The organism is Streptomyces sp. NPDC088706, assembly GCF_044752765.1.
In the GTDB taxonomy this organism is placed as follows: domain Bacteria; phylum Actinomycetota; class Actinomycetes; order Streptomycetales; family Streptomycetaceae; genus Streptomyces.
Genome location: NZ_JBIVLW010000001.1, coordinates 570432 through 626511, shown reverse-complemented (window position 1 = coordinate 626511; position 56080 = coordinate 570432). Strand labels below are relative to the sequence as shown.

At 70.1% G+C, this 56080-nt stretch carries 55 protein-coding genes, 1 tRNA gene and 3 pseudogenes (2 of these 59 only partly in view); 33 read left to right on the top strand and 26 right to left on the bottom strand.

The annotated features are described in order from the left end of the window. The 3 genes from ACIQAK_RS02925 to ACIQAK_RS02915 form a co-directional block, all read right to left on the bottom strand. Positions 1-924, bottom strand: the 5' portion of a protein-coding gene (locus ACIQAK_RS02925; protein WP_366388079.1) for a rod shape-determining protein. The gene continues 114 nt to the left of window position 1, outside the view; the window shows 924 of its 1038 coding nt (coding positions 1-924); it begins with the start codon at positions 922-924; the stop codon falls past the left edge of the window. A 168-nt stretch (positions 925-1092) separates the two neighbouring features. Next, on the bottom strand, positions 1093-1659 hold the full coding sequence (locus ACIQAK_RS02920; protein WP_366388080.1) for a hypothetical protein: 567 nt from the start codon (positions 1657-1659) through the stop codon (positions 1093-1095). A 160-nt stretch (positions 1660-1819) separates the two neighbouring features. Next, the gene (locus ACIQAK_RS02915) at positions 1820-2245 is read right to left on the bottom strand and encodes a MarR family transcriptional regulator (protein WP_366388081.1); all 426 of its coding nucleotides are present in this window, start codon (positions 2243-2245) and stop codon (positions 1820-1822) included. A 142-nt stretch (positions 2246-2387) separates the two neighbouring features. On the opposite strand from ACIQAK_RS02915, the gene ACIQAK_RS02910 reads away from it, so the two are divergent. The 4 genes from ACIQAK_RS02910 (at position 2388) to ACIQAK_RS02895 (ending at position 5522) form a co-directional block, all read left to right on the top strand. After that, positions 2388-3404, top strand: coding sequence for an NADP-dependent oxidoreductase (locus ACIQAK_RS02910; RefSeq protein ID WP_366388082.1), 1017 nt, complete (start codon positions 2388-2390; stop codon positions 3402-3404). Between the two features lie 160 nt (positions 3405-3564). Then, on the top strand, positions 3565-3993 hold the full coding sequence (locus ACIQAK_RS02905; protein ID WP_366388083.1) for an organic hydroperoxide resistance protein: 429 nt from the start codon (positions 3565-3567) through the stop codon (positions 3991-3993). Positions 3994-4128: 135 nt separating this feature from the next. Further along, positions 4129-4917: an EI24 domain-containing protein gene (locus ACIQAK_RS02900; RefSeq protein WP_366388084.1), complete on the top strand. Its 789-nt coding sequence runs from the start codon at positions 4129-4131 to the stop codon at positions 4915-4917. After that, complete coding sequence (locus ACIQAK_RS02895) at positions 4914-5522, top strand: LysE family transporter (RefSeq protein WP_366388085.1); 609 nt, start codon at positions 4914-4916, stop codon at positions 5520-5522. Before ACIQAK_RS02900 ends, ACIQAK_RS02895 begins: the two co-directional genes overlap by 4 nt. A 37-nt stretch (positions 5523-5559) precedes the next feature. Here the strand turns inward: ACIQAK_RS02895 and ACIQAK_RS02890 are convergent, their stop codons facing one another. Then, complete coding sequence (locus ACIQAK_RS02890; RefSeq protein ID WP_366388086.1) at positions 5560-6693, bottom strand: amidinotransferase; 1134 nt, start codon at positions 6691-6693, stop codon at positions 5560-5562. 146 nt (positions 6694-6839) lie between these two features. After that, on the bottom strand, positions 6840-7754 hold the full coding sequence (locus ACIQAK_RS02885; RefSeq protein ID WP_366388087.1) for an SGNH/GDSL hydrolase family protein: 915 nt from the start codon (positions 7752-7754) through the stop codon (positions 6840-6842). A 398-nt stretch (positions 7755-8152) separates the two neighbouring features. On the opposite strand from ACIQAK_RS02885, the gene ACIQAK_RS02880 reads away from it, so the two are divergent. Beyond that, on the top strand, positions 8153-8647 hold the full coding sequence (locus ACIQAK_RS02880) for a DUF3145 domain-containing protein (protein ID WP_053561392.1): 495 nt from the start codon (positions 8153-8155) through the stop codon (positions 8645-8647). A gap of 109 nt (positions 8648-8756) precedes the next feature. On the opposite strand, the gene fabF is transcribed toward ACIQAK_RS02880, so the two are convergent. The 5 genes from fabF to ACIQAK_RS02855 form a co-directional block, all read right to left on the bottom strand. Then, complete coding sequence (gene fabF, locus ACIQAK_RS02875; RefSeq protein WP_366388088.1) at positions 8757-10019, bottom strand: beta-ketoacyl-ACP synthase II; 1263 nt, start codon at positions 10017-10019, stop codon at positions 8757-8759. Between the two features lie 76 nt (positions 10020-10095). Continuing rightward, complete coding sequence (locus ACIQAK_RS02870; protein ID WP_014045780.1) at positions 10096-10344, bottom strand: acyl carrier protein; 249 nt, start codon at positions 10342-10344, stop codon at positions 10096-10098. Positions 10345-10407: 63 nt separating this feature from the next. After that, positions 10408-11439 carry a ketoacyl-ACP synthase III gene (locus ACIQAK_RS02865; protein ID WP_366388089.1) on the bottom strand — a complete coding sequence of 344 codons (1032 nt, stop codon included), beginning with the start codon at positions 11437-11439 and terminating at the stop codon, positions 10408-10410. Positions 11440-11452: 13 nt separating this feature from the next. Next, on the bottom strand, positions 11453-12367 hold the full coding sequence (locus ACIQAK_RS02860) for an ACP S-malonyltransferase (RefSeq protein ID WP_366388090.1): 915 nt from the start codon (positions 12365-12367) through the stop codon (positions 11453-11455). 89 nt (positions 12368-12456) lie between these two features. Further along, positions 12457-13656: a helix-turn-helix domain-containing protein gene (locus ACIQAK_RS02855; RefSeq protein WP_366388091.1), complete on the bottom strand. Its 1200-nt coding sequence runs from the start codon at positions 13654-13656 to the stop codon at positions 12457-12459. Positions 13657-13836: 180 nt separating this feature from the next. Here ACIQAK_RS02855 and ACIQAK_RS02850 point away from each other — a divergent pair, with 180 nt between their 5' ends. From ACIQAK_RS02850 to ACIQAK_RS02825, 6 genes are all read left to right on the top strand, one after another. Then, positions 13837-14493: a pirin family protein gene (locus ACIQAK_RS02850; protein ID WP_366388092.1), complete on the top strand. Its 657-nt coding sequence runs from the start codon at positions 13837-13839 to the stop codon at positions 14491-14493. A 72-nt stretch (positions 14494-14565) separates the two neighbouring features. Continuing rightward, on the top strand, positions 14566-17067 hold the full coding sequence (gene hsdR / locus ACIQAK_RS02845; RefSeq protein WP_366388093.1) for an EcoAI/FtnUII family type I restriction enzme subunit R: 2502 nt from the start codon (positions 14566-14568) through the stop codon (positions 17065-17067). An 85-nt stretch (positions 17068-17152) separates the two neighbouring features. Next, a complete protein-coding gene (locus tag ACIQAK_RS02840) occupies positions 17153-17752 on the top strand; it encodes a hypothetical protein (protein WP_366388094.1) in 600 nt (199 codons plus the stop codon). Further along, entirely contained in the window at positions 17749-18666 is a 918-nt protein-coding gene (locus tag ACIQAK_RS02835; RefSeq protein ID WP_366388095.1) for a nucleotidyl transferase AbiEii/AbiGii toxin family protein, read from the top strand. The genes ACIQAK_RS02840 and ACIQAK_RS02835 overlap by 4 nt, the downstream gene beginning before the upstream one ends. A gap of 1 nt (position 18667) precedes the next feature. Continuing rightward, positions 18668-20185 carry an N-6 DNA methylase gene (locus ACIQAK_RS02830; protein WP_366388096.1) on the top strand — a complete coding sequence of 506 codons (1518 nt, stop codon included), beginning with the start codon at positions 18668-18670 and terminating at the stop codon, positions 20183-20185. 16 nt (positions 20186-20201) lie between these two features. After that, the gene (locus tag ACIQAK_RS02825) at positions 20202-21317 is read left to right on the top strand and encodes a restriction endonuclease subunit S (RefSeq protein WP_366388097.1); all 1116 of its coding nucleotides are present in this window, start codon (positions 20202-20204) and stop codon (positions 21315-21317) included. A 6-nt stretch (positions 21318-21323) separates the two neighbouring features. Here ACIQAK_RS02825 and ACIQAK_RS02820 read toward each other — a convergent pair whose 3' ends face one another. After that, the gene (locus tag ACIQAK_RS02820; protein ID WP_366388098.1) at positions 21324-21986 is read right to left on the bottom strand and encodes a DNA repair protein RadC; all 663 of its coding nucleotides are present in this window, start codon (positions 21984-21986) and stop codon (positions 21324-21326) included. A gap of 20 nt (positions 21987-22006) precedes the next feature. Next, entirely contained in the window at positions 22007-23704 is a 1698-nt protein-coding gene (locus tag ACIQAK_RS02815) for a DUF262 domain-containing protein (protein ID WP_366388099.1), read from the bottom strand. A 187-nt stretch (positions 23705-23891) separates the two neighbouring features. On the opposite strand from ACIQAK_RS02815, the gene ACIQAK_RS02810 reads away from it, so the two are divergent. Then, complete coding sequence (locus tag ACIQAK_RS02810) at positions 23892-24227, top strand: hypothetical protein (protein ID WP_366388100.1); 336 nt, start codon at positions 23892-23894, stop codon at positions 24225-24227. Positions 24228-24455: 228 nt separating this feature from the next. Next, entirely contained in the window at positions 24456-24656 is a 201-nt protein-coding gene (locus ACIQAK_RS02805) for a hypothetical protein (RefSeq protein WP_366388101.1), read from the top strand. Between the two features lie 65 nt (positions 24657-24721). Here ACIQAK_RS02805 and ACIQAK_RS02800 read toward each other — a convergent pair whose 3' ends face one another. Both ACIQAK_RS02800 and ACIQAK_RS02795 read right to left on the bottom strand, forming a co-directional pair. Then, complete coding sequence (locus tag ACIQAK_RS02800; RefSeq protein WP_366388102.1) at positions 24722-24988, bottom strand: DUF397 domain-containing protein; 267 nt, start codon at positions 24986-24988, stop codon at positions 24722-24724. Next, a complete protein-coding gene (locus tag ACIQAK_RS02795) occupies positions 24972-25796 on the bottom strand; it encodes a helix-turn-helix transcriptional regulator (protein WP_366388103.1) in 825 nt (274 codons plus the stop codon). Before ACIQAK_RS02795 ends, ACIQAK_RS02800 begins: the two co-directional genes overlap by 17 nt. Before the next feature lie 275 nt (positions 25797-26071). Here ACIQAK_RS02795 and ACIQAK_RS02790 point away from each other — a divergent pair, with 275 nt between their 5' ends. Next, entirely contained in the window at positions 26072-26362 is a 291-nt protein-coding gene (locus ACIQAK_RS02790; protein WP_401847755.1) for an ATP-binding protein, read from the top strand. Here ACIQAK_RS02790 and ACIQAK_RS02785 read toward each other — a convergent pair. After that, the gene (locus ACIQAK_RS02785) at positions 26328-27143 is read right to left on the bottom strand and encodes a serine hydrolase domain-containing protein (RefSeq protein ID WP_366388104.1); all 816 of its coding nucleotides are present in this window, start codon (positions 27141-27143) and stop codon (positions 26328-26330) included. The genes ACIQAK_RS02790 and ACIQAK_RS02785 overlap by 35 nt on opposite strands. Positions 27144-27289: 146 nt before the next feature. Here ACIQAK_RS02785 and ACIQAK_RS02780 point away from each other — a divergent pair, with 146 nt between their 5' ends. From ACIQAK_RS02780 to ACIQAK_RS02770, 3 genes are read left to right on the top strand one after another with little or no spacing between them, the layout of a single operon-like run. Continuing rightward, positions 27290-27829, top strand: a complete 540-nt coding sequence (locus tag ACIQAK_RS02780) for a hypothetical protein (protein ID WP_366388602.1) — start codon at positions 27290-27292, stop codon at positions 27827-27829. Positions 27830-27881: 52 nt separating this feature from the next. Further along, positions 27882-28382, top strand: a complete 501-nt coding sequence (locus ACIQAK_RS02775; protein ID WP_366388105.1) for a MerR family transcriptional regulator — start codon at positions 27882-27884, stop codon at positions 28380-28382. Continuing rightward, positions 28382-29404 (top strand): aldo/keto reductase, encoded by a 1023-nt coding sequence (locus ACIQAK_RS02770; RefSeq protein ID WP_366388106.1) that lies wholly within the window; start codon positions 28382-28384, stop codon positions 29402-29404. Before ACIQAK_RS02775 ends, ACIQAK_RS02770 begins: the two co-directional genes overlap by 1 nt. Before the next feature lie 63 nt (positions 29405-29467). Here ACIQAK_RS02770 and ACIQAK_RS02765 read toward each other — a convergent pair whose 3' ends face one another. The 6 genes and pseudogenes from ACIQAK_RS02765 to ACIQAK_RS02740 all read right to left on the bottom strand — a co-directional run. Beyond that, positions 29468-31312 carry a DUF4157 domain-containing protein gene (locus ACIQAK_RS02765; protein ID WP_366388107.1) on the bottom strand — a complete coding sequence of 615 codons (1845 nt, stop codon included), beginning with the start codon at positions 31310-31312 and terminating at the stop codon, positions 29468-29470. Between the two features lie 231 nt (positions 31313-31543). Further along, complete coding sequence (locus ACIQAK_RS02760) at positions 31544-32233, bottom strand: response regulator transcription factor (RefSeq protein ID WP_366388108.1); 690 nt, start codon at positions 32231-32233, stop codon at positions 31544-31546. Then, on the bottom strand, positions 32230-33615 hold the full coding sequence (locus ACIQAK_RS02755) for a histidine kinase (RefSeq protein ID WP_366388109.1): 1386 nt from the start codon (positions 33613-33615) through the stop codon (positions 32230-32232). The genes ACIQAK_RS02760 and ACIQAK_RS02755 overlap by 4 nt, the downstream gene beginning before the upstream one ends. Before the next feature lie 260 nt (positions 33616-33875). Then, on the bottom strand, positions 33876-34739 hold the full coding sequence (locus ACIQAK_RS02750) for a DUF4429 domain-containing protein (protein ID WP_366388110.1): 864 nt from the start codon (positions 34737-34739) through the stop codon (positions 33876-33878). A 77-nt stretch (positions 34740-34816) separates the two neighbouring features. After that, a complete protein-coding gene (locus tag ACIQAK_RS02745; RefSeq protein ID WP_366388111.1) occupies positions 34817-36034 on the bottom strand; it encodes an alpha/beta hydrolase in 1218 nt (405 codons plus the stop codon). 42 nt (positions 36035-36076) lie between these two features. Further along, a pseudogene (locus ACIQAK_RS02740) lies at positions 36077-36447 on the bottom strand (TetR family transcriptional regulator); the annotation flags it as partial. Here ACIQAK_RS02740 and ACIQAK_RS02735 point away from each other — a divergent pair. Continuing rightward, positions 36382-36666: pseudogene (locus tag ACIQAK_RS02735) on the top strand (MFS transporter); the annotation flags it as partial. The pseudogenes ACIQAK_RS02740 and ACIQAK_RS02735 overlap by 66 nt on opposite strands. Before the next feature lie 202 nt (positions 36667-36868). Then, positions 36869-37300, top strand: coding sequence for a peptidase inhibitor family I36 protein (locus ACIQAK_RS02730; RefSeq protein ID WP_366388112.1), 432 nt, complete (start codon positions 36869-36871; stop codon positions 37298-37300). 76 nt (positions 37301-37376) lie between these two features. Here ACIQAK_RS02730 and aceE read toward each other — a convergent pair whose 3' ends face one another. Next, on the bottom strand, positions 37377-40109 hold the full coding sequence (gene aceE, locus ACIQAK_RS02725; protein WP_366388113.1) for a pyruvate dehydrogenase (acetyl-transferring), homodimeric type: 2733 nt from the start codon (positions 40107-40109) through the stop codon (positions 37377-37379). Between the two features lie 507 nt (positions 40110-40616). Between aceE and ACIQAK_RS02720 the strand changes: the two genes are divergently transcribed. The 6 genes from ACIQAK_RS02720 (at position 40617) to ACIQAK_RS02695 (ending at position 45308) form a co-directional block, all read left to right on the top strand. After that, on the top strand, positions 40617-41054 hold the full coding sequence (locus ACIQAK_RS02720) for a DUF3052 domain-containing protein (RefSeq protein ID WP_018486931.1): 438 nt from the start codon (positions 40617-40619) through the stop codon (positions 41052-41054). 172 nt (positions 41055-41226) lie between these two features. Next, on the top strand, positions 41227-41685 hold the full coding sequence (locus ACIQAK_RS02715) for a peroxiredoxin (protein WP_366388114.1): 459 nt from the start codon (positions 41227-41229) through the stop codon (positions 41683-41685). 138 nt (positions 41686-41823) lie between these two features. After that, on the top strand, positions 41824-42399 hold the full coding sequence (locus tag ACIQAK_RS02710; protein ID WP_018511706.1) for a TerD family protein: 576 nt from the start codon (positions 41824-41826) through the stop codon (positions 42397-42399). Positions 42400-42604: 205 nt separating this feature from the next. Further along, on the top strand, positions 42605-43180 hold the full coding sequence (locus tag ACIQAK_RS02705) for a TerD family protein (protein WP_015608280.1): 576 nt from the start codon (positions 42605-42607) through the stop codon (positions 43178-43180). Between the two features lie 70 nt (positions 43181-43250). Next, positions 43251-44408 carry a DUF475 domain-containing protein gene (locus ACIQAK_RS02700; protein ID WP_366388115.1) on the top strand — a complete coding sequence of 386 codons (1158 nt, stop codon included), beginning with the start codon at positions 43251-43253 and terminating at the stop codon, positions 44406-44408. Positions 44409-44573: 165 nt separating this feature from the next. Then, positions 44574-45308, top strand: a complete 735-nt coding sequence (locus ACIQAK_RS02695) for a Tellurium resistance (RefSeq protein ID WP_366388116.1) — start codon at positions 44574-44576, stop codon at positions 45306-45308. 92 nt (positions 45309-45400) lie between these two features. On the opposite strand, the gene ACIQAK_RS02690 is transcribed toward ACIQAK_RS02695, so the two are convergent. Beyond that, entirely contained in the window at positions 45401-46342 is a 942-nt protein-coding gene (locus ACIQAK_RS02690) for a TerD family protein (RefSeq protein ID WP_366388117.1), read from the bottom strand. Between the two features lie 235 nt (positions 46343-46577). Here ACIQAK_RS02690 and ACIQAK_RS02685 point away from each other — a divergent pair, with 235 nt between their 5' ends. From ACIQAK_RS02685 to ACIQAK_RS02670, 4 genes are read left to right on the top strand one after another with little or no spacing between them, the layout of a single operon-like run. Further along, positions 46578-47750 carry an HpcH/HpaI aldolase/citrate lyase family protein gene (locus tag ACIQAK_RS02685; protein ID WP_366388118.1) on the top strand — a complete coding sequence of 391 codons (1173 nt, stop codon included), beginning with the start codon at positions 46578-46580 and terminating at the stop codon, positions 47748-47750. 26 nt (positions 47751-47776) lie between these two features. Beyond that, on the top strand, positions 47777-50389 hold the full coding sequence (locus ACIQAK_RS02680) for a phosphoribosyltransferase (protein ID WP_366388119.1): 2613 nt from the start codon (positions 47777-47779) through the stop codon (positions 50387-50389). Next, positions 50386-51219, top strand: coding sequence for an HAD family hydrolase (locus ACIQAK_RS02675; RefSeq protein WP_366388120.1), 834 nt, complete (start codon positions 50386-50388; stop codon positions 51217-51219). Before ACIQAK_RS02680 ends, ACIQAK_RS02675 begins: the two co-directional genes overlap by 4 nt. Before the next feature lie 27 nt (positions 51220-51246). After that, positions 51247-51906, top strand: a complete 660-nt coding sequence (locus ACIQAK_RS02670; protein ID WP_366388121.1) for a class I SAM-dependent methyltransferase — start codon at positions 51247-51249, stop codon at positions 51904-51906. A gap of 347 nt (positions 51907-52253) precedes the next feature. Here ACIQAK_RS02670 and ACIQAK_RS02665 read toward each other — a convergent pair whose 3' ends face one another. From ACIQAK_RS02665 to ACIQAK_RS02655, 3 genes are all read right to left on the bottom strand, one after another. Then, positions 52254-52478, bottom strand: coding sequence for a zinc ribbon domain-containing protein (locus tag ACIQAK_RS02665; protein WP_366388122.1), 225 nt, complete (start codon positions 52476-52478; stop codon positions 52254-52256). A 58-nt stretch (positions 52479-52536) separates the two neighbouring features. Next, positions 52537-53982 carry a hypothetical protein gene (locus tag ACIQAK_RS02660; RefSeq protein WP_401362464.1) on the bottom strand — a complete coding sequence of 482 codons (1446 nt, stop codon included), beginning with the start codon at positions 53980-53982 and terminating at the stop codon, positions 52537-52539. A 72-nt stretch (positions 53983-54054) separates the two neighbouring features. Beyond that, positions 54055-54855 (bottom strand): hypothetical protein, encoded by an 801-nt coding sequence (locus tag ACIQAK_RS02655; protein WP_366388124.1) that lies wholly within the window; start codon positions 54853-54855, stop codon positions 54055-54057. A gap of 230 nt (positions 54856-55085) precedes the next feature. Between ACIQAK_RS02655 and ACIQAK_RS02650 the strand changes: the two genes are divergently transcribed. The 4 genes and pseudogenes from ACIQAK_RS02650 to ACIQAK_RS02635 all read left to right on the top strand — a co-directional run. After that, positions 55086-55160 (top strand) — tRNA-Val (locus ACIQAK_RS02650). Positions 55161-55302: 142 nt separating this feature from the next. Beyond that, positions 55303-55548: a hypothetical protein gene (locus ACIQAK_RS02645; protein ID WP_366388125.1), complete on the top strand. Its 246-nt coding sequence runs from the start codon at positions 55303-55305 to the stop codon at positions 55546-55548. Positions 55549-55608: 60 nt separating this feature from the next. Beyond that, positions 55609-56007 (top strand): TraR/DksA family transcriptional regulator, encoded by a 399-nt coding sequence (locus ACIQAK_RS02640; protein WP_401362458.1) that lies wholly within the window; start codon positions 55609-55611, stop codon positions 56005-56007. A gap of 45 nt (positions 56008-56052) precedes the next feature. Beyond that, a pseudogene (locus tag ACIQAK_RS02635) lies at positions 56053-56080 on the top strand (GNAT family N-acetyltransferase); its annotated part runs 122 nt beyond the window's last position; the annotation flags it as partial.

Here is a 56080-nt window from a genome sequence, read left to right as displayed (position 1 = left end):
CGCGTCCCGCAGCATCTGGTCGAGCCCCGGCAGCAGCGCGCTGCCGCCCACCATCATGATCCCGCGGTCCGCGAGGTCGGCCACCAGGTCGGGCGGGCACTCGCGGAGCACCTTGCCCACCCCGTCCAGGACGGCGGTGAGCGGGGCGTGGATGGCCTTCCGTACGGCGGCGGTGTCGACCTGCACCGAGCGGGCCAGACCGGTCGCCACGTCCCGGCCGTGGATCTCGGTCAGGGCGGGACCGGTGAGCTGGAGGCCGTTGCCGTGCAGCGCCAGTTGCAGCGGACGCACGGACTGGCTGGGGAGCAGCAGTGCGTGGTGCTGGCGCAGGTACTGGATCACCGCCTCGTCGATGGCGTTGCCGCCGACCGGGAGCCGGACGGCCGTCACGATCGAGCCGAGCGAGAGGACGGCGATCTGGGTGGTGGCCGCACCGCACGCCATGATCATGGTGGCGGTCGGCTGCTCCACCGGGAGCCCACAGCCCGCGGCCGCCGCGATCAGGGTGTCCACCAGCTCGACGCGCCGGGCACCGAGTCCGACGAGGGTCTCCACCGTGGCGCGCTGGGCCAGCGGATCGGCCTCGTGCGGGATGCAGGCTGCGGCACGCAGCCGGGGCTTGCGGCGCAGCTGGCGGCGGAGCTTGTCGCCGAGCAGGTGGCGCAGCATCCGCTGGGCCATCTCGATGTCGACGACGGAGCCGCCGGAGACCGGGCGGACGACGCGGATGTATTCGGGGGTGCGGCCGGTCATCTGCTCGGCGAGCACGCCGACCGCGATGAGCGATCCGGTACGGGTGTTGACGGCGGCGACGCTCGGTTCGTCGACGACGAGCCCGAGCCCCTTCACGTACACACGGGTCCTCGCGGCCCCGAGATCGACGGCGACGTGGCAACGCTGCAACTGCTCAAGGCTGACGGTCACGGCAGGTTCTCCCGAGAGCGCGGATGGGGGTACCGGCGGCAGCCGGCCTCTCATCGCATCGTCGCGTTCCGGGCCGGGGCGCGCGCGCTGGGTTGCGCCGTACGAGGGTCGCCGGCTGACGGCCCGCCAGGTGGTACGTCCGGCCTGCCCCCCGCTCGACCCGGGGGCTCAGCCGGGCAGGAGCCGCTGGAACAGCCCCCAGGTGAACTCGGCGACGTACGCCCGTCCGCCGCCCGGGTCGGTGACGGCCAGCGCCCACCGGGTCGGCGCGCTGCCCTCCATCGGCCGCGCCGGGGGAAACGCCCGGGCCACCTCGTCCACGGTGCACGACCAGGGGCGCAGAGAGGGTACGGAGGTGAGCTCGGGGCCCGCCGCCCCCGGGGCCCGGACGAGCCACTCGTTCCACACGGCCCCGCCCGGTGCGGCCATCACCTCGAACCGGAGGTCCGGCCAGAGCGGCACCGGCCAGAGCAGCGCCTGGCACTCCAGGTCGCCCACCCGCCGCTTCAGCGTCAGCTCCGGCTCGCCCAGCACCGAGCGGTAGCGCCGCAGCGATCCCCGCCCCCGGGGCGCGCGGACCATGGCCTGCCAGCGGCGGTTGGCCTCCCGCATGTCGGCGAGCGAGGCGCTCAGCTCCTGCCGCGCCTCCTCGACCAGACCGGACTGGTGGTCGGCCATGCGGCGGAGCAGGACGAGCTGGAACTCACGGGGGCCGAAGGGGGTGGGAGCGGTCATGCCACCCATCTTCCCGCAGGTCAGGCGTATCGGACCGGCTGTCCTCGGAATCCGAGGTTCCACACAGGATTCCTCACCTGGCCAGCTTCCTCCGTCGATCCGCGCCGACACCGTCGCCGACCTGCACCCGCTTCCTGTGGTGGTGCACACAGGCCCTGGGTCAGCCCTCGCCCAGCATCCGCCGCAGCAGATCCCGCAGCACGGTCCGCTCGGCCTCCGACAGCCCGGCCAGCGGCTCCCGGGCGAAGTTGAGCGAGTCCCGCAGCTCCCGGGCCGTCCGCACGCCCGCCTCCGTCGCGGCGGCCAGCTTCACGCGGCGGTCCACCGGGTCCGGGCGGCGTTCGACCAGGCCCCGGGTCTCCAGGCGGTCGACGATGCCGGTCACGTTCGACGGTTCGCACTTCAGCTTGACGGCGATCTTCCGCATCGGCGTCGGCTCCACCGCGAGCAGCCCGAGGACCCGCGCCTGTGCCCCGGTGAGGGAGTGCTCGGCGGCGGCGCGGTCGTACTCCTCGTGATAGCGCGCCACGACGGTGCCGATGAGCTCGACGACCTCGAGGGTCAGGGGGTCTGTGCGGGTGGCCATGGAGGCCAGCGTACCGATTTACTTGACAACATGAAATATTCAGGAGCACAGTTGTTTCACGTAATGAAGCTTTATTGCAGGGCTTCCCCGCAGGAAACCTTGCACGGCTTCCCCCGTAGGACATTGAGGAGACCCCGAGCCCATGTCTGCACTTCCCGCGTCCAGCCGCGAATGGCACCTCGTCGCCCGCCCCCACGGCTGGCCCAAGGCCGAGGACTTCGCACTGCGTGAGGCCGCGGTGGCCGCTCCGGCCGACGGCCGCATCCTCGTCCGCAACCAGTACTTCTCCGTCGACCCGTACATGCGCGGCCGGATGAACGACGTCAAGTCGTACACCCCGCCCTTCAAGCTCGACCACCCCATGGACGGCGGCGCGGTCGGCGAGGTCATCGCCTCGAACGCCGAGGGCTTCGCCGTCGGCGACCACGTCCTGCACGGCCTCGGCTGGCGCGAGATCGCCGACGTGCCCGCGAAGCACGCGGTGAAGGTCGACGCCGACCTCGCCCCGCTCTCCGCCTACCTCGGCGTGCTCGGCATGACCGGACTCACCGCGTACGCGGGCCTGTTCGACGTCGCCTCCTTCAAGGAGGGCGACGCGGTCTTCGTCTCCGGCGCCGCCGGTGCCGTGGGCAGCCAGGTCGGCCAGCTGGCCAAGCTCAAGGGCGCCTCCCGGGTCATCGGCTCCGCGGGCTCCGACGAGAAGGTCAAGCTCCTCACCGAGGAGTACGGCTTCGACGCCGCGTTCAACTACAAGAACGGGCCGGTCCGCGACCAGCTCAAGGAAGCCGCCCCCGACGGCATCGACGTCTACTTCGACAACGTCGGCGGCGACCACCTCGAAGCCGCGATCGGCGCGCTCAACGTGCACGGCCGCGCCACCATCTGCGGCATGATCGCCCAGTACAACGCCACCGAGGCGGCCCCCGGCCCGCGCAACATGGCGCTGATCATCGGCAAGCGGCTGCGCCTGCAGGGCATGCTCGTCGGCGACCACGCCGACCTCCAGCAGAAGTTCGTCGAAGAGGTCTCCGGCTGGCTGGCCTCCGGTGAGCTGAAGTACCGCGAGACGAAGGTCGAAGGCATCGAACACGGCTACGACGCGTTTGTCGGGCTCCTGCGCGGTGAGAACACAGGCAAGATGATCGTTTCGCTCGTCTGAGCCACGCCTGACCACGCCTGACCGAGCCCGGCCACGCCGACCCGTGCCGACCACGCATGACCCACGCCCGGCCGGGGAGGGGCACCCGATAGGCTCATCCCCAGGCCGCCGCGATCGTGGGCGCGAGTCGCGGCGCACCAACAGGAGGAATCCTCACATCATGACCATCCAGAAGATCGACGTCGCCTACACCGCTGTCGCCACCGCCGAGAACGGCCGTGACGGCCGCGTCTCCTCGGACGACGGCCAGCTCGACGTCGTCGTCAACCCGCCGAAGGCCATGGGCGGCAGCGGCGCCGGCACCAACCCGGAGCAGCTGTTCGCCGCGGGCTACAGCGCCTGCTTCCAGGGTGCGCTGGGCGTCGTCGCCCGCCAGGAGAAGGCCGACATCTCCGGTTCCACGGTCACCGCCTCGGTCTCCATCGGCAAGACCGAGGCCGGCGGCTTCGGCCTGGAGGTCGCCATCAGCGCGACCATCCCCAACGTCGACACCGCCACCGCCCAGTCGCTCATCGAGAAGGCCCACCAGGTCTGCCCGTACTCGAACGCGACCCGCGGCAACATCAAGGTCGAGCTCTCCGTCGCCTGACCCCGGCGTCCGCGCGGACCCCAGCGTCCGCGTCGGCCCGGCGTCCGCGCGGACCGCAGCTCCTGCGCGCGAGGACCGCATCCCCCACCGGGGTGCGGTCCTCGCCGCTTTCCGCACGCCAGTACGCTGACGCCCATGAACGATCTCGGGGCAGGATTCGGCTACTTGATGAAGGGCCAGCGCTGGGTCGCCCGGCACGGCCGATGGTTCGGATTCGGGCTGCTGCCCGGACTCATCACCCTCGTCGTGTACGCCGGCGCCCTCGTCGGACTCGGTTACGGCGCCGACGACTTCGTCGCCTGGGCGACCCCGTTCGCCGACGACTGGTCCTCGGGCTGGCAGGGCCTGCTGCGCACCACCCTGACCGCGCTCGTCTTCGTCTTCGGCCTCTTCCTCGCGGTCATCACGTTCACCGCCGTCACCCTCCTGGTCGGCCAGCCGTTCTACGAGTCGCTCTCCGAGGAGGTCGAGCGCGGCGAAGGCGGCGAGGTCCACGAGTCCGGGCTGCCGCTCTGGCGCGAACTGTGGATCTCCGCCCGCGACTCCGTCCGCATCCTGCTGCGCGTCGCCCTCTACGGGATCATCCTCTTCGCCTGCGGCTTCATCCCGGTCGTCGGCCAGACCGTGGTCCCCGCGATCGGCTTCTGCGTCTCCGGCTACTTCCTGGCCGAGGAGCTGACGGGCGTGGCCCTCCAGCGCCGGGGCATGGTCCTCAGGGACCGGCTGGCCGCGCTGCGAAGCCGCCGGCTGCTGGTGCTCGGCTTCGGCGTTCCGCTGACCCTGGCGTTCCTGGTCCCGTTCGTCGCGGTGTTCCTGATGCCGGGGGCGGTCGCCGGGGCCACCCTCCTCGCCCGCGACCTGGTCGACACCGACCCCGCTCCCGCCGCCGCGGACGTCACCACCACGAAGGAGGGGACCACATGACCGAGCTCCTGGCCGTCGCCGCCATCACCGTCCTCGCCGTCATCAGCCCGGGCGCCGACTTCGCCATGGTCGTCCGCAACAGCTATCTGTACGGGCGTACCACCGGCGTCCTCGCGGCGGCCGGGGTCGCGGCGGGCGTCCTGGTCCACGTCACGTACACGATGCTCGGCGTCGGGCTGCTCATCGCCTCCTCCACCGCCCTGTTCACCGCGGTGAAGCTCGCCGGTGCGGCCTACCTGATCTACATCGGCGTACGCACCTTCCTGGCCCGCGCCGACCTCGACGTCGACCTGACGGACCGGCCGGGGCTCACCCGCTTCGGCGCGCTGCGCAGCGGCTTCCTGACCAACGCGCTCAACCCGAAGACGACCCTGTTCGTCGTGGCGACCTTCACCCAGGTCGTCGGCCCCGGCACCGCCCTCTGGCAGCAGGCGGGTTACGGGCTCCTGATGTCCGTGGCGCACCTGGGCTGGTTCGCGCTGGTCGCGCTCTACTTCTCGCACTCCCGGCTGCGCGGGGCGATGCTGCGCCGCCAGAAGGCGCTGAACCGGTCCATCGGCTCGGTCCTGGTGGGCCTCGGCGTCACCCTGGGCGTCGCCCGTTGACACCCCGACACCCGGGGCTCGGCAGGGGCGGACCGGTTCAGTCGAAGTACGACTCCAGCGTCCCGCGCCGCCGCACGTCGAGCGTCGCGCAGTGGAAGGAACCGCCGAACGGCGCGTAGTGCATCAGGTCGCACGGGATCGGCTCGAAGCCCCACTGTTCGAGCGCGCGCAGCATCCCGGTGTGGTGCCGCTCCGCGATGACCCGCTTCCCGTCCACCATCAGGATGTTCATGCTGAGCCACTTGCCGCACAGCGAGGTCATCTTGAGCAGCCGGTCGTCGATGGGATCGGGTTCGGGGGCGACCAGGATGTCCCAGGAGTCCAGGACGGCGGGCAGCCGGTCGACGTCGATGTAGTCCGGGTTGATCAGCGCCTTGCCGGGCGCCAGCACGAGGAACGTCGTGTCGATGTGCATGGGCGTCCGGCAGCGGCTCTCGATCTCGTGGATCCGGTACCCGGGACCGAGGTGCCGGCGCAGCCACTCGATGCCCATGCCGTTGGTGACGTTGGAGCGCGTCACGAACAGATCGCGCCCGGCCCGGACGAAGTCCGCCGCGTCGAAGACCGGCTCGAACTCGGTGAGGATGTACCGCATGGGCTCACCCGCCGTGGGCGTACGGAACTCCCTCTCGAACAGCTCGTCGGTGAGCTGCGGTTTCGGCGCGGCGGTCCAGCGGGCCCCGCGCCGGAAGTAGTCCTTCAGGAGCCTGCGGTAGGAGTGCGTCTCGAAGTACCGGCACGGCCACGCCATCGGGGTCTCGATGATCTCGTCGCCGATCACCAGCATGCTGTCGCGCGGGCAGGTGTTGCAGAAGCCGCGTGAGGACCACGCGGGGGTGGCGAACCGCTGCCGGTGGTCGACCGCGTCCGGACGGGTGACGGTGACGCCGAGGGAGTGGAGCAGCGAGATGAACCCGTCCAGCTCCTGCTGGGCGGGCTCGATCAGCCGGCGCGGGTATCTGTATCCCGCCGCCAGCCCCTGCAGCCGGGCCGCCCACGGCGGGATGTTGCAGGAGACCACCGGATGGCTGGAGGGGATCGTCGCGTCGTCGAGCCGCCCGACGATGATCTCCTCCAGCGGGTCCCACTCGTTGTGGGAACCGACCGGTGAGACGAGTGGGGCGGTCTCCTCGGCGGTCGGAGTACCGGGCCTCCGCTCCACTGTCGTCATGATCAACCACCCTCGGTCGCCGACTGGCACGTCACGCTCCCCATGGTGAACAGAGGGAGCGGGTTCGCGCCACCCGTGGTGAGCCCGCCGGAGGGGCCGACGCGACGGGCCCGGGGGCTCGGCGCACCGGGAACGCGTGCCGGACCCTACGCGGGGGGCTCGGCCGCCGTGATGTTGCGGTAGGCGATCTCCGCCAGCCGGGCCTGGCCGTCGCGGCTCGGGTGGAACCAGTCCCACCGACTGAGCTGGGTCCCGGTGAAGCGGAAGTCGAAGACCGCCCCGCCGTCGTACCGGCAGTACCGGTCCTTCGCGCAGACGTCCCGCAGCACCCCGTTGTACGCCACCACCCGGTCCTGCACCGCGTCCCGCCGCGCCATGGCCGCGGGCCCGAGGTCGTCGGCGTCGGCCAGCATCGACTGGCAGATGCCGAGGCTCCAGATCTTCTTGCCGGTCTCGTCGAGCCGCCCGGTCGACCACAGCCGCTTGAGGTCCGGCACGCTGGAGACGTACACCTGCGCCTTCGGCGCCCCGGTCCGCAGCTGCCGCATCGACGCCTCGAACGAGGCCCGGAAGTCCGCCACGGGCGTCATCAGCCGCACCGAGTCCCGGCACGCGTCGTTCGCGCCCATCATCACCGTGACCAGCTCGGGCCGCTCCTTCGCCGCCAGCGCCATCTGCTCCGGCAGCTGGACCATCCGGGCCCCCGACACCGCGTGGTTCCAGCTGCGGTCCGCCGCCCTCGACGCCCCGAGCAGCCGTACGGCGAGACTCCGCACCAGGCTGTCGTTCCCGGTCGCCCAGGACACCTCCGGGCAGTCCGCCAGCGCCGAGCAGGCGTCGAAGCCCCGGGTGATGGAGTCCCCGACCGCCGCGACCGATCCCGGATCCGGGTTCCAGCCGGAGGCGGAGGCGGAGGGGGAGGGCGACGGCGAGGCGGCGGGCGAAGAGGCGGCGGAGGCGTTCCGTGACACGCCGTCACCCGAACCGTCACCGCCGCACCCGGCCAGCGCGGCCGCGCCCATGAACGAGAGCGCTGTGAGCGCCGCTCCTGCGGTACGCATCCGAGGGCGTGTCGTACGCTCCGGCATCGGTGGATCCCCTCCGGTCAACCTCTGGTCCATGCCCCTGGCCATGCCGCCGGCAAGCCCACGATCCCCAGGTCGCGGGCGTGCGCGCCCTGGCGGGTGAAAGCCGGCGAATCAGGGGCCCGGGACCGACGGTACGTCACACGGACGGCCCCGGCGCACGGTAGCTTTTCCCCGTCGAACCAGTGGCGCCGCTCCCACCCCCGTCACACGGGTGGCTCCGGTACATTACGTCCCGTCACACACTGTCCCTTTTCTGGAGATTAACTCCCGATGCTGTTTACTGATGACAACCTCGGGAGCCGGCCGGAAAGAGGCGGTACGGGCGCGAGGCCGCTGGGGAAGGCGTACCTCGTCCCACACGGGAGGTTCCGGTGACGACACGTGGAGTCCTGTACGTTCACTCCGCACCGCGCGCGCTGTGTCCACATGTCGAATGGGCAGTGGCGGGCGTCCTCGGTGTGCGGGTCCAGCTGGACTGGATCAGACAGCCGGCCGCCCCCGGCACCTGGCGGTCGGAGTTCTCCTGGAAGGGCCGCGCCGGCACCGCGTCGCAGCTCGCCTCCGCCCTGCGCGGCTGGGACATGCTGCGCTTCGAGGTGACCGCCGAGCCCTGCCCCACCGCCGAGGGCGAGCGCTACAGCTCCACGCCCGGCCTGGGGATCTTCCACGCCGTCACCGGCATGCACGGTGACATCCTGATCCCCGAGGACCGCCTGCGCGCCGCCCTGGCCCGCTCGACGCGAGGCGAGAGCGACCTGGAGGCCGAGATCGCCTCCCTCCTGGGCAAGCCGTGGGACGACGAGCTGGAGTCCTTCCGCCACGCGGGCGAGGGCGCCCCGGTCCGCTGGCTGCACCAGGTCGTCTAGCTCCCGGGCTCTGCCCCGGACCCCGCTCCTCAATCGCCGGAGGGGCTCGAACGTGTGGAAGCCCGCCTCCCGACAGCCGGGAAGCGGGCTTCACCCGTAAAGGCCGGGGCTATACGGACCGGAACGCCAGCACCACGTTGTGCCCACCGAACCCGAACGAGTTGTTGATCGCCGCGATCGGCCCCTCGGGCAGCACCCGCGGCTCCCCGCGCACGATGTCCGCGTCGATCGCCTCGTCCAGGTCCTCGACGTTGATCGTCGGCGGAGCGGTCCGGTGGTGCAGCGCCAGCACGGTGGCGACGGTCTCGATACCGCCCGCGCCACCCAGCAGGTGCCCCGTCATCGACTTCGTCGCCGAGATCGCGACATGGTCCAGGTCGTCGCCCAGCACCTTGCGCAGCGCCTTGATCTCCGCGATGTCACCCTGCGGCGTCGACGTGGCGTGCGCGTTGAGGTGAACCACCTCGGACGGCTTGAGGTCGCTGGAGTCCAGCAGGTTCTGCATCGCGGCCGCGATGCCCCGGCCGGTCGGCTCGGGCTGTGCGATGTGGTGGGCGTCGGCCGACAGGCCCTGGCCCAGCACCTCGCAGTAGACCTTGGCGCCACGCCTGGCGGCGTGCTCGGCCGACTCCAGGACGACGACGCCCGCGCCCTCACCGAGGACGAAGCCGTCACGGCCGGTGTCGTACGGCCGCGAGGCCTTCTCCGGCTCGTCGTTGCTCTTGGACATCGCCATCATGTTGGCGAAGGCCGCGATCGGCAGCGGGTGGATCGCCGCCTCGGTGCCGCCGGCGACGACCACGTCGGCCCGGCCGGTGCGGATCATCTCGACGGCGTACCCGATCGCCTCAGCGCCGGACGCGCAGGCGGAGACCGGCGTGTGGACACCGGCCTGGGCGTTGACCTCCAGGCCGACGTTGGCCGCCGGGCCGTTGGGCATGAGCATGGGAACGGTGTGCGGGGAGACGCGGCGTACGCCCTTCTCCTTCAGCACGTCGTATTGGTCGAGCAGGGTGATCACGCCGCCGATACCGGAGGCGATGACCGAGCCGAGCCGCTCGGGGGCGATCGACTCGTCCTCGCCGGCCTTGGCGGTGAAGCCCGCGTCCGCCCAGGCTTCGCGGGCCGCGATCAGCGCGAACTGCGCCGAGCGGTCCAGTTTGCGGGCGAGCGGGCGGGGCAGGACGTCGCCCGGGTCGACGGCCGCGAGGGCGGCGATCCGGACGGGCAGTTCGGCGAAGCGCTCGCCTTCGAGAGGCTTGACGCCGGACCGGCCGGCCATCAGACCTTCCCAGGTCGATGGGGAGTCGCCACCCAGCGGAGTGGTTGCGCCGATACCGGTGACGACCACGGTGCGATTGGTCGAGTTCACTGGAAAATCTTCTCCACGTGTAGAGGGTCGTGAATCAGCGGCGCCACCGCCGGGTGGCGACACAGCCGGGCTGGGATCAGCCCTGGTGCTTCAGGATGTAGTCGGCGGCGTCGCCGACCGTCTTGAGGTTCTTGACGTCCTCGTCGGGGATCTTGACGTCGAAGCGCTCCTCGGCGGCGACGACGACCTCGACCATGGACAGCGAGTCGACGTCCAGGTCGTCGGTGAAGGACTTGTCCAGCTGGACGTCCTCGACCGGGATTCCGGCGATCTCGTTGACGATCTCGGCGAGACCGGTGACGATCTCTTCCTGCGTGGCGGCCATCTTGGCGCTCCTTCGGTGGGTTTCTTCAGGGTTCGTGCTGACGGACCAAAAGGTCCGGTGTGCCTAGGGGAGGGTAACGACCGTCGCGGCGTAGACGAGACCCGCCCCGAAGCCGATGACGAGCGCGGTGTCGCCGCTCTTCGCCTGACCGGTCGCCAGGAGCCGCTCCATAGCGAGCGGGATCGAGGCGGCGGACGTGTTGCCGGTGGACTCGATGTCACGGGCGACCGTGACGTGTTCCGGCAGCTTGAGGGTCTTCACCATCGAGTCGATGATCCGCATGTTGGCCTGGTGCGGGATGAAGACGTCCAGGTCCTCCGGGGCGATCCCGGCCGCGTCCAGCGCCTGCTGGGCGACCTTCGCCATCTCGTAGACGGCCCAGCGGAAGACCGCCTGGCCCTCCTGGGTGATGGCCGGGAACTTGATCTCGCCCTTGGAGTCGAGCGGCAGCTTGGAGGCGTCGCCGGCGTGCAGGTCGTTCCAGGACACCGTCTGCTTGATGGTCTCGGACTTGTCGCCCTCGGAGCCCCACACGGTCGGGCCGATGGCCGGCTCCTGGGAGGGGCCGACGACGACCGCGCCCGCGCCGTCACCGAACAGGAAGGCCGTCGCGCGGTCCTCCAGGTCGGTCAGGTCGCTGAGCCGCTCCACGCCGATCACGAGGACGTACTCCGCCGAGCCCTCGACGACCATGCCCTTGGCTAGCGTGAGGCCGTAGCCGAAGCCCGCGCAGCCCGCCGAGATGTCGAAGGCGGCGGGCTTGCCCGCGCCGATCTTGTGGGCGATCTCGGTGGCGACGGCCGGGGTCTGCTTGAAGTGCGAGACGGTCGAGACGACGACCGCGCCGATCTGCCCGGGATCGATGCCCGCGTCGGCGATGGCCTTGCCGGACGCCTCGATCGACATCGCGGCCACGGTCTCCTCCTCGGAGGCCCAGTGGCGGGTGACGATGCCGGAGCGGGAGCGGATCCACTCGTCGGAGGAGTCGATCGTTTCGAGGATCACCTCGTTCGGCACGACCCGGGTCGGGCGGTAGCCGCCGACCCCGAGGATGCGCGCGTACGGGGCGCCCTTGCTGGGCTTGATCTTCGACATGCTCTCGGGCTCCTTAGGCGCCTGCGTGCTCGGAGATGAGCGCGCGGGCGGCGTCGAGGTCGTCGGGGGTCTTGAGCGCGAGCGTCTTCACACCGGGCAGCGCCCGCTTGGCGAGCCCGGTGAGCGTGCCGCCAGGGCTCAGCTCGACCAGCGCGGTGACGCCGAGCTCCTGGAAGGTCTCCATGCACAGGTCCCAGCGGACCGGGTTGGCGACCTGGCCGACCAGCCGGGCGATGACCTCGGTGCCGGTGGCCACCGTGTGGCCGTCGGCGTTGGACACGTAGCGCACGGTCGGGTCGGTGACCGTGAGGTCCCCGACGGCCGCGCGGAGCTTCTCCACGGCCGAAGCCATGTGGTACGTGTGGAACGCGCCGGCCACCTTGAGCGCGACGACCCGGCGTACGCCCTCGGGCTTGTCGGCCTCCAGAGCGGCGAGCTGGGCCGCGGTGCCGGCGGCGACGACCTGGCCGCCCCCGTTGACGTTGGCGGGGGTCAGGCCGAGCTTCTCCAGGTGCGGGACCGTCACGGCGGGGTCGCCGCCGAGCAGGGCCGCCATACCGGTCTCGGTGACCGCGGCGGCCTCGGCCATGCCGAGCCCCCGGGTGCGGACGAAGCGCAGTGCCGCCTCGTCGTCGATGACACCGGCGATCGCGGCGGCGGTGATCTCACCGACGCTGTGACCCGCGACGACGTCGGGAGCGGCGCCCAGGGCCGCCGACGAGAGCAGTCCGGCGGCGACGAGGAGCGGCTGGGCCACGGCCGTGTCGCGGATCTCGTCCGCGTCGGCCCGCGTGCCGTAGTGGGCAAGGTCGAGCCCGATGGCGTCGGACCAGGCCGCGATGCGGTCGGCGGCACCGGGGAGGTCGAGCCAGGGAGTCAGGAAGCCGGGCGTCTGAGCGCCTTGGCCGGGAGCGACGAGTACGAGCACCCTCACACTCTCTCTTGTGGACGGCTCCCTAGGCCCGTGGGGACAGGGACGAAGAACCGTCAGGGGAATTGTTGAAGTCCGACAAAAGTCTAGGACTGAGGATCCGCCGCGGCCAAGCGCCCCAGGATGAGGGCGATCCGCAGCGTGAACGCGGAGCGCACATCGGAGGGTGACCACCCGGTGACGTCGGTCACACGTCGTAGCCGGTAGCGCACGGTGTTGGGGTGGACGAAAAGCATCCGCGCGGCCCCCTCCAGACTGCTCGCCTGTTCGAGATAGACACTCAGCGTCTCCAGCAGCGCCGAGCCCGCTTCCTCCAGCGGTCTGTAGATCTCCTCCACCAACTGGTCCCGCGCGGCAGGGTCCCCGGCCATCGCCCGCTCCGGCAGGAGATCGTCCGCCAGCACCGGACGCGGCGCGTCCTGCCACGCCAGGCACGCCTTCAGCCCGGCCGCCGCCGCCTGCGCGGACCGGGTGGCCGCCAGCAGGTCCGGCACCACGGGCCCGGCCACCACCGGCCCGGCCGCGTACGGCCCGATCAGGCCCTTGGCGACCTGGAGCGGGTTGTCGCTGCCGCCCGCGATGACGACGAGCCGGTGGCCCAGGACGCCGGTGAGGACCTGGAGCTTCGCGTGCCGGGCGGCCCGCCGGATCGCCTCCACGGTCAGCTCGCTGTCCCCGTCGGGCGCGGTGCCGAGGATGACGCAGACGTGCTCGGGCGAGTTCCAGCCGAGCGCGGAGGCCCGGGAGACCGCCCCCTCGTCCGCCTCGCCGGACAGCACCGCGTTGACCACCAGCGACTCCAGCCGCGCGTCCCAGGCGCCCCGGGCCTCGGCGGCCTGGGCGTAGACCTGGGCGGTGGCGAAGGCGATCTCGCGCGCGTAGACGAGCAGCGCCTCCCGCAGCACCGACTCGTCGCCCGGCGCCGCCACCTCCTCGATCGCGGCCTCCATGACCTCGATCGTCGTACGCACCATCTCGACGGTCTGCCGCAGTGTGATCGCCCGGGTCAGCTCGCGCGGGGCGGTGCCGAACACATCGGTCGAGATGGCCTGCGGGGTCTCGGGATGCCGGAACCACTCGGTGAACGCCGCGATACCGGCCTGGGCGACCAGGCCGATCCAGGACCGGTTCTCCGGGGGCATCGCCCGGTACCACGGCAGCGATTCGTCCATGCGGGCAATCGCGTTCGCGGCCAGCCGGCCGGAGGACTGCTCCAGCCGTTTCAGGGTCGCGGCATGCAGGTGGGCGTCATGGGCGGCGGACTGCTCAGGATCGGGTCGGGGCACGAGGACAAGACTGCCTTATCGGGCCGGTGGATCGGTGGGCCGGGGCGACGGTCCCTCCTACCGGTGGGTACGGGAGCGTCCGGGCAGCTGCGGACGGGATGCCGGTCCCGGTTCACCTATGTGCGCCCGTCCGGTGGCCGCCGCCCCCGGACGGGCGGTTCACCGGGCTACCGTGGCCGGGTGATTTCCGTACACCGGTCCGAGGACCGCTACCGGGGCGGCGAGCCGGACGCCGGCATCGAGACCCGGCACGCCCTGTCCTTCGGCCCCTTCTACGACCCCGACAACCTTCGCTTCGGCCCGATCCTGGCCTGCAACGAGGAGCACCTCGCCCCCGACGCGGGCTTCGACGAGCACCCGCACAGCCACACGGAGATCGTCACCTGGGTGGTCGAGGGCGAGCTGACCCACCGCGACTCGGCCGGCCACTCCTCCGTCGTACGCCCCGGGGACGTCGCCCACCTGAGCGCCGCCGCCGGAGTCCGCCACGTCGAACGCAACGAAGGCCAGGCCCCGTTGACCTTCCTCCAGATGTGGCTGGCCCCCCTGGAATCGGGGGGCGAACCCGCGTACACGGTCGTCCCCGGCATCGCGGACTCGACCCCGTACGCCCTGCCTGCGGCCGGCGCGATGCTGCACCTACGGCGGCTGACGGAGGGCGAACGCACGGCTCTGCCGGACGCGGTGCGCCTGTACGTGCATGTGGTCCGGGGCCGAGTCGGTCTGGAGGGGGAGGAGTTGCGGCCGGGGGACGCGGCTCGCATCACGGACGCGGAGGGCTTGGAAGCGGTCGCCGTGACGGGGGCGGAGCTGGTGGTCTGGAAGCTCGGGAGCTGACGGCGATGTGGCTTCGGATCAGGATCCGGCTTTGCGGGTCCGTTGTCAGACCCATGGAGTAAACCTTTAGCCATGGGGATTGAGGCGTACAAGATGAATGAGGACGAGACCTGTAAGCGTTTCGTTGTTCCCGAGCTGAGGGCTGCGGGCTGGAGCGAGAAGCAGATCCGTCCGCAGTACAGGATCAACGACGGTCGACTGGTGCCGACCCGTAGGCGTCACAAGCGGGGAGCCGCGCTCGCAGCCGACTTCGTGTTGGAGTATGTCCCCGATGTGCCGATCGCAGTCGTGGAAGCCAAGCGGTACCGCCTCAGCGAGGAGAACGGGGTGGAGCAGGCGCGCCGTTACGCGCGCAAGCTGGGGCTGTCCTTCGCGTACGCCACCAACGGGCGGAACATCGTGGAGATCGATTTCATTGCTGAGAAGCCGGTGATCAGGCACGTCGAGCGGTTCCCTTCCCCCGACGAATTGTGGGCACGCTTTCTGCGTGATCAGGGGGTCCGCGGCACAGCGGCGGGCGAGGAGCTGATGTCCGCGCCGTACGACTACACCCTCCGCAACACCGACAACACGGTGAAGCGCCCGCGCTACTACCAGCGGGTTGCCATCACACGGACACTCGCCGCTCTCGCCCGCAACGAGCGCCGCATCCTGCTGGTGCTAGCCACCGGGACGGGTAAGACCATGCTCGCCCTTCAGCTGTTCGCCCGGCTGTCCAAGGCCCCGGGTGCGTTCGGCGGACGTAAGCCACGCGTGCTCTACCTCGCCGACCGCAACATGTTGATCGACGACCCCAAGGACCGGTACTTCCTGCCGGTCTTTGGAGAGGACGACGTCCACAAGATCGGCGGGGGAGAGGCCAAACGTGGCCGGAAGGTCTACTTCGCGCTGTACCAGTCCCTGGAGCAGGGCGACGATCATGCTGAGTTGTACCGGGAGTACCCGCCGGACTACTTCGACGTCGTCATCGTCGACGAGTGCCACCGAGGCAGCGCGAGCAGTGACTCGCGATGGCGCAAGGTGCTGGAGCACTTCGAGCCCGCCGTTCAGATCGGGCTGACCGCCACGCCGGTCCAGGACGGGAAGAAGAAGACCGACACACTGGACTACTTCGGTAACCCCGTCTACTCGTACTCGCTCAGGGACGGCATCGAGGACGGATTCCTCTCGCCCTACCGGGTGCGGAGGGTCCGGCTGAACGTGGACGTGGAGGGTTACCGTCCTGAGCCGGGCAAGAAGGATGTCTATGGCAGGGAGATCCCCGACCATCTGTACGGACCGAAGGAGTTCGAGCGGGTCATGGTGATCCTCGAGCGGACCGAGACGGCGGCGCAATACCTCATCGACTACCTCCGCAAGAACGCTGAGGACGGGAGGCTGGGCAAGACTCTCGTCTTCTGTGAGAATAACGAGCACGCAGGGCGGATGCGCACCGCCCTGCACAACATCGCCTCCAAGGAGGTCTCCGTACTGCCGGACTTCGTCAAGCGCATCACCAGCGCCGACGCGCCGCACGTCGGGGAGTCCCTTGAGGAGTTCCGGAAGGCGGACTCCAGCCAGCCGGTGATCGCAGTGACCTCCAAGCTGCTGTCGACGGGTGTGGACCTGCCCGCCGTGCGGAACGTGGTGCTGTTCCGGCGGATGGCCTCTATGCCCGAGTTCAAGCAGGTCATCGGGCGTGGAACCCGGCTGTGTCCGGAGATCGGCAAAGAGTCCTTCGACATCATCGACTTCGTGGAGGCGACCCGGCTCTTCGAGGACAAGGCATTCGACGGCCCGCCGCTGAAGTTGCTCCAGGAGACGGCCGACGAGCAGGGAGAGCTGGTGGCCGTCGAGGACATCACCCCGCTCGTCGAGGAACCGGACGAAGAGGGCTGCGAGTCGGTCGCCGAGCCGCAGGCCGAGTACGAGGAGCAGGACGGTGGCTCGTTCGGCCCGGATGGTGACGACGCAGATCTGGTGACCGACCCGGACGAGGTCGATCGGATCCAGGCGCGCGGCAAGCGGTACCGGGTGCGTGATGTCGTCGTGTACAAGGTGGGTGAGCGGCGCTACCAGCTCGCGGACGACGGAGTGACGATGCGGCTGGTGAGCGTCGAGCAGTGGGTGCACAACCAGGTGCTCGAACTCGACCTGGACCCAGCTCAGTTGCGTACGCGTTGGGCGCAGGCCAAGAGCCGTGCCGTTCTGATGGAGGCGCTACGGGAGGCCGACATCGACGTGGAGGAGCTGCCTGAGGAGCTGGGCAAGCCTGACGTGGACCCCGTGGACCTGCTGGTCAGTGTGGCTTGGGAGGGACTCGCCGTGGTGAGCCGGGACGAGCGGCTCACGTGGTTCCGTCGGGAGCACGGGGAGTTCCTGGACTCCTTCGGGGAGCAGGCCCGCGAGGTACTGGAGGCGATGCTGGTGAAGTTCGCCGAAGACGGCTCACCGCAGCTGAAGGTGGACACGCTGAAGGTGCCGCCCTTCGACTCGATGGGCCGGGTAGTGGACCTGACGGCACGGTTCGGCGGCGCCCGCCAGGCGCACGAGGCGATCGACCAGCTGGCGACTCGACTCCTGAACGTCGTGTAACTGTAAAGCTGCTTTAGATCTATGTAAACATCAGACATAAAACTAAAGCAGTCTTTGAGTTTCGTGAAGGTGTTAAAGTGGAGTAGTGCTAAGAGATCGTACGGACAGCCGCGCAACCCTCTGGCGGACTGCCGCCGGTCAGCGTGGCTACTTCACTGCCGCGCAGGCGCTGGACGCCGGGTATTCGTACCAGGCCCAGCGCTACCACGCCCAGCACGGTAACTGGCTGGTAGTCGACCGCGCCCTTTACCGCTTCCGGGAGTTCTCCGACCTGCCGGGCGAAGGTGACGAGCAACTGGTGCGCTGGTCGCTGTGGAGCAAGGGGAGGGCGGTGGTTTCGCATGCCACCGCCCTCGCGGTCCATGACTTCGGCACGGCTAACCCGTCCCGCATCCACCTCACCGTGGAGCGCGGCTTCCGGCAGAAGTCTGACGCTGTGATCCTGCACCGCGTGGAGCTGGCCGAGGCGGATGTGGAGGACCGGATGGGGTACCGGGTAACGACTCCGCTCCGCGCACTGGTGGAATGCGCGGCGAGCGGCGACGACCAGGATGTCCTCGACGGGGCTGTGTCCGAGGCGCTGGAGCAGGGCATCGTGACCCGACGGAAGCTGCTGGATGCCGCCCAGCTCCTGGGCCCGCGTGCGGAGCTGGGCGTGGAGCGAGCGCTCGGGGCGGTGTCGTGACCGCTCGCTACGGTGATGCGACGGCCCTGCGCCGCGCGCTGGAGGCCCGGCTGAAGCAGGAGGCCGACCGGACCGGCACCGACCTGGCCCGCCGACGGCGCCTCGTCGTTTTCGACCGCATGGCGGCACGCCTGGCAGAGGACCCGGCCGGCGGCTGGGTCCTGAAGGGCGGGGCGGTGATGGAGTTCAGGCTCACTGGACGTGCCCGCACCACGAAGGACCTCGACCTGGCGCTGCGGCCCGAGGATGGGTCGGAGGCAGACGGGAACGAGGCACGGGAATTGCTGATCGATGCCTTGGCTGTCGACCTGGATGGTGACGGCTTCCGGTTCCGAGTCGGTGCACCCGTCTCTCTGACCGCCGATACGGCAGGGCGGGGCGGCTGGCGGTTCTCCGTCGAGGCCCACCTCGCGGGGAAGCTGTTCGCGGGCGTCCGGGTGGATCTGGTGGACCGGGGCAAGGAGATCGCTCGGACCGAGCGCCTCCCACTACCGAACACCCTCGATTTCGCCGGAACTCCGCAGCGTGCGATCGAGGCCGTCGATCGCCGACAGCACTTCGCTGAAAAGCTGCACGCCTTCACCCGTGACTATGGCAACCGCCCCAATACACGGGTCAAGGACCTGGTCGACCTGGTGCTGCTGACTGAGGACGGACTAGTAGGTGACGCGGCACTCGTGGAGGTCGTACGACATGTCTTCGCGGTACGCGCCACACACGAGGTCCCGAACAAACTTCCTGACCCCCCGCCCCGCTGGCGTGAAAGCTACCCGGAGCTGGCGCAGGAACTCATGACTGAGATCCCACCGACGCTCGATGCAGCACTGGCACTGGTGCGCGAGCTGTGGGCGGCATCCCTCGTCGACGAAGCACGTACCTCTTCCCGACCCGAACAGAAAGACCGGCTGAGCTGACATGGCAGCGACCAAGAAGAAGACGGCGGAGAAGTCCGTCGGCACATCCCGGACACGTCTTGCGTCCCTGATCAAGTCCGCGCGCGACACCATGCGCAAGGACGCCGGAATGAACGGCGACCTGGACCGGCTGCCGCAGCTGTCCTGGCTGCTCTTCCTCAAGGCGTTCGACGAGCGCGTCGAGCAGGAGGGCGAGGCGCTGGACCCGGACGGCTACCGGCGGGCCATTGAGGAGCCGTACCGCTGGGAGGACTGGGCCACCGACCGGGACTTCAGCGGTGACGAGCTGAGGTCGTTCGTCAACGAGAAGCTCATCCCGCACCTGGCCGGGCTGGTCGGTGAAGACTCGGAGGACCCGCGCAACGTCATCTCGACCATCTTCAAGGATGTTGTCAACCGTATGCAGTCGGGGACGCTGCTGCGGGAGCTTGTCGACATCGTCAACCAGATCCACTTCGTCTCGACCGATGACATCCACACGATGGCGTTCGTCTACGAGTCGATCCTCAAGGAGATGCGCGACGCGGCCGGCGACTCGGGTGAGTTCTACACCCCGCGCCCGGTCAACCGCTTCATGGTCCAGCAGTCCTTCCTCCAGCTCGGCGAGTCGATCCTCGACCCGGCGAGCGGCACGGGTGGTTTCCTGGTCCAGGCGTACGACAACCTGAAGGACCAGGTTCGTACGGCCACTCAGCGCAGGAAGCTGCACGCGGACATCCGGGGCATCGAGAAGAAGCCGCTGCCGTATCTGCTGGGCTCGATGAATCTGCTGCTGCACGGGATCGACGCGCCGCACGTTCGGCGTGCCAACTCGCTCCTGGAGATGCGGAATTCCAACGCTGCCGACAAGGTGAATGTGGTTCTCACGAACCCGCCCTTCGGCGGCGAGGAGGAGTCGACGGTCGTCAAGACGTTCCCCGATGGCTTCCGGACCCAAGAGACGGCCTGGCTCTTCCTCTACTCGATCCTCGACCAGCTCAAGCACGGCGGTCGGTGCGCGATCGTCCTGCCCAACGGCAGTCTGTTCGCAACGGGAGAGAACTCCATTGGCGCGAAGATCAAGAAGAAGCTGATGAAGGAGTGCAACCTTCACACGGTGGTCCGCCTCCCGCAGGGCGTCTTTGCGCCCTATACGCAGATCCCGTCCAACATTCTTTTCTTCGAGAAGACCGGTCCGACGAAGGACGTCTGGTTCTACGAAATTCTGTTGCCGGACGGTCGCCGCGGCTACACGAAGACGAAGCCGATGCGGATCGAGGAGTACCAGCCATGCGTGGACTGGTGGGGCGGCAAGGAACGTGAGGGCCGCGAGGTGAACGAACAGGCGTGGGTGGTCCCAGCATCGGACATCATCGCCTCCGGCTACAACCTGGACCTTGTGAACCCACATGTCGGCGACGAACTGGCGCACCGAACGCCGGAAGAGCTGGTGGACGAGCTGATCAAGACAGAGACCGAGATCCTGGGTCTGCTGAAGGGGCTGCGTGAGGAACTGGGGACTAATGATGTTTCTAAGTGAAGTTCGCCTTGGGGATGTGCTCCAGCTGGAACGGATCCCCGTTCAAGTGGATTCTGGTGCGGAGTATCGCCAGATTGGCATCAGGTCGTTTGGAAATGGGATCTTTCATCGCGATCCTTGCGCAGGCAGCGAGTTGAGTAAACTCAAGTATTTCGAAGTCCACCCTGATCGCCTTATCGTGAGCAATATCATGGCCTGGGAAGGGGCGGTTGCTGTTTCGACTCAGAAGGAAAAGGGGTTTGTCGGATCGGCTCGATTTCTCAGTTATCGACCGATCGGGGAAGTGGACCTTCGTTACCTGAACTACTTCTTCCAGAGTGAATCTGGGAAGGTGCTCGTCAGGGCGGTCTCGACGGGTACCGTCACGCGGAATCAAACCGTTTCGCCAAAGAATTTTGAAAACGCCAAGGTTTCACTGCCCGACCTGGCTGAGCAGCGCCGCGTCGCCGACAAGCTTGACGCGGCGATGGGCCGGATTTCGGCCGTGCAGTCGTTGCGCAGCAAGGCAGCTGAGATCAAAGCGAAACTCCATGAATCATTGGTTCATGCGGTTTTGGAATCCGAGGTCGACATGGTGCGCATGGGTGATGTGGTAAAGCTCACGCGTACTGAGTTCGAAGTCCTCCCTGATGAGAACTATCGAGCCATCGGCATGCGCGGTTTCGGTAGAGGAATTATCCATTACCCGCCTGTTCCTGGTGATGATCTCGGAAAGCTCCGCTTCTATACTTTCCCTAAAGATGCGCTGGCTCTCAGCAATATTAAGGCTTGGGAGGGGGCGATCAGTGTGACAAGCGCGATCGAAGCTGGCCACGTCGCTTCGAATCGCTTCTTGTTCTATGTGCCTACCGGTGATCGGGTAAACGTTAGCTACCTGCGCTACTACCTCTTGAGCCGCCAAGGGCTAGCACAGGTCTCGGCTTGTTCGCCTGGAGCTGCTGACAGGAATCGAACTCTAGGGGTCAAGCGGTTCGAAGGAATCGAATTCAAGTTGCCGCCGCGCAAAATTCAGGACCGGGTGGCGACAACGCTTGACGCGGTCAACCAGCGTGTGACTGCGGCCCACGCTGAGCCTGCATTGGCGTCTCTCCGGCCTTCGCTTCTCGATGCGGCCTTTTCCGGGAGGTTGTAGGCGCAGTCACTCGGGCGATACCCGCCGCCACCCCCCATCCGTGACCACTACATGGTCCAGGAAGCGAAGGCCGACCGCCGCAGCCCCCGCCGCAAGGCGGCTCGTGGCGCGGCGGTCGGCCTCGCTGGGGTCAGTGCGACCGGTGGGGTGGTTGTGCGCCACACCGAACGACGCGCCGCCCGCCGCGAGGACCAAGGCGAGGACGTCGCGGACCGGGAGCAGGCTGCGGTCCGAAGCGCCCTCGGTCAGGACGCTCGTACGGAGAACGGTGCCCGCCGTGTCACACACGATCACGACGACGCGTTCGTGAACCAGCCCGTGGAGGAGGGGAGCCGTGACTCTCGCCAAGTCGGCCGAACAGCCGACCCGTTGGCGGGAGGACAGCGACGCGGACGCGACCCGCCGGCCCAGCTGGAACGCCGCCGCGACCCGTGCCGCCTTCGCCGGGCCGATTCCGGCCAGGCTCGCCGCCACCTCGTGCGCGGGGAGCCTGGACAGTTCGTACAGCCCGCCGTGCCGGGTGATCAGCCGCCCGGCCAGCTCCACCGCGTCTTGGCCCGGGACGCCGCCTCCCAGCAACAGCGCCAGGAGCTCACGGTCGGACAGCACCTCTGCGCCCCGCGCCAAGAGGCGTTCGCGCGGTCGGTCCCGGGCGGGTACGTCCCGCATACGTACCACTGCCGCGCCCCTCAGTCCACCGAGTCGCGGTCGAGAGGCTCCGAGCCAACGGCTTCCGGGGGGTCCGGGTCCACATGAGGCGACGGGCCGGACGTCCCCCCGCTCTCGGCGCTGCCCGCCGCCGATCCGATGAGCTCCGTCAGCCGCCGGTGCAGCGTTTCCGAGCGGGCCCGCAGGAATCCGTCGTAGTCATCGCACAACGCGGCCTGGTATGCGTCTTCCTCGATGAGGCACGTCCGCAGCCGCTCCCTCAGCACTTCCTCGCCGTTCCAGTCGGCCAGGTCCTTGAGGTAGGCGGAGGGGCGGCGGTCGGAGATCCAGTTGTTGGTGATCGCGCTCAGCATGATCAGGTTGCCGCAGACATTGTCCTGGCCCCCCTGTACTCCCTGTTTTTTCAAGTACGCCCGCGGGAAGAAATGGTGGAACTGCTTGCCGTTCTGCCAAGACAACGCGTCGGCCACGTCGATGACGCGACCCGTGTTAAGGTCCAGAGGCTTCTCGTACGACATGAGCAGGACCAGCAGCTTGCTGGGCGCGTTCTGCCGGGAGAACTGGGAACGCTGCCACAGGTTGCTGCGCGGAGGCGCCGCTCCCGTCTCGATCTCCGTTGACCGGCCCGCCGCGAACTCCGTGACTGCCGTCAGGTCCGGCCCCATCTGGGACTCACGCCAGCCCCTGAAGTACTCCCCGCTCGCTGTCAACCAGAACCACCGAGTCACCGCGTCGTACTGTGCGGCCTTCGGCTTGGGCAGCTGCCTGAACAGCTCGACCAAAACCGCGAACTGGTTGTAATAGGGCAGCGCCTCGGCCTGAGGGGTGCAGATCTGGGTGGAGAGGAAGTCCACCGCCCGCGCAGCTGCTTTCCCGGCATCCGCGACGGCCGCCTGGAGCTGCTGCCGATCAATACCTCGCAACTCGTGAATGGACTTGGTGGAGAAACCGAACCCGGCCGCCGCCGCGATCGTACGCAGCATCGTCTTCGCATCCACCCGCCCGTACTTTTTGGCGTCGAGGACCTGGAGCAACTGTTCGATCTCGTCCTTGAGGTCGAAGTCCTCGGACCAGGTCCCGGCCCGAATCAGGTCCACGATGTCCATGGACGTGCCCGTACTATTGATCCGTTCGAAGATACGAGCCGAATCCTCCTCGGACACATCGAGGAGCGTGACAATCGGCACCTGGTAGTGCGCGAGCTGCTCACTCAATGCCTGCGCACGAAGCTGGAGTTCGCCATTGGGGTTCTCCTGCCGGATCCACGACAGCATCGCACCGACAGAGGTGAGATGGCGCACGGGCACGATGTGCGGTCCGGTCGGTGCTTCTTCTGTCAGGTGCAGGAACTCCTCGCGCTCAAGGTCATACGCAATACTCCAGCTCGGCCCAGAGCCGTGCAACGCACCCACCAGACTGGCGAGGCGTTGCTGACCGTCGAGCACGTAGTGCACATGAGCGCCCTCATGCTGCGTGACGGTGTCCAGGCCGGCGATCTCGTGTCCGCTGGCCAGCTTCGCCGTGGTCCGCCACATGAGCAGACTGCCGATGGGGTAGTTCCGGCGCACCGAGTCGAGCAGGTACAGGATTTGCTGCGGGGTCCAGACGAAAGCCCGCTGAAACTTCGGTAGAACAATGTCGCCGCTCAGGACCCGCTGTGCGAGTGAGCTGATCGGTGCAATCGTTGGCTCGGGCGCACGTACCTGCACCAGTGACACCGGTGACGTCCCCACCGTGTACCCCCTGATCTCCGTAATCCCTGCTGGAACAGCTAGCAGAACGATCGTATGGGGCACCACTGACAACCCAACGGGCTCTCAGTCTCATGCAACTCGTCGACGAATGCCTCCGGGCCAGCCGGACGCCTGGCGGCGGGTACAGGGGGCGTGGGGCAGCATGTCCCCTGTGACCACCACCATTGTCGAGATACACGTGCCGATGCTGCCGACGCCGGACCTGCCGGACGGCTCCTCCCCGTACCCCTGGATCGACCAGGTCGAGGACTTCCTGGCCGATCTTGAGGACGAGGGCGGTATCGAAGTCCATGACGAGGGCGAGGAATACGAGGACGCCTACGTCTTCTTCGTGACCGGAGCCGCTGACGAGGAACTCTTGGCGGCGGCTTCCCGCGTGGCCACGCTGCCCGGGGTCCCCGCAGGCGCGTTCGCGGTCGTCAGCGACGATGAGGCCGAGGAGTTCGGGCAGGGGCGACGGGTGGCGCTTCCACTGTCCGGAGCGTGAGGGGGCGAACGGTGAGGTTGTCCGATGTGCTGATCGTCATCGCCGTCCTTGGCGTGGCCGCGGCGCCGACCGCCCTGTCCGGGGACGGCTGGGCGAGTCAGGCCCTGCTGCCGGTCTCCGGCGGGGCGGCTGCCGGGTTCGTCGGTGAGAGGATCAGGGACCGGCGGAAGCGGCGTGGCAGGGGAACGACTCGCCGACCCGTGCAGCCATGAGGGGGAGGGTTTGGCCGTGACCAGGAAACGGGCAGTCGTCGAGTCGCCCGCCTACGTTGTGCTGCTGGCCATCTTCGGCTTCTGGACAGCGGCGAGTTCGGGGTCTCCGGTCCACCTCAGAGTGCTCGGAGGGGTGTTCAGAGCGTTCTGTGTGGTGGCTCTGGCCGTCGTTCTCGTCAAGGGGCGGCGGCGGGAGCGGGCGGCCGGCGATCTCTGAAAGCTATAGCGGCGGTGCGGGGGCGACTCGCCTCCGTACCGCCACCGCTGCTCGGTGAACGCGCCTCAGCACAGCCCGTCCACGAAGGCCCGCCAGGCGGGGGCGCCGATGGTGATGGCGGGGCCGGTGGGGTTCTTGCTGTCCCGGACGGGGACGGAGCCGCAGGGGGCGGCGGCCATTTCGACGCAGTCGCCGCCGGTGTTGCCGCTGTAGGAGGACTTCTGCCAGGCGGCGCCGCCGGTCACGGTGCACTCGACGCAGTCGCCGCCGCTGCTCCCGCTGTACGAGGACTTGCGCCACTCTGCGGCAGTGAGGTCATGACCGGTTCCCATAGCGTTCCTCCATCACACGAGTGATCACCGTCGCCGAGTCCTCGGGGGAGAGGGCCGTGGCTTGCAGCCGAGCGTAGCCGACCGAACGCTCCTTGATCACAGATGGGTTGGCGGTCATATGGCCCTGGTCGTAGCTCTCGACGTAGAACAGGTCCGGGTCGTTGTCGAACCGGAGGAGATTGAACGATCCCATCATCGCTGTGTGCTGGCCGACAGTGAACGGCAGTACCTGGATGTTCACCCACGGGTCGTCCTGGAACTCCAGCAGGAGGGCCAGTTGCTCGCGCATCACGTCCCGCCCGCCGATTTCCAGGAGTAGTGCGGCCTCGCTGAGCACGACCCACAGCACGGGCGGGTTCTCGCGCTTCAGGACTCGTTGGCGTTCCATCCGGGCCGCGACCACCTCGTCCACCTGGCGCGGGTGCTCGACGCCGAGCACTGCCCGCGCGTACGCCTCCGTCTGCAACAGCCCATAGACCACCTGCGACTGGAATGTGGAGATGTACGCCGCCTTCGCCTCCATGTCCGCGTACGGACGAAACCAGCTCGGCAGTTGGCTGCGCAGGACCAGGCTCACCAGCCGGGAGAACAGCCCGTCGGTGCCCAGCGCTTGGTCCAGGGCCTCCGCGAACTCGCGGGTGGGGACCTTCTTCGTCGTCTCGATCTGGCCGATCAGCGAGCCCGTGCAGTAGAGCATCGTGCCCAACTCAGCCTGTTTCAGGCCGTGTGCTTCGCGCACCCGGCGCAGCTCCGAGCCGAAGTAGTTGAGGGGGGAAGCGCTCGGGTCGAGCGTTTGGATGTTCGGCACAGCGCGGACCTCCGATGTGCAACGCCTTGTGGCGTTCGGTTCACGGCGTAGCCGAGCGTAGCCATCCGCTCGCACGCTGAAGGCATGAACCGTGTATCCATCCCCCGAATTGATCCCGGGGAGCCCATCTACCGCGCCGACCTCGCCATCGGCGAGCACTCCGCCCGCCACCTGCGCCGCATCCTGCGGCTCTACCTCACCAACTGGGACCTGCTCGACCTCGCCCCGGCGGCGGAACTCGCGCTCACCGAGCTGTCGCCAACGTGGTGCGGCACGTGCCCGGGCGCCGCTGCCAGACCTTCATCTTCCGGCTGCCGACCGGGGACGGCGTACGGGTGGAGGTGGCGGACAACAGCACGGCCGTGCCGCTCGCGATCAGGCGTGACGAGCTCGACGACGGCGGGCGGGGGCTGATTCTGGTCAATGCCGTCACCGACGACTGGGGCGTGGTGAAGCGGTGGGACGGCCAGGGCAAGACCGTCTGGTTCGAGTGCGTCGACCGGAGGAAGTCGACGGGCGTCCGCGCCCGGTTCAGCCCGCGGCCTCCGACAGGACCGCGTCCGTGAACGGGGTCCAGGCCTCCGCCGCCCACGGCCCGAAGGCCCGGTCGGTCAGTGCCACGCAGGCGAGCCCGGCCACCGGGTCGATCCACAGGAACGTGCCCGACTGGCCGAAGTGGCCGAAGGTCGCGGGGGAGGAGGAAGTGCCCGTCCAGTGCGGGGACTTGGCGTCGCGGATCTCGAAACCGAGGCCCCAGTCGTTCGGGCTCTGGTGGCCGTAGCCCGGCAGGACGCCCTTGAGGCCCGGGTGCACGACGCTCTGGGCCTCCAGGACCGTACGGGGGTCGAGCAGGCGGGGGGCCTGCACCTCGGCGGCGAAGCGGACCAGGTCGTCGACCGTGGAGACGCCGTCGCGGGCGGGGGAGCCGTCGAGGGTCGTGGACGTCATGCCCAGCGGTTCCAGGACCGCTTGGCGCAGGTACTCGGGGAACGGGATGCCGGACGCCTTGGCGATGTGATCGCCCAGCACCTCGAAGCCCGCGTTGGAGTAGAGCCGGCGCTCGCCGGGAGGGGCCGTCACCCGGTGCTCGTCGAAGGCGAGGCCGCTGGTGTGGGCCAGGAGGTGGCGGACCGTGGAGCCCTCGGGCCCGGCCGGTTCGTCCAGTTCCACGGCCCCTTCCTCGTACGCCACCAGGGCCGCGTAGGCCGCGAGCGGCTTGGAGACCGAGGCGAGGGGGAAGCGGTGGGCGGTCGGTCCGTGCGTACCGAGGACGGTGCCGTCCGCCCGTACGACGGCGGCCGCCGCGGTCGGGACGGGCCAGGTGTCGATGATCCGCAAGCTCTCCATGGACCCGAGCCTAACGTTCACGGGAGTCGCGCCCGTACCGCGTCCGAAAGGTGACGAAGTCACCAACTGCCGTCCACCTGGCCGACTACTCTGCGGGAGCGAGGCGCTGCGCACCGCAGCCGTACGAGGAGGCTCATGTGTCACCTGTGTCATCGCCCTACGGCCCCGAGCACGCTCCCGCCGGCGATGTGGGTGCGGTGCTGATGATGATCGACTCCCGGCTCAAGAGCATCCACGACGGTACGAGCGGCGACGAGGCCGAACAGCGTGAGCTGGTGGCGCAGTTCACCGCGTCGCTGGGGCCCGGCGGCGTCGATGATCTGCTCGACGGTGCCTGCACGCTCATCTACCTGTACATGACGTGGCTGCGGAAGGCCCACGAGGACCACGGCAAGGACGTCATCGAGTATGTGGTGCCCACGCTCGTGGCCTCGATGCGCATGATGCCCCGGAGCATCGGCTCCGAAGCGATCCCCACCATGGCGGGTCTGGTCACCGCCGCCGGTATCGGTCTGAGCCCGAGCCTGTGGCGCAAGCAGTACGGGGAGTGGACCGAGGCGGAGATGACCCCGCTGGAGGCCACCGTCTTCCTGCTGGCGGAGCACATCAACCGGATCGCCGACGACCGCGACTTCGCCACCCGCCTGATCACCGAGGCCCTCACCCGGGCCGACGAAGAGCTCTGAGCGCCACTTTCCACTTGCTTCGAGTGCACTCCAGGGATTTAGCGTGGAGGGCATGACGGTGATCGACGGAACGGCCCCGAGCACTCCCGCGACCAGCACCCAGCCGCAGCCCCCCTCGGGCGCGACAGCCTGTAGGGCCGCGCCCAGGCCGCATCCCCGGCCCGCCGGCAAGGACAGCTACACGATCAGCGAGGTCGTCGCCTTCACCGGGCTCACCGCGCACACCCTGCGCTGGTACGAACGGATCGGGCTGATGCCCCACGTCGACCGCTCGCACACCGGTCAGCGCCGCTTCACCAACCGCGACCTGGACTGGCTGGTCTTCGTCGGCAAGCTGCGGATGACCGGGATGCCCGTCGCCGACATGGTGCGGTACGCGGAGCTGCTGCGCGTGGGCGAGTCCACCTTCGAGGAGCGCCAGGAGCTGCTGGAGTCGACCCGCCGCGATGTGATCACGCGGATCGCGGAGCTCCATGACACCCTCGCCGTCCTCGACCACAAGATCGAGTTCTATGCGGGCGCCCGCCGGGCGCCGGAAAGGCACAGTGCCTGATGACTGACGACACGAACAAGATCGCCACCGTGGAGCTGGGCGGCTCCGGTGGGCCGCGGATCGGCGTCCAGGGCCTCGGCTGCATGGGCATGAGCGAGTTCTACGGTGACACCGACGAGCTCTCCGCCCGGGACACCCTGGACGCGGCGCTGGAGGAGGGCGTCACGCTCTTCGACACCGCCGACGCCTACGGGCGCGGGGCCAACGAGGAGTTCCTCGCCCCGTTCGTGGCCGCCCACCGGGACGAGATCACTCTCGCCACCAAGTTCGCCCTGGTGCGCACCGACGACCCCCGGTACCGGGCCGTGAGCAACGACCCCGCGTACATCCGTACCGCCGTCGAAGCCAGCCTGCGCCGGTTGAACACCGAGGTCATCGACCTCTACTACATGCACCGCCGTGACCCGGCCGTCCCGCTCGCCGAATCGGTCGGCGCGCTGGCGGAGCTGGTCCAGCAGGGCAAGGTCAAGCAGCTCGGACTGAGCGAGGTGACCGGTGCCGAACTGCGCGAGGCGCACGCCGTGCATCCGATCGCCGCCCTCCAGTCGGAGTGGTCCCTCTTCAGCCGGGACGTGGAGAAGAGCGCGGTCGGCACGGCGGCGGAACTGGGCGTCACGTTCGTCCCGTACTCGCCGCTCGGGCGCGGCTTCCTCACCGGGGCGTTCGCCGACGCGGGCAAGGACCTCTCCGAGGGCGACTTCCGCAAGCACCAGCCCCGCTTCACCGGCGACAACGCCCGTACGAACGCGGCCCTGCTGGAGCCGGTCCACAAGATCGCCGCCGCTCATGGAGTGACGGCCGGGCAGGTGGCCCTCGCCTGGGTGCAGCAGCGGGCCCAGGTGCACGGCCTGACGGTGGTCCCGATCCCCGGCACGCGTAAGCGCAGCCGCCTGCTGGAGAACGTGGCGGCGACCCGGCTGACGCTGACGGCGGAGGAACTGGCTCTGCTGGAGCCGATCGCGGGCCAGGTGGCGGGGGACCGCTACCCGGACATGAGCAGCACGTCGGCGGCGCGGGAGTAGTCGCTACGAGGGGGGCGCCCGTGACCGTTGCGGGCGGGGGCGTCCCCGGTCACCGGTGCTGGATCAGACCTCCGCCTCCTGGACCTTGCGGAACATCTCGAAGAGCGTGGCCGCGAGGGGCAGCCACTCCTCCGGAGGGACCTGGCCGGGCAGCCGGCGGAGTTCGACCTGCACCAGCCCGGCCGCGCCGTCCGCGTGCCCGGGATCGAGGCGGTCGTGCTGGCCCATGGCCGGGGAACTGGCCTTCATCCCGTCCGTCACGTCGGTGCCGCCACCCGCGGACATCAGGTCCGGGCCACCGGAGGCGATGCTCTCCAGCCACTTCCCGCGCTGCGGGCCGAAGGACTTCTTGCTGTCACCCGCGCCGTGGTCGGCGAAGCCGTGCTGGTAGACGGGGTCACCCGCCGCGAGAGAGGCCACTGCCAGCACGCGGGCGGGATCGAAGTGGGACTGCGCCTCTTCGGGCAGTGCCGCGTACATCGCGGAGAAGCTCATCCGGCTCATCAGCGGCAGGAAGTACTTCGCCTGGTCCTGCCGCCCGGACTGCTGCGCCCCGGCCAGCAGGTACGTGTACACCGTGGCCAGCAGCCCCCGCAGCTCGCGCGTCCCGGCCGGGTCCAGGTCCGCGCAGTACGTGTCGGTGAGACGCTGGGCGTCCGCCAGGATCGCCGCGTCCCGCTTCGGGTTGGCGCCGCCGAGCGTCGTCGTGTCGGTCCGCTTCTCCGGATCGTCCCCGAGGATGTGCACGTCCTCGGGGTTCGACGGGGAGGTGAGCGGCAGTTCCTGGCCGGCCAGGGCCTGGAACAGGGTGAGCATCTTCTCCAGGCTGACGCCCCCGGTCGCCTGCGGTTTCGCCAGCGGCGGGTACAGGCGGTCCGCGCCCGGCACGTACACGTCGTTCCCCTGGTGCTGGTGGACCGTGCCCGACTCCGAGAGCACCTCGCCGAGTTCGGCGTTCCCGTCCATGAGACTCGCCAGCTTCGTCGAGGTGTGGAGCGTCTTGAACGCTTCGGCCATCTCGCCGACCGCCTGGGTCATCCGGCCCAGCTCCGGGGCCTCGCCCTCCTCCTCGAAGGGGACCGTCACGAATTCCAGCGCACTGGCGTCAGGGGTGATGTACCAGTCGCCGGAAGCGGCCTCGAAGACCTTCTCGTTCTTGGAGATCACCGGCTTGTCACCGGCCCGCACCAGCATGTTGGTCTCGAACTCGAACCCGACCTTCCGCTGGATCGCCACGGCCCCGTCGGCGGGGGCGCCGCTCGGCGTCCCGGCCGGGGAAGGCTCCGCATCCCGCTGGACCGGGGCCGGGTCGGCCATCGCCTGCGCCGAGACCGCCTCCGCCTCGCGCTCTGCGGGGTCGTTCGGGTGGGAGACCTTCAGACCGTTCCCCGTCTCGGTACCGGGCACCTGGCCCTTTCGCTGCTGGCGGACGTGGTGCAGCTCGTGCGCCAGGGTCTGCGGCTTCGAGACGTCTCCGACGACGTGGTCCCCGGAGGTGAACGCGGTCGCGCCGATGGACCGGGACACTTCGATGTCGCGCGGGGAGTCGTGGACGGACACCGACCGGAAGGTGCCCCTGGGGGCGCCCAGCCGGTTCTCCATGTCCGCCCTGACCGGCTCCGACAGCGAGCGCCCCCGGGACCGGAGCACGTCGTGGACGTCGGTGGACCGCTGGACCGGCTCGGCGGGCTCCTCGTGGCCGCAGCCCGCGTCGTGCCGGTGCGCCTCGCGCTGGAGCATGCGGGCCACCGCCGCGTTGCCGACGCTCCGCTGGAGAGCGGGGACCGAGCCGGGTGCGGGGGCGGCCCGGCCGGACACCGCGGGGTCCGTCGCGGTCGTCACGGCGGGGGACGCAGGACGGCGCGGCTTGCCCGCGTCAGGTGTTCTGCCGGGGTCCTGCGCGCGCATGATGCGGTCCTTCCGGGGGACGGAGGAGGGTTCGCCTCGGGCGAGGGCCTCCTCGGGTGAGGTTCCCCCTCATGCATAGGAGGCCGGCCGCGCATGCGGAAGAGGGACGAGGGCAGAGCCCGGGGCATACCCGGACGGACCGAACGGGCAGTGCGAGGGACCCGCCCAGGGGTCGTCCGGCGGATCATGACCGGCGCCAGGGCCCTGATCCGCCGGAGAACCGCTACGCCCCTACGCCCCCGCGCGCCCCGGCGTCACCAGCCCCGACTCGTACGCGAAGATCACCGCCTGCGCCCGGTCCCGCAGGTCCAGCTTGGCCAGCACCCGCCCGATGTGCGTCTTCACGGTCTGCTCGGCCAGCACCAGATGCCCCGCGATCTCCTGGTTCGACAGCCCCCGGGCGATCAGCCCCAGCACCTCGCTCTCGCGCGGGGTCAGGCCGTTCAGCCGCAGCGCCTGCCCGCCGCGCGTCGCTCCCGATGGCCGCTGCGCCGCGAAGTCCGCGATCAGCCGCCGCGTCACCGAGGGCGCCAGCAGGGCGTCGCCCGCCGCCACCACCCGTACCGCCGCGATCAGATCGGCGGGCGGGGCGTCCTTCAGCAGGAACCCGGAGGCCCCGGCGCGGAGCGCCTCGTACACGTAGTCGTCCACGTCGAACGTGGTCAGCATCAGCACCTTGGGCCGGTGCACCACCCCGACCGGCGGGTTCAACAGCGCGCGGGCGGCGGCCAGTCCGTCCATCTCCGGCATCCGGACGTCCATCAGGACCACATCCGGGTGCCGGTGGCGGCTGACCTCCACGCCCTGCCGGCCGTCCGCCGCCTCACCGACCACGTCGATGTCGCTCTGCGCCGCCAGCAGCGCCGCGAATCCCGCCCGCACCATGGCCTGGTCGTCGACGATGATCACGCGGATGGTCACAGTTCCTCCGGGGGCAGGGCAGTGGCTGGTGGGGCGGACGGTGCGGCGGCCGGGGGCAGGGGCATCCGGGCCGCGACCCGGAAGCCGCCGTCGGGCAGCGGGCCGGTGTCCAGCGTGCCGCCGGTCAACCGTACGCGCTCCCGCATCCCGACCAGCCCGTGCCCGGTCCCGGTCGTCTCCAGCGGCGAACCGCGGGTGGCGGCAGGCCCGTTGACGACCAGCACGAGGAGGTCCCCGTCGTCCGGCGCGACGAGGACCCGGGTACGGGCCCCCGGCGCGTGCCGCACCACATTGGCCAGGGCCTCCTGCACGATCCGGTACGCCGACAGGTCCACCGCCGGAGGCACCTCCCCCAGCCCCGAGCCCGGTCCGTCGCCCCGGTCCCCGCCCAGCTCCGCGCTGAGCGCCAGCTCCGCCGGCAGCCCCGCCCGTACGGTCGCCTCCACCAGCTGCTGGAGCCGGTCCAGACCCGGCTGCGGCGCCCGGTCGCCCTCCGTGCCGTCGCTGCGCAGCACCGACAACAGCCGCCGCATCTCGCCCAGCGACTCCCGCGCGGCCGCGGCGATGGCCGTGAACTCCTCCTCGGCGGCCTTCGGCAGCCCGCTGATCCGGTACGGGGCGGAGCCGGCCTGCACGGTGATCACCGACATGTGGTGGGCGACCACGTCGTGCAGCTCGCGCGCGATCCGGGTCCGCTCCTCCAGCAGCGTGCGCCGGGCCCGCTCGGCCTCGCTGATCGTCTCCTGCTCGGCAAGTCGGCGCTGCGCCACGCCCCGCTCCCGTACCGCCCCGCCGATCACCAGCACCACCGCGCCCAGGATCGTCAGCAGCACGGCGCTGCCGCTGCTGCTGCGGTCCGGTGCGATCAGGTGCAGGACGGCTCCGGCGGTGCCCGTCACCACCCAGACGGCGATCACGGTCCGCCGGGTCTCGCGCAGACCGAGCGCCAGCAGCAGGAAGAGGTAGGCGATGATCACCGGCGGGGTCCACGGCCAGACGTCGCTCGGATCGGCGGGCTGCAACAGCAGCAGCAGGGCGCCCAGGATGTCGGCGGGGAAGACGATCCACCACGCCTGCAGCGGGCGGTGGGACAGCATCAGCAGCGGCGCCGCCTGGGCCACCCCGAGCGCCCCCGCCAGCGGGCCGGGCACGCCGTACTGCGTGGTCAGGACGGTGACGGTGACCGGAACGAAGATCGCGGCCAGCCCGAGGACCACGACGTACGGGAGCAGCCGCTGCCACAGTTTCGGGGCGTCGGCCAGCGATGGCGTGGACGGGTGGGACGCGTGGGACAGCCCGTGGGCGAGCTCGCGCAGATTGCGGCGGGCGGCGCTCAACAGGCCGTCGGCGGGCGGCAGGGGCCCGGCGGAGGAAGTGGACATGACTGGGTCAGCCTAGGCAGCGGACCGGCGCCGGGGCGTCATACCGGGGGCCCGACCGGGCCGGGGCCGACTCATACCGGGGTACGGGGTGGTGGAGCGGGTTCGAGGGCGTACGGGCGGGGGTTCGAGGGGCGTGCGGGACGCGGCGGGCGCGGGTGGGGGTTCGAGGGGCGTGCGGGGCGCGGCGGGCGCGGGTGGGGGTTCGAGGGGCGTGCGGGGCGCGGCGGGCGCGGGTGGGGGCCCGAGGGGCGTACCGGGTCTCACAGCTCCGCGAGCAGCTGGGCCTTCTTCGCGCAGTACTCGTCGTCCGTCACCAGGCCCGCCCGGTGCAGTTCGCCGAGGTGATGTATCCGCTCGGCGATGTCCGCGGGGTCGCGCCGCCCGGCGTTCACCAGGACCGGGGCCGGGACGGCCGGCGCGGTCCGGGTCCGGACGGATTCCAGTACGGCGGCGGCGAAGGGCAGCGACTCGTGCACCGGCCCGTACCCCAGGCCGAAGAGGACCGCCGCCGGATCCTGGTCCGCCGCGGCGCGGCGGACCTCGGCCGCGCGGGGCACCAGGCGGAGGTGACCGTCGATGGCCTCGGGGGAGCGCCACTCGATTCCGGCCAGATCGCTCACCCGGTAGGTCTGGTCACCGGCCTTCCACTTGGCGCTGGACGCCCCCGTCCGGAACCACCGGAAGGAGATCCGCTCCCCGTCGAAGCCGGCCCGCCCGTCGTACGCCTTGAACTGCATCGGCGCCTCGGGGGCGGCGACCAGGAAACGGTCGGCGGGCTCGTCGGAGTCGGGGCCGAGACAGGACCGCAGCTCGTCCGCGTAGTACTCCGCGAGTAACTCCCGCTCCGCCGGAAGCACCAGGCGGTAGGGGTCGCACCCCTCCTTGAGCTGCCCCGCGGCAGCCTCCAGGAGCGGGTCGGCACCCGGTCGCGGGACGACACGCAGGACCACCGTGTCCCGCTTGCCCGGGGTCAGCGTCACCGACGACACCGCAGCGTGCGGGATGCGGCGCTCCCGCAGGCTCTGCAGGAGCTTCGGCGTGCGGATACCCCGTTCGAAGCGGATGAGCACGGAGTCGGTGTCGAACTCCCAGGTGGCATGAATTCCGGCCAGCACATCACCCATGTGCCTCATCGTATGCGGCACAGGCCCGCACGTCCCCCCTCGGCGTAAGTCGCGATTAATCGGCTTGTCACGCGGCTCTACGCGCGTTGGCCCTCTGGCTCACCGGGAATACCACGGTGGCAGGCGCCGTCGGCCGTCGCGCAGCGGACCGACCCGTACGCGCCGACACCGATCGCGGCGAAGTTGGCGAGGCTCTGGGTGCCGGGTTCGAAGTAGCCGCTGTGCCCGGCGGCCCCGGCCGCAGAGACGAGCCGGGCGCCGAAGGCCGGGTCGACCGGGTCGGCGCCGTGGCCGATCCCGCCGAACTCCAGGTGCGGCACGTCCCGGATCCAGTCGTCCTGGTCCCGCATCGCCCAGATCCGGGCGTCGGTGTCCAGCCGGGCGGCGCTCTCGGCCCGCATCCCGGGGCTCCCGGCGACGGCGATGTCGGCCACCCGGCCGGGGGTGTCGCCGGCGGCCACCCCGCACACCACGGAGCCGTAGCTGTGGCAGAACAGGGAGACCGTCGACGTCCCGGGCAACGCCCCGACCAGTGCGTTCAGCCGTACGGCACCGTCTGCCGCGAGTCCGCCGAGTGCCGCGTCCATGCCGAGACCGGCCGGGGCGGTGTAGTCGGCCCAGGCGATGACCGCGGTACGGGTCGCGGGGGCGGCCGCGCGCTCCGCCCCGTACAGGGACTTCGCCATGCCGACGGGCGCGGAATTGACGCGGCGGTCCCGCTCCAGCGTGAGGAGGCTGGTGTCGACGCCCGGGACGACCACGGAGACCCGGGAGGCCCGGTCGAGGTCGCCGAACACCTCGGCGGCGCGCCCCCGCCCGGACGGGTCGAAGGCCAGGATCCGGCGGTGCTGCGCGAGCATCGACCGGAAGCGTTCCACCCGCTCGGCCGCCTCGCTGCGGCCACCCGCCGAAAGCGCCTCGTCGTGGGTACGCCGCGTCTCCACGGACACCGCCTGCTTCAGGGCCAGCCGGTTGGCGCGGTAACGCAGGGTGACCGGGACGCCGTTCAGATTCCCCACGACGGAGGGGTACTTGTCGGCGAGGGCGACCTGCTGCCCGGAGGTGAGCGTGGCGAAGAAGTGGGCCGTGCGGTAGGCGGGCGCACCGACCTCGGGCAGTGAGCGGCCGGCTATCCGGTCCCGCGCCCAGGAGGCGAGGGCGAGCTCGCGTGGCTCGTCAGCGTGGTGATCGCGTACGGCGGACCAGCCCGTGGTCGCCAGTATCACGAACACGACCGCGACGGCGAGCAGCGCGCGCCATGCGGTCGACGTGGGGGAGGAGTCGAAAGAAGTCACCGCGCCACAGACTAGGAGACGCACGCGGACGACCGGGATTCAGGTGAGGGACATCACCCCGGAGAACGCGGCGACGGCCACCCGCGGCCGGGGGTCCCTCATCACGTCGAGCCCCTCCCGCTCCGCGATCAGCTGGGCGATCTGGTTCTCCAGGGCGACCCCGCGCCGCATATGGGCGGCGAGCAGGGAAGTCGCAGCTCCGCGAGGAAGCGGGACTCGACCATCTCCAGTACGGCGAAGGCGGTGTCCTCCTTGTCGGCGAAGTAGCGGAAGAAGGTGCGCCGGGAGACGTCGACCGCCTCGACGGTCTCGTCGACGGTGGTTTGCTCGTACCCCTGGGTGGTGAAGAGCTCGCCGGCAACTGGACGGACGCGGGCCTGCCCGGCACGCCCGACCCGAAGCTGGAGGAGGCCGCCGAGTTAGGCATGGTCCCGGTGGACGCGCTCGCCACGGCCCCCGGCATGACGCCGGACGCCGGCGACACCATCGGCGGCGTCATCCACGACGCGTTCATGTCCGGCACGGGCCTGGCCTTCACCGTCGCGGGCTCCGTCGCCGTCGTCGCGGCCCTGGTCGCCACCCTCACCCAGCGCGGCGCGAACGCCGAGGCGGGCGCCGGGGTCGGCCACGTCCAGAACCCCGGTACGCGTCAACACAGCGCACGTCACAGCCCCGCCGAACCCTTTCGGCGGGGCTGTCGCCTATCAGGGTGGCGTGGGCCCTTCCTCTCTTCCCCCCGCCCTGCCGTGCTGGTCAGGCTGGTCGGGACAGCGCAGCGCGCCACCATCCGGCGCGGCGCACGACCACGGGGGTTGATCCACCATGCGTACAGCCATGCGTACAGCCAGGCGTACGAACCGCACGACCGCGCTCGCCGCAGGCCTGGCCGTCACCGCACTCACCGCACTCGTCCCGCAGGCGCTCGCCCAGGACCGGGCGGCCCAGGACCGGGCGCCCGCCGCGCACCCGTCCTCGGGCGTCCGGCTCGGCGCCTGCGAGGCGGGCAGGCTCTGCCTCTGGAAGAAGCCCGACTTCACGGGCGCCCGGCAGACGTACGAACTGTCCACCGTCGACATCGAGAGCTGCACCCCGCTCCCCAAGGGCGGCGACGCCCAGTCCCTCGCCAACCGCACCGGGCGGCCCGTGACCACCTACCAGTCGGCCGAATGCGCGGAGACGGCGGAGTTCGAGACGTACCCGGGCGGCGGGACATGGCTGCCCAGCTCCCCGTACCAGGTACGGGCGTTCAAGATCTGGGAGAACTAGCGGGCGCCGGGGTACGCCGAGGGGCGGCGACGCACACGCGTCACCGCCCCCCGGCCCCCGTACAGCGGCTCTACGGCTACGCGTCGCCGCCCGCCGCGCCCGGATCGGCCGCGGCCACATCCAGGAGGGCGTAGCGGTCCAGCGCCGTCTTCAGGGCCGACCGGTCGATCTTCCCCTCCTTCGCGAGCTCGGTGAGCACCGCGAGGACGATCGACTGCGCGTCGATGTGGAAGAACCGGCGCGCCGCACCACGGGTGTCGGCGAAGCCGAACCCGTCCGCGCCCAGTGACTGGTACGGACCGGGCACCCAGCGCGCGATCTGGTCCGGCACCGAACGCATCCAGTCCGAGACCGCCACGAACGGACCCTCGGCCCCGTCCAGCTTCCGCGTCACGTACGGGACGCGCTGCTCCTCCTCCGGGTGGAGCAGGTTGTACCGCTCCACGTCCACGGCCTCGCGCCGCAGCTCGTTCCAGGAGGTCGCCGACCAGACGTCCGCCTTGACGTTCCACTCCTCGGCGAGGATCTGCTGCGCCTCGACGGCCCACGGGACCGCCACACCGGACGCCAGGATCTGCGCCGGGATCTCGCCCGCCTCGCCCTGCTTGAAGCGGTAGACACCCTTGAGGATGCCGTCCACGTCCACGTTCTCGGGTTCGGCCGGGTGCTGGATCGGCTCGTTGTAGACGGTGAGGTAGTAGAAGACGTCCTCGTTGGCCTCGCCGTACATCCGGCGCAGCCCGTCCTGCATGATGTGCGCGATCTCGTACCCGAAGGCCGGGTCGTAGGCGACACAGCCCGGGTTGGTCGAGGCGAGCAGCTGCGAGTGGCCGTCCGCGTGCTGGAGGCCCTCACCGGTCAGCGTCGTGCGTCCGGCGGTCGCACCCAGCACGAATCCGCGCGAGAGCTGGTCGGCCATCTGCCAGAACTGGTCACCGGTGCGCTGGAAACCGAACATCGAGTAGAAGACGTACACGGGGATCAGCGGCTCGCCGTGCGTCGCGTACGCCGAACCGGCGGCGATCAGGGAGGCCGTGCACCCCGCCTCGGAGATGCCGTCGTGCAGCATCTGCCCCGTCGGCGACTCCTTGTACGCGAGCAGCAGATCGCGGTCGACCGCCTCGTACTGCTGGCCGAGCGGGTTGTAGATCTTCGCACTCGGGAAGAAAGCGTCCATGCCGAACGTGCGGTACTCATCGGGGGCGATCAGCACGAACCGCTTGCCGATCTCCTTGTCCCGCATGAGGTCCTTCAGGATGCGGACGAACGCCATGGTGGTGGCGATCGACTGCTGACCCGAACCCTTCTTCGCAGCCGCGTACGTCTTCTCCTCGGGCTGCGGCAGGGGCTTCGCACGCACCACCCGGGTCGGCACATAGCCGCCCAGGCTGTTGCGGCGGTCGTGCATGTACTGGATCTCCTCCGAGTCGCGGCCCGGGTGGTAGTAGGGCGGGTAGCCCTCGTCCAGCTGCTTGTCGGTGATCGGGATGTGCAGCCGGTCGCGGAACCGCTTGAGGTCCTCGACCGTGAGCTTCTTCATCTGGTGGGTCGCGTTGCGGCCCTCGAAGTTCGGACCCAGCGTCCAGCCCTTGACCGTCTGCGCGAGGATCACGGTCGGCTGGCCCTTGTGCGCCTTGGCCGCCGCGTAGGCCGCGTAGACCTTTCTGTGGTCGTGCCCGCCGCGCCCCAGGTGCAGGATCTGCTGGTCGGACATGTCCTTGACCATGTCCCGCAGCCGCGGGTCGTCACCGAAGAAGTGCTCGCGGATGTACGCCCCGGTCTCGGTGGCGTACGTCTGGAACTGCCCGTCCGGCGTGGTGTTCAGCTTGTTGACCAGGATGCCCGTACGGTCCTGCGCCAGCAGCGGGTCCCAGGAGCGGTCCCAGACCAGCTTGATGACGTTCCAGCCGGCACCCCGGAACTGTGACTCCAGCTCCTGGATGATCTTGCCGTTGCCGCGCACCGGGCCGTCGAGCCGCTGCAGGTTGCAGTTGACGACGAAGGTCAGGTTGTCCAGGCCCTCCCGGGCGGCGATGGAGAGCTGGCCCAGCGACTCGGGCTCGTCCATCTCGCCGTCGCCGAGGTAGGCCCAGACGTGCGACTTGGAGGTGTCGGCGATGCCGCGCGCCTCCATGTAGCGGTTCATCCGCGCCTGGTAGATCGCGCCGAGCGGACCGAGGCCCATCGAGACGGTCGGGAACTCCCAGAAGTCCGGCATCAGCCGCGGATGCGGATAGCTGGACAGCCCGTTCGGCGCCTTCGACTTCTCCTGGCGGAAGGCGTCGAGCTGGGCCTCGCTCAGCCGGTCGAGGAGGAAGGCGCGCGCGTAGATCCCCGGGGACGCGTGTCCCTGGAAGAAGATCTGGTCGCCCCCGTCGCCCTGGTCCTTGCCGCGGAAGAAGTGGTTGAAGCCCACGTCGTACAGCGAGGCGGAGGAGGCGAAGGTGGCGATGTGGCCGCCGACACCGATCCCGGGGCGCTGCGCCCGCGAGACCATCACGGCCGCGTTCCAGCGGGTCGCGTTGAGGACCTTGCGCTCGATCTCCTCGTCGCCGGGGAAGAACGGCTCGTCCTTCGTGGCGATCGTGTTCACGTAGTCCGTGCTGCGCATCTCCGGCACGGCCACGCGCTTCTCGCGGGCGCGTTCGATGAGGCGGAGCATCAGGTAGCGGGCCCGTTCACGGCCTCGCTCGTCGACGGCGGCGTCGAGGGAGTCGAGCCATTCCTGGGTCTCCTCCGGATCGAAATCCGGGACCTGGCTCGGAAGGCCGCCAATGATGATCGGGTTGCGATCGGATCCGGAAGCCACACTGTTCCTTCGCTGTTCGGTGGTGCTCTGCGGGGTCTGTTACGGGGAACGTACCCCCGGGACAACTGTGTGTGCGCCGCCTCCATCGTGCTACCGCGAGGACCCGAACGTCATCTCTACCGTGGGGTAACCACGAGGTTCCGACATTTCTCCGGCGGGGCACGCGTGTGGGCGGTACGTGGTGGGGTACGGGCAAACCGCAACCTTACGCCCAACCCGTCCAAGCGTTCCCAAAGGCTGTTCGACTCCGATTGGCGGAGCGAAACGGCATAAGCTGAGGAAGGACGTAAACGGATGGGGCGACCTCGCGGAGCCCCGCCGGGACAGGCCCTGGCCCCGGGAGAGGCATGCCGGAGCTTGCGGTGACGTGGCAGGGAACGTCACCGTTTAGGCGGTCTCGCACGCCGGGTACTTGCGCGATTCGCCGGGCCCGTGTGGACTACGGCCTACGCCCCGCGTACGCGCGTGGCTGCAGCATTTTCCGAAGACATGATCAGGAGGCAACCCGTGAGCGCGACCGCGGACCACGCGGAGGAGCGGACCAACCCGGCAGCACGCCTGGGGTTCGAGCCCGGACAAGTGGTCCAGGAGATCGGCTACGACGACGACGTCGAGCTGGAGCTCCGTGAGGGCATTGAGGCCACTACCGGCCAGGAACTCGTCGACGAGGAGTACGACGACGTCGCAGACGTCGTTCTGCTCTGGTTCCGTGACGAGGACGGCGACCTTACGGACGCGCTGGTGGATGCCATCGGTCTGCTCGAGGACGGCGGTACGGTCTGGCTGATGACGCCGAAGACCGGCCGTGACGGCTACGTCGAACCGAGCGACATCAATGAGGCTGCCCAGACGGCCGGTCTCGCCCAGACCAAGAGCATCAGCGCGGGCAAGGACTGGACGGGCAGCCGTCTGGCCACCCCCAAGGGGGCCAAGGCCAAGCGCTGAACCACTCGCTACACCACCGGGCCCCCGGACGGCGCTCACGCGCTGCCGGGGGCCTTCGTCCGTGCCCTCCCGGCCCTGCGTAGGGTGGGTGGTCACCCGGACGGACACGTACCGACGGACACGTACGGGCGGAAGCCGGGAAGAGCGCGGCGGCGGAAGGGATACCTGTTCCATGGCGATCGAGGTCGGCACCGAGGCCCCGGACTTTGCACTCAAGGACAACCACGGCCGGACCGTGCGCCTCTCGGACTTCCGGGGCGACAAGAACGTGGTCCTGCTCTTCTACCCGTTCGCCTTCACCGGGGTCTGCACGGGTGAGCTGTGCGCACTCCGCGACGAGCTGCCCCGCTTCGAGAACGACGACACCCAGCTGCTGGCGCTCTCCAACGACTCCATCCACACCCTGCGCGTCTTCGCCGAGCAGGAGGGCCTCGAATACCCGCTGCTCTCCGACTTCTGGCCGCACGGCGAGACCTCGCGGGCCTACGGCGTCCTCGACGAGGACAAGGGCTGCGCGGTGCGCGGCACCTTCATCATCGACAAGGCCGGCACCGTCCGCTGGAGCGTCGTCAACGGCCTCCCGGACGCCCGGGACCTGAACGACTACGTCAAGGCGCTCGAAGCGCTCTGACACGATCTCCTGGTGGCGCCCGGTCAAAAGCCTGTTTTGGCCGGGAACCGGTCACTAGGATCCAATCGTTGATCCGATGCCAACGAACGACGGGGACGCTGGTGTCTGCCGGCCCCTGAGAAAACTACTGGAGGACTCGTGGGAGTCAGCCTCAGCAAGGGCGGCAACGTCTCGCTGACCAAGGCCGCGCCCAACCTGACCGCGGTCATCGTCGGTCTGGGCTGGGACGCCCGCACCACCACCGGCGGCGACTTCGACCTCGACGCCAGCGCGCTGCTGGCGAACGCCGAGGGCAAGGTCGCCGCGGACGGCAATTTCGTCTTCTTCAACAACCTCAAGAGCCCCGACGGCTCCGTCGAGCACACCGGTGACAACCTCACCGGTGAGGGCGAGGGCGACGACGAGGTCATCAAGGTGAACCTCGCCGGTGTCCCGGCCGACGTCGACAAGATCGTCTTCCCGGTCTCGATCTACGAGGCCGAGAGCCGCCAGCAGAGCTTCGGCCAGGTCCGCAACGCCTACATCCGCGTGGTGAACCAGGCCGACAACAGCGAGCTCGCCCGCTACGACCTGAGCGAGGACGCCTCGACGGAGACCGCGATGGTCTTCGGCGAGCTCTACCGCAACGGCGCCGAGTGGAAGTTCCGCGCCATCGGCCAGGGCTACGCCTCGGGCCTGCGCGGCATCGCCCAGGACTTCGGCGTCAACGTCTGAGGACCCAGGCTCCCCCGGTCCTCCGCTCCGAGCTCGTCCGCTCCGGACGGAAGACCCGGCACCACCGGGCGCTCAGCGCTCACGCACCACCCCGTCCGGCGCCGCATCCTGTGCGGCGCCGGACGTGCTCAGGGGGCTTTCGCGGCGCCCCGGCACGGGCGCCGAAAGCGCCCGGCAGCGTTTCCACGACTCGGGGAGGACACACATGGGCGTCACGCTCGCCAAGGGAGGCAACGTCTCCCTCTCCAAGGTCGCACCCAACCTCACCCAGGTGCTGGTCGGGCTCGGCTGGGACGCACGCTCCACCACCGGAGCCGACTTCGACCTCGACGCCAGCGCACTGCTGTGCCAGTCCGGCCGGGTGCTCGGTGACGAGTGGTTCGTCTTCTACAACAACCTCACCAGTCCCGACGGCTCCGTCGAGCACACCGGTGACAATCTGACGGGTGAGGGCGACGGCGACGACGAGTCGGTCATCGTCCGGCTCGACCAGGTCCCCGCCCACTGCGACAAGATCGTCTTCCCGGTCTCCATCCACGACGCCGACAACCGGGGCCAGGCGTTCGGACAGGTCAGCAACGCCTTCATCCGCGTGGTGAACCAGGCAGACGGCCAGGAGCTGGCGCGCTACGACCTGAGCGAGGACGCCTCCACGGAGACCGCGATGATTTTCGGCGAGCTCTACCGATACCAGGGCGAGTGGAAGTTCCGTGCGGTCGGTCAGGGGTATGCGTCAGGTCTGCGGGGCATCGCTCTAGACTTCGGCGTCAACGTTTCGTAACGCCGCGCACGGCGCGGGGGAGCCCCGTACACACCGGGGGAGACCCTTACATAGACACGATGGGGTATCAGTGGTTCTGAAAACCTTCGGCTGGTCGTTCGCGATTACCGCGCTCGGCCTGGTCGCAGCCTTCTTCTACGGGGGGTGGCAGGCCTTCGGTATCGTCGCCATTCTGACGATCCTGGAGATCTCGCTCTCCTTCGACAACGCGGTGATCAACGCCGGAATCCTGAAGAAGATGAACGCCTTCTGGCAGAAGATCTTCCTCACCATCGGCATCCTGGTCGCCGTCTTCGGCATGCGGCTGGTCTTCCCCGTCGTGATCGTGGCCGTGAGCGCCCAGCTCGGACCCATCGAGGCCATCGATCTCTCCTTCAACGACCCCGAGCGGTACAAGGAACTGGTGACGGACGCCCATCCGTCGATCGCCGCCTTCGGTGGCATGTTCCTGTTGATGATCTTCCTCGACTTCATCTTCGAGGACCGTGACATCCAGTGGCTGGGCTGGATCGAGCGTCCGCTCGCCAAGCTCGGCAAGGTCGACATGCTGTCGGTCTGCGTCGCGCTGATCGTCCTCATGATCACCGCCATGACCTTTGCGACCCAGGCCCACCAGCACGGTGGCGGGCATGTGGACAAGGCGTCGACCGTCATGCTCTCGGGTATCGCGGGTCTGATCACCTACCTCGTCGTCGGCGGGCTCTCCGGGTTCTTCGAGGGCAAGCTCGAAGAGGAGGAGGAGCGCGAGCACGAGGCCGAGGAGGAGGCCAGGAAGAAGGGCAAGCCCGTCACCGGGGTCGCCCTCGCCGGAAAGGCCGCGTTCTTCCTCTTCCTCTACCTGGAAGTCCTCGACGCCTCCTTCTCGTTCGACGGCGTCATCGGCGCCTTCGCCATCACCAACGAGATCGTGCTGATGGCCCTCGGCCTCGGCATCGGCGCCATGTACGTCCGTTCGCTCACCGTCTACCTGGTCCGCCAGGGCACGCTGGACGACTACGTCTACCTGGAGCACGGCGCGCACTACGCGATCGGCGCGCTCTCCGTCATCCTGCTGGTCACCATCCAGTACGAGATCAACGAGATCATCACCGGTCTGATCGGTGTCGTCCTCATCGGCCTCTCGTTCTGGTCCTCGCTCCGCCGCAACAAGGCCATCGCCGCATCGGGCGGTGCCGGGGGCGCCGGAGGAAGTCCGGGTTCCAAGGCGGAAGTCCACTCCGGGGTGTGACCCGGTAGGGATTGAGGAACGCTCTCTGCGGGGCGGCCACACGGCGACGGCTCTCCGGGATCTCCCGGATCCGGCCCGGTGGCCGCCCCGCAGCGGTGTGCGGGGGTCCGGGACAGCAGGCGAAGCGACAGGGCAGGTCGACAGGGTCGACAGGTGGGGGTTGGGATGGGTTTCTTCGACGGCCTGTGGCCGGGGCGCGCGGCACAGTTCGACTCGGGCAACGGCACATCGAGCGCCATCGTGCTCTCGAAACGCCATGCCACGGTCTCGCTCAGCAAACAGGGCGCCCTCTCGGGCAACCTGCGCGTCAACCTGTCCTGGCGGATGCGCACCTCGGACATCGAGGGCCGCTCGCGCCAGAGCGGCCGGCTGCGGCGCCCCCTCAAGCTCTTCCAGCCCGAGGTGGTCCAGGCGCACACCCAGGGCGTCGTCAACGTCGACCTGGACCTCGGCTGCATGTACGAGCTGAAGGACGGCACCAAGGGGGTCGTGCAGCCGCTGGGCAATCTGATCGGCGATCTGAACAGCCCGCCCTACATCCGCCTCAGCGGCGACGACCGCTTCGGCGCCCCCTCCGGGGAGACGGTCTACGTCAACCTCGACCAGCGCGACCAGTTCAAGCGGCTGCTGTTCTTCGTCTACATCTACGACCGGACACCCGCGTTCGACCGGACGCACGCCACGATCACGCTCTACCCGGGCAACGGCCCCCGCATCGAGATCGAACTGGACGAGCGAGCTCCACAGGCCCGCTCCTGCGCGGTGTTCACCGTGGAGAACATCAAGGACGAGCTGATCGTGCGGCGCGAGGTGAAGTTCGTCTACGGCTTCCAGTCGGAGCTGGACCGGCTCTACGGCTACGGCATGCAGTGGGGGCGGGGCTACAAGTCCCGGACCTGATCGGCAGGACGCCCTCCAGGACTCCAGGCCTCCAGGCCTCCAGGCCCCCAGGCAGGCCCCCAGGCCCCCCAGGCCCCCCAGGACTCCAGGCCTCAGGACCGGATGAACTGCGGACCTTGCGGAGGCAGCACGAAATGCGGGTCGGGTGCGTGGGCGGCAGCGGCCGCCGGCTGCGGATAACCGTACGCGGGCGGCGCACCGGTCCCCTGCGGGTAGCCGTACGCGGGCTGGGCGTGCGCGGCGGGCTGCGGCGCGGGCACCGGGGGCACGGCGGGGGGCACGGCCGGGGGTGCCGTGGGCGGCGGGTAGCCGTATGCGGGCTGCCGGTGCAGGACCGTGGCCTGGGAGTCGGGCCCCGGTGCGGAGGCCGCGTGCGTGCGGCCCGCGGGCCCGGTGGCGGCGTACGTGGAGGCGGCGGGCGCCTGGGAGGCGACCTGCGCGGCCGTGGCCGGCTCCGCGGACCCGCCCCCGTCCCCGGTCTCCGAATCGTCGACCGAGATCCCGAAGGCGGTGGCCAGACCGATCAGCCCGGTCGGATAGCCCTGGCCGACCGCCCGGAACTTCCATCCCTCACCGCGCCGGTAGAGCTCCCCGCAGATGATCGCGGTCTCCTCCCCGGTCTCCGGCCGCACATCGAAGACCGCCAGCGGCTCCCCGTCGGCGAACGCCGCGTCGAAGAGGAGTATCCGCAGGTCCGGCACCTGCTGGAAGGCGTCGCCATCGGACGAAGCGGCGATGACCACTTGGTCCACCGAGGCGTCGAGCGCGCCGAGATCCGCCTCGATCGTGTCCGTGAGCCCCTCGGCGACACTGCGCTTCGGCAGCCGCCGGACCAAACCGGAGGGGTGGCGCGGCTGGTTGTAGAAGACGAAGTCCTCATCGGACCGCACACGGCCCAGGGCACCGAGCAGCAGCGCGGAGGCGTCCACGTCGGGAACGCCGGCCCCCGGGGTCCAGCGCAGCACGGCCCGTACGGCCACGGCGTCGACCGGGACGTTCGAGCCCTTCAGCATCGTGTGCGTCATGGGCGTCATCCTGCCTGCTGGCAGCACGTGCGGACAACGTGGGGGGCGGCAAAAGCCGTGCCCCGTTCTGTCGGTGCCGGGCCGTGGGCGGGGAAGGAGGAAGGCGGAACGGTACCGCGAAGGGGTTCCCGGTGACGGCCGGGTAACCGGAAGTTCACGTTCAGAGGGAACTGTGGACACCCGTCCATACGTACTATTACCGGCCACGCGTTATCCGGCCGGTCCGGCAGTTCGGGGGAAACCTATGCGTCACTTCGGGTATTTGTCGCCCGCTGCCCGGGAGGGCCTCTTCTTCCGGCAGCCGTGCGAGTTCAGCGCGGACTCGCCCGCGAGCCTGCTCTCCGTCGCCCTGGGTGCCACGCTCTACTCCCCGGCCACCCGGGCCACCCTGGCCGACGACGTCATGAAGCAGGCCGGGCGCGGCGTCGTCTCCATGGTGCTGTGCCTGGAGGATTCGATCGACGACTCCGAGGTGGTCGGCGCCGAGGCCAACCTGGTCAGACAGTTCGGGACGCTCGCGGAGCGGGACGCGACGGGCGCCGGACTGCCGCTCCTCTTCGTCCGGGTGCGCGAGCCGGGCCAGATCACCGACCTGGTGAACCGTCTCGGCGCCGCGGTCCAGATGTTGTCCGGTTTTGTACTTCCCAAATTCACCGAAGGACGTGGCGCCCTTTTCCTGGAGGCCCTGGAGGAAGCCGAGGCCTCCTGTGGCCGACGGCTCTTCGCCATGCCCGTCCTCGAATCGCCCGAGCTGCTCCACCTGGAGACGCGCAGCGAGGTCCTCCAGGGAATCGCGCGCTCCGTCGACAAGTACCGGGACCGGGTGCTCGCCCTGCGGCTCGGCGTCACCGATTTCTGCTCCGCCTACGGACTGCGCCGCGCGCCCGACATGACGGCGTACGACGTCCAGATCGTCGGCTCCGTCATCGCCGATGTGGTCAACGTGCTGGGCCGGGCCGACGGCACCGGCTTCACGATCACCGGCCCGGTCTGGGAGTACTTCCGCCGCCAGGAGCGCATGTTCAAGCCCCAGCTGCGCCGCAGCCCCTTCCTGGAGGGAAGCGCCGAGGAGCTGCGCACGGCCCTGATCGAGCACGACCTGGACGGCCTGCTGCGGGAGATCGAGCTGGACCGGGCCAACGGCCTGCTCGGCAAGACCTGCATCCACCCGTCGCACGTGGCGCCCGTCCACGCACTGTCCGTGGTCAGTCACGAGGAGTTCACCGACGCGCGGGACATCCTACGGCCCGAGCGTGAGGGCGGCGGGGTGCTGCGCTCGGCGTATACGAACAAGATGAATGAAGTGAAGCCCCACCGGGCCTGGGCCGAGCGCACGCTCCGGCGGGCCGAGGTCTTCGGGGTGGTGAGCGAGGACATCGGGTTCGTGGACCTGCTCGCCGCCGGCCTGACGAAGTGAGAGCGCGTCGAAGTGAGAGCGCGTCGATGAGCGAGCGCGCGAGGAGAGAAGAGGCCGTGGACGTGGTGTGGTCGGGCAACTGGGTGGCCGAACGGCTGGGAGTGGCCCTGGAGGGCGACGGGGAGCTCCAGGAGCTGCTGGGCCTCGCCCTGCGGCGCAATCCCAAGCGGGCTCACCTGCTCGTCTCCAACGTGCTGGGCAAGCATGTGCCCCAGTACCCCTCCGTCGTCTACGGAGCCGGGTACGGGCTCGGTGAGCGCGTCCGGGCGCTCCTCGGCGCGCGCGACGCCCGCCGCGCGGTCGTCCTCGGGTACGCGGAGACGGCCACCGGCCTCGGCCACGCCGTCGCGGACGGCCTGCGGGACGCCCCGTACCTCCACTCCACCCGGCGCCCGGTCGCGGGCGTCGCGCAGGCGGGCGGGTTCGAGGAGGCCCACTCGCACGCCACCTCGCACCTGCTGCTGCCGGAGGACCCCGAGCTGCTGGCGGGGGGCCCCGACGCGTCCGTGCTGGTGCTGGTCGACGACGAGTTCTCCACCGGCAACACCGTGCTCAACACCATCCGCGCGCTGCACGAGCTGCACCCGCGCGAGCGGTACGTCATCGTCGCGCTGGTCGACATGCGCTCGGCGGGCGACCGCGACCGGCTGACCTCCTTCGCCGCCGAGATCGGTGCCCGCGTCGACCTGGTGACCCGCTCCACGGGCACGGTCACGCTCCCCGAAGGCGTACTGGAACGGGGCCAGGCCCTGGTCGCGGCGCAGGAGGCGGAACAGACCGGGCGGGCGGAGCAGGCGGAGCAGGCGGAAGAGGCGGGACGGGCGGAGCAGGCGGAAGAGGCAGGACGGGCGGAAGAGGCGGGGCGGGGGGAGCAGGCGGAACAGGTGGAACAGGCCGGGCGGGCGGCCGCGGAGCCGCGTACCACCGCGTCCGCCCCCGTCACCCGGGTCGATCTGGACTGGCCCGCAGCCGTCCCCGACGGCGGCCGGCACGGTTTCACCCCGGCCCACCGGGCGGCGCTCGAAGCGGCCCTCCCGGACATGGCGCAGCGGATCGCCGCCGCCCTCGGTGTTGGCGCCCGCCACGGCCGGGTGCTCGTCCTCGGCTTCGAGGAGCTGATGTACGCGCCGCTGCGCCTGGGCACCGCCCTGGAAGCGCTGCTGGGTGCCGACGCCGAGGTCCGCTACTCCACCACCACCCGCTCGCCGGTCCTCGCCGTCGACGACCCCGGCTACGCGATACGCACCCGCCTCGTCTTCCCGGCCCACGACGACCCGGCGGACGGCCCCGGCGACCGGTACGCGTACAACGTGGCGGGAGCGGGCTTCGACGCGGTCCTCGCCGTCGTCGACTCCATCGCCGACACCACCGAACTGCACGCCCCGGACGGCCTGCTGGCCCGCCTCGCGGCCCACACCGGCCAGGTCCTCCTCGCAGTCGTCCCCTCGTACACCCCCCACCACACGCTGGAGCCCGCCGTGCTGCCCGAGCCCCTCCGAGGCCCCGACTTCTCCAGTTACGCGCCGGAGGACGTCGGCTGGCTGCTCCAGGACCTCTCGGACACCGAGCTGGAGGCGCCCACCGAGGAGCGCGAGGAGGCGATCCAGAGCGGTGGCGCGCACTACGCCGAGTCACTGCCCGTCGAGTACCAGCCGAGCGCCGCGTACCAGGCCCTGTTCACGGCCGCCCTGGACACCTCCGCCGCGCGCATCGCCCGCGCGGTGGGCACCGTCACCGAGACGGTCCTCGCCGAACGCGGCCCGCGCCCGGTCCTCGTCTCGCTCGCCCGCGCCGGAACGCCCGTCGGGGTGCTGATGCGCCACTGGGCCCGCCACCGGCACGGCCTGGACCTGCCGCACTACGCCATCTCCATCGTCCGGGGCCGGGGCATCGACGCCACCGCCCTGCGCTGGCTCGCCGCCCACCACGACCCGGCCGACGTGGTCTTCGTCGACGGCTGGACCGGGAAGGGCGCGATCACCCGCGAACTGGCGGCGGCCGTCGAGGAGTTCGAGGCATCAGGCGGACCGGCCGGCTTCGATCCGGAGATCGCCGTGCTCGCCGACCCGGGCGGCTGCGTGCGGACGTACGGCACCCGCGAGGACTTCCTGATCCCCTCGGCCTGCCTCAACTCCACGGTGTCCGGCCTCATCTCCCGTACGGTGCTCCGCGCCGACCTGGTCGGCCCCGATGACTTCCACGGCGCGAAGTTCTACCGCGAGCTGGCGGAATCCGACGTCTCCGGCGACTTCCTGGCCGCGGTGACCGCGCGGTTCGACGAGGTGGCGGGCCACGTCGACGCCGACACCAAGGAGCTGCTCGCCGCCGACCGGGCCCCGACCTGGGAGGGCTGGGCGGCGGTCGAGCGGATCAGCGAGGAGTACGGCATCCACGACGTCAACCTGGTCAAGCCGGGTGTCGGCGAGACCACCCGGGTGCTGCTGCGCCGGGTCCCCTGGAAGATCCTCGCCAAGCGCGGCGCGGGCGCGGACCTCCAGCACATCCGCCTGCTGGCCGAGCAGCGCGGCGTCCCGGTCGAGGAGGTCGACGACCTCCCGTACAGCTGTGTCGGTCTGATCCACCCCCGGTTCACCCGGGGCGCGACGGGCGCGGACGGCAAGGCGGTGCAGGGCGCATGAGCACGACTCCGCCGTCCACCGGCCCGGCCACGCTGGTGGCGAGCGACCTCGATCGCACCCTCATCTACTCGGCGGCCTCGCTCGACCTGTCGATGCCGGACGCACAGGCACCCCGGCTGCTCTGCGTGGAGGTGTACGGCCACAAGCCCCTCTCGTACATGACGGAGACGGCCGCGGCCCTCCTCACCGACGTGGCCGGCTCCACGGTCTTCGTGCCCACCACCACCCGGACCCGCGAGCAGTACCACCGCATCCACCTCCCCGGCCCCGCCCCGCAGTACGCGATCTGCGCCAACGGCGGGCACATCCTGGTCGACGGGGTCTCCGACCGGGACTGGCAGGTCCAGGTGGCGGCCCGGATCGCGGACGAGTGCGCCCCGCTCACCGAGATCCGCGCCCACCTGGCGACCACCGCCGACCCGGCCTGGCTGCTCAAGGAGCGGGTGGCCGAGAACCTCTTCGCGTACCTGGTCGTCGAGCGCTCCCTGCTGCCCGAGGAGTGGGTGAAGGAGCTGGCGGTGTGGGCGCAGGAGCGCGGCTGGACGGTCTCGCTCCAGGGCCGCAAGATCTACGCGGTCCCGGTGCCGCTCACCAAGAGCGCCGCGATGAACGAGGTCGCCCGCCGCTCCGGCGCCACCCGCACGCTCGCCGCCGGGGACTCCCTCCTCGACGCGGACCTGTTGCTCGCCGCCGACCTCGGCTGGCGCCCCGGCCATGGCGAACTGGCCGAGAACGACTGGCGGGCCCCGCACGTCGTGGCGCTGGAGGAGCGGGGCGGGGCGGCGGGGGAGGAGATCCTGCGCCGCTTCCTGGCGGCTTCGGCTGCGTGAGGGGGCTGGTTGGGGAAGGCTGGGGGCATGACCAAGGGCAACGAGACCACGATCACGCACGAGCTGTACACGTACATGCTGGCCCACAACCCACCGCTGGACCCGGTCCAGCGGGAGTTGGTGGAGACCACGTACGCCCGGTTCCCGAACCACGCCGGCATGGTGTCGGCCGAGGAGCAGGCCCCGCTGCTCGCCTTCCTCGTCCGGCTGGTGGGCGCGCGGCACGTGGTGGAAGTCGGCACGTTCACCGGGTTCAGCGCGCTGGCGATGGCCCAGGCACTGCCCGCCGACGGCACGCTGATCGCCTGCGACATCTCGGAGGAGTGGACGGCGTACGGCCGTGAGGCCTGGGAGAAGGCGGGCGTCGCGGACCGGATCGACCTGCGCATCGCCCCGGCCCTGGACACCCTGCGCGCGATGCCCGCCGAGCCGCACATCGACTTCGCCTACCTGGACGCCGACAAGGGCGGCTACATCGCGTACTGGGAGGAGCTGGTGCCCCGGATGCGGCAGGGCGGTGTCATCGCCGTGGACAACGTGCTCTTCCACGGCGGAGTCACGGACCCGGAGGCGACCGGATCGGCGGCGGCGATCAAGGAGTTCAACGACCATGTGAGCGCCGACGCCCGTATGGACAGCGTGCTGCTGGCGGTGGCGGACGGCCTGACGCTCTCACGCAAGAGGTAGCGCCAGGCCTTCCCCCACCCTGCCGGTTCCCGCCGCTCGCAGCCGCCGCGCGAGCCGGGCTCAGCGGCTGGGCGGGCCGGGCTCGGCGGCTGGGCGGGCCGGGCTCAGCCGGCGGGCGAGCTGGGGTCAGCCGCCGCGCGGACCGGGCTCAGCCGGCGGGCGAGCTGGGGTCAGCCGCCGCGCGGACCGGGCTCGGCGGCAAAGCGGGCCGGGTTCAGCGGCAGGGCGGGCCGGGTTCAGCGGCCGGGCGAGCTGGGCTCAGCCTGCCGTGCGGGCCGGGTTCAGCGGCCGGGCGGGCCGGGATCAGCGGCCGGGCGAGCGGGGCTCAGCCGCCGGGCGGGCCGGGCTCAGCCGCAGCAACCGCCGCCGCAGCAGCCGCCGCCCCCACCGCCGCCGCCGCCGGACGGTGCGGGTGCGGACGCGGCGGCGCCGCCCACGGCCACGGCGGAGAGCAGCTTGACGGTGTCGTCGTGGCCCGCGGGGCAGGAGGCCGGGTCCGAGGACTGGGCCATGGGACGGCTGAGTTCGAACGTGTCGCCGCAGGTGCGGCAGCGGAATTCGTAGCGAGGCATGGCCTCAGGCTAGAGCCATCGGGGCCCGACGGCTACGGCCTCCCGGGAGAGCGCGGACTCAGGCCCCGCCGCCGCGCTGTTCGCGGATGTCGGAGACGACCCGGGCGGCGGTCTGCCGCACGGCCTCGGTCTCGGTCAGGAAGTGCCAGTAGTCGGGGTGACGGCCCTCCAGACCGGCGATGGCCCGTTCCAGCCGCGCCACGGAGTCGTCCAGCGGCCGGGCGTGCCGCGGGTCGGGCGTGTGCCGGCCGGCCATGGCGAGGCGCTGCGCGTCCCGTACGGCGAATCGGGTCCGCTCGATCTCCTGCTGCGGGTCCTTCGCCACCGCGTCCAGCCGTTGCAGCCGGTCCCCGGCCGCGGAGACCGCCTCGTCGACCGCGTTGAGCAGGGCGCGGACCGTGGACAGCCGGGACGTGGCGTCCGCCCAGCGCTGCTCAGCCCGGGCCTTCGCCGCCTCGGCCAGCTTCTCCTCGGCCTGCGTCACGTTGACGGCGGCCTGCTCCGGCACCGGCTGGAGGTCCTGCCAGCAGGCGGCCGAGAAGCGCCGCCGCAGCTCGCTGAGGACCGGCTCCACCGAGCCCGCCCGCGTCGTCAGTGCCTGGGCGCGGGTCCGCAGGGACACCAGACGCCGGTCGATCTCGGCGGCCCGCTCCGGCAGTCGCTCCGCCTCGGCCCGCAGGGCCTCCGCATCGCGCAGGACCACATCGGCCCGCTGGAGCGTCTCGGCCACACCGTGCCTGCCCGCGCCCTGGTTCAGCTTGGTCAGCTCCGGGGCGAGAGCGGCTAGCCGGGCCGCCAGCTCATCGGCGCGCAGCCCCGACGCCCGCACCGCATCGAGCGCGTTGCTCGCCCCGAGCAGCGCCTGCCGGGCCCGCTCCACGGCGGGGGCGAGCCGGGCGAGCTGGGTCTCCGCACTGCCCAGCAGCGACCCGAGCCCCTGCCCGAACCGGTCCAGCTCACCCTTGACCCGTACGAGATCGTCCTTGGCCCGGGTCAGCTCGGTGCGGGCGCGGGAGGCGACGGAGGGCTCCAGATCGTCCCGGTCCAGGTCGTGGGCGTCGACGGCGGTGATGTAGGCGTGACTGACGTCGTCGATCCGCCGCCCCAGCGCGGCGAAGTCCTCCGCCGCCTTGCGGCCCCGCGAGGAGTTGTCCACGGCGTTGATCGTCTCGATGGAGATCTTGAGATCGCGCTGCGCGGTGTCCAGCTCGTAGAAGGCCTCGGCGGCCGCGTCCCTGGCCGCCTGGGCCTCGGCACGCTGGCTTTCCCCGCGCCCGCCGAACCACCGCCGTGTACCGCCCCCGGCGAACGCTACGGGCAGCGCGGCGACGAGCAGGGGCACGGGCAGCAGCACGAGGACCAGAACATCCCGGAGCCCCTGACCGCCACCGAGCCCCTGGGACACACCCGCCCCCCGCGCACCGCCGCCCCGGGCACCGGAAACGCTCCCGACGGCGGAACTCCCACCCGCTCCTGCCTCTGGCCGCGCGTGTGTCGCCGTCACATCCCTCTCCCGTGCTGTTCCGCCCCTGCCCGGTACATTCTCCCACCAGGTAAGGACGAACACACGGGCCCGTCAGTTCGCGGATCGAACCTCCACTTCCCCGTTGTCGCTGCGGGCCTTCACCACATGAGAGCTGCTGTCGCTCCGCGGCACCCCGATGCTGACCTGGCCGTGGCTCGCGCTCGCGTGCACGGCGTATTCCTCTCCGCCCCGCGGCAGCTCGATGACGACGCGCCCGTTGTCGCTCACGCTGTCCACCAGATCGGGCACGCCGCTGAACCCCAGCCGGATCTCCCCGTTGTCCGCACGGGCGACCACGGACTTGGTGCCTATCCGCTCGGCGAGCACGGACCCGTTGTCGCTCCTGAGGTCGAGCGGCCCGCCGGAATCCCGTACGACGATGTCACCGTTGTCGGCGGAGAGCCGCAACGGGGTGTCGAACCCGACCGCGGTGACCCGACCGTTGTCCGCGGCGGCCGTCACGGTCACGCCGCGGGGCACCTTCACCTCGTGGCGCGCGGCGCAGTTGTTGATCATGGCGTCGCACTCCACCCGGAGCGTCAGGGTGTCGTTCTTCATCGACCAGACGGGATCGGGCCCGCTGCCCAGCACGACCCACCCGTCGACCTGCCGCTCCACCTCGACCTCCTCCACATCGGCCGGTACGAGGGTCACGGTCGAGCCCTCGGCGTCGATGGTCAATGTCCGCCCTTCCAGCGCGAACGCCTTGCGCTCCACGGCCGCGTCATCGACATCGGCACTCGCGCACCCGGTGAGCCCCAGCGCGAGAAGCACGCCCCCGCTCGCCACGGCGAGAACCCGGCCGGAGGCCCTGCGGTGCTTGCGGGTCGGTGCGCAGGTACGGATGTCCACGGTGATCGGTCCCCCAGGAAGCACAGTCGGACGATGCCACCGGTCGTCGCTGCCGGCGTACTGCAACCGTATGCACCGGGACCGCTATGCCGGCATCCGGGCGGCTACCGTCTCCGGGGTGGGGTTATCCCCCCGCCCGCGCCCGTACCTGCGGCTCGGGCCGCCCCGCCTGTCCTCGAACCGGTTTATGAGCCGGAGGCCCGGCCCATGTACGCTGTTGCCTCATCCACGGGTGCGTAGCTCAGGGGTAGAGCGCTGCTCTTACAAAGCAGATGTCGGCGGTTCGAAACCGTCCGCGCCCACCAGTGCGAGGTGTCAGGGCCCCGACCGTCACGGCCGGTGCCTCCGCCGTTCGGTGGGGCGGAGTGATCCGCTCCGGGAGCCGCCCTTCCCGGCGTCCGGCCGCTGTGGTGAACGGAGTGCCCCGGTGAGGCGCACACTGGCGGTATGGCCCTACCCAGAACGCATCACTGCTCGGTCTGCTCGGACGGCATGACGAACGGTGAGGTCCTCCACGAGGACCTCGTGGTCGGAGCGCCGCTGTCCATGGAGGAACTCACCGACGCGCAGCGTCTCGACCGGTTCGCGCTGAAGTACGCCCACGACGGTTGCCAGGTCCGAGAGGTCCGGAAGGTCCCGCACGACACCTTGAGCGGGTACGCCTGGTCCGTCCGCTTCAGCGAGGGCTCGTAGCGGAGTCGCGGTTGCAAGGGGCGGTGGAATGGGCGTCCCCGGTCCGGCGTTGTGCAGGGGGTGACCCCGAACACCCGTGGTGACCCGTCCGTCCGGCCCGAGCGTGAAGCGGTACGGAAATGGCTCGTGGCGGAACACGCCGACACGAGCGAGCGGGTGGCCGCCCTGAGCCGTGACTTCGAGGCCATCGTCGAGGCGAACGCCTTGGTGGCCGTCGATGACGAACACGACCCCGAGGGGTCGAGCACCGCTTTCGAGCGGGCCCACGTCGCCGCCCTGCTGGCGCAGGCGCGTGAGCATCTGGCCCAACTGGACCTGGCCGTGGAGCGGCTGGAGGCCGGTGACTACGGGCGCTGCGAGTCGTGCGGTGAACTCATTCCGGCCGCCCGGCTTGAGGTGCGCCCGGCGGCCACCACGTGTGTCGGCTGTGCCGACGGGTTTACGGGGCGGCGCCGTTGAGTATCGCGGGCCGGCCCACGTCCCGCCCGCATGTGCCGGCCGGTCGGCCGTAGCGGCCGTTGGTAAGTGGCCG

Bases quoted from the DNA above. Each gene is read 5' to 3' on its own strand.
- ACIQAK_RS02920 (WP_366388080.1), bottom strand. From the start codon at position 1,659: ATGACCGCTCCCACCCCCTTCGGCCCCCGTGAGTTCCAGCTCGTCCTG.
- ACIQAK_RS02915 (WP_366388081.1), bottom strand. From the start codon at position 2,245: ATGGCCACCCGCACAGACCCCCTGACCCTCGAGGTCGTCGAGCTCATC.
- ACIQAK_RS02910 (WP_366388082.1), top strand. From the start codon at position 2,388: ATGTCTGCACTTCCCGCGTCCAGCCGCGAATGGCACCTCGTCGCCCGC.
- ACIQAK_RS02905 (WP_366388083.1), top strand. From the start codon at position 3,565: ATGACCATCCAGAAGATCGACGTCGCCTACACCGCTGTCGCCACCGCC.
- ACIQAK_RS02900 (WP_366388084.1), top strand. From the start codon at position 4,129: ATGAACGATCTCGGGGCAGGATTCGGCTACTTGATGAAGGGCCAGCGC.
- ACIQAK_RS02895 (WP_366388085.1), top strand. From the start codon at position 4,914: ATGACCGAGCTCCTGGCCGTCGCCGCCATCACCGTCCTCGCCGTCATC.
- ACIQAK_RS02890 (WP_366388086.1), bottom strand. From the start codon at position 6,693: ATGACGACAGTGGAGCGGAGGCCCGGTACTCCGACCGCCGAGGAGACC.
- ACIQAK_RS02885 (WP_366388087.1), bottom strand. From the start codon at position 7,754: ATGCGTACCGCAGGAGCGGCGCTCACAGCGCTCTCGTTCATGGGCGCG.
- ACIQAK_RS02870 (WP_014045780.1), bottom strand. From the start codon at position 10,344: ATGGCCGCCACGCAGGAAGAGATCGTCACCGGTCTCGCCGAGATCGTC.
- ACIQAK_RS02865 (WP_366388089.1), bottom strand. From the start codon at position 11,439: ATGTCGAAGATCAAGCCCAGCAAGGGCGCCCCGTACGCGCGCATCCTC.
- hsdR (WP_366388093.1), top strand. From the start codon at position 14,566: ATGGGGATTGAGGCGTACAAGATGAATGAGGACGAGACCTGTAAGCGT.
- ACIQAK_RS02830 (WP_366388096.1), top strand. From the start codon at position 18,668: ATGGCAGCGACCAAGAAGAAGACGGCGGAGAAGTCCGTCGGCACATCC.
- ACIQAK_RS02820 (WP_366388098.1), bottom strand. From the start codon at position 21,986: ATGCGGGACGTACCCGCCCGGGACCGACCGCGCGAACGCCTCTTGGCG.
- ACIQAK_RS02800 (WP_366388102.1), bottom strand. From the start codon at position 24,988: ATGGGAACCGGTCATGACCTCACTGCCGCAGAGTGGCGCAAGTCCTCG.
- ACIQAK_RS02785 (WP_366388104.1), bottom strand. From the start codon at position 27,143: ATGGAGAGCTTGCGGATCATCGACACCTGGCCCGTCCCGACCGCGGCG.
- ACIQAK_RS02775 (WP_366388105.1), top strand. From the start codon at position 27,882: ATGACGGTGATCGACGGAACGGCCCCGAGCACTCCCGCGACCAGCACC.
- ACIQAK_RS02770 (WP_366388106.1), top strand. From the start codon at position 28,382: ATGACTGACGACACGAACAAGATCGCCACCGTGGAGCTGGGCGGCTCC.
- ACIQAK_RS02765 (WP_366388107.1), bottom strand. From the start codon at position 31,312: ATGCGCGCGCAGGACCCCGGCAGAACACCTGACGCGGGCAAGCCGCGC.
- ACIQAK_RS02755 (WP_366388109.1), bottom strand. From the start codon at position 33,615: ATGTCCACTTCCTCCGCCGGGCCCCTGCCGCCCGCCGACGGCCTGTTG.
- ACIQAK_RS02750 (WP_366388110.1), bottom strand. From the start codon at position 34,739: ATGGGTGATGTGCTGGCCGGAATTCATGCCACCTGGGAGTTCGACACC.
- ACIQAK_RS02730 (WP_366388112.1), top strand. From the start codon at position 36,869: ATGCGTACAGCCAGGCGTACGAACCGCACGACCGCGCTCGCCGCAGGC.
- ACIQAK_RS02715 (WP_366388114.1), top strand. From the start codon at position 41,227: ATGGCGATCGAGGTCGGCACCGAGGCCCCGGACTTTGCACTCAAGGAC.
- ACIQAK_RS02705 (WP_015608280.1), top strand. From the start codon at position 42,605: ATGGGCGTCACGCTCGCCAAGGGAGGCAACGTCTCCCTCTCCAAGGTC.
- ACIQAK_RS02695 (WP_366388116.1), top strand. From the start codon at position 44,574: ATGGGTTTCTTCGACGGCCTGTGGCCGGGGCGCGCGGCACAGTTCGAC.
- ACIQAK_RS02690 (WP_366388117.1), bottom strand. From the start codon at position 46,342: ATGACGCCCATGACGCACACGATGCTGAAGGGCTCGAACGTCCCGGTC.
- ACIQAK_RS02685 (WP_366388118.1), top strand. From the start codon at position 46,578: ATGCGTCACTTCGGGTATTTGTCGCCCGCTGCCCGGGAGGGCCTCTTC.
- ACIQAK_RS02680 (WP_366388119.1), top strand. From the start codon at position 47,777: ATGAGCGAGCGCGCGAGGAGAGAAGAGGCCGTGGACGTGGTGTGGTCG.
- ACIQAK_RS02675 (WP_366388120.1), top strand. From the start codon at position 50,386: ATGAGCACGACTCCGCCGTCCACCGGCCCGGCCACGCTGGTGGCGAGC.
- ACIQAK_RS02670 (WP_366388121.1), top strand. From the start codon at position 51,247: ATGACCAAGGGCAACGAGACCACGATCACGCACGAGCTGTACACGTAC.
- ACIQAK_RS02665 (WP_366388122.1), bottom strand. From the start codon at position 52,478: ATGCCTCGCTACGAATTCCGCTGCCGCACCTGCGGCGACACGTTCGAA.
- ACIQAK_RS02645 (WP_366388125.1), top strand. From the start codon at position 55,303: ATGGCCCTACCCAGAACGCATCACTGCTCGGTCTGCTCGGACGGCATG.